The sequence below is a fragment of the Amycolatopsis sp. NPDC104775 genome, from assembly GCF_055583325.1.
Window position 1 is genome coordinate 1 of record NZ_JBVJOE010000003.1, and the last position, 57408, is coordinate 57408.

The 57408-nt window shown below is 68.0% G+C and carries 50 protein-coding genes and 1 tRNA gene (1 of these 51 only partly in view); 18 read left to right on the forward strand and 33 right to left on the reverse strand.

The window, feature by feature from the left end:
- Nucleotides 1–142: 142 nt before the first annotated feature.
- A complete protein-coding gene (locus tag ACZ63D_RS14305; RefSeq protein WP_465354762.1) occupies nt 143–1084 on the reverse strand; it encodes an Ldh family oxidoreductase in 942 nt (313 codons plus the stop codon).
- A 92-nt stretch (nt 1085–1176) separates the two neighbouring features.
- Here ACZ63D_RS14305 and ACZ63D_RS14310 point away from each other — a divergent pair, with 92 nt between their 5' ends.
- Complete coding sequence (locus ACZ63D_RS14310) at nt 1177–1458, forward strand: DUF2277 domain-containing protein (protein WP_465354763.1); 282 nt, start codon at nt 1177–1179, stop codon at nt 1456–1458.
- A gap of 8 nt (nt 1459–1466) precedes the next feature.
- Here ACZ63D_RS14310 and ACZ63D_RS14315 read toward each other — a convergent pair whose 3' ends face one another.
- From ACZ63D_RS14315 to ACZ63D_RS14325, 3 genes are all read right to left on the reverse strand, one after another.
- A complete protein-coding gene (locus tag ACZ63D_RS14315) occupies nt 1467–1664 on the reverse strand; it encodes a KTSC domain-containing protein (protein WP_465354764.1) in 198 nt (65 codons plus the stop codon).
- 122 nt (nt 1665–1786) lie between these two features.
- Nucleotides 1787–1871, reverse strand: a tRNA-Ser gene (locus ACZ63D_RS14320).
- Between the two features lie 2 nt (nt 1872–1873).
- Nucleotides 1874–2365 carry a MarR family winged helix-turn-helix transcriptional regulator gene (locus ACZ63D_RS14325; RefSeq protein ID WP_465354765.1) on the reverse strand — a complete coding sequence of 164 codons (492 nt, stop codon included), beginning with the start codon at nt 2363–2365 and terminating at the stop codon, nt 1874–1876.
- Between the two features lie 514 nt (nt 2366–2879).
- On the opposite strand from ACZ63D_RS14325, the gene ypfJ reads away from it, so the two are divergent.
- Complete coding sequence (gene ypfJ / locus ACZ63D_RS14330) at nt 2880–3815, forward strand: KPN_02809 family neutral zinc metallopeptidase (protein ID WP_465354766.1); 936 nt, start codon at nt 2880–2882, stop codon at nt 3813–3815.
- A gap of 20 nt (nt 3816–3835) precedes the next feature.
- Nucleotides 3836–4813, forward strand: a complete 978-nt coding sequence (locus ACZ63D_RS14335) for an NAD(P)H-quinone oxidoreductase (RefSeq protein WP_465354767.1) — start codon at nt 3836–3838, stop codon at nt 4811–4813.
- Between the two features lie 9 nt (nt 4814–4822).
- Here ACZ63D_RS14335 and ACZ63D_RS14340 read toward each other — a convergent pair whose 3' ends face one another.
- A complete protein-coding gene (locus ACZ63D_RS14340) occupies nt 4823–6022 on the reverse strand; it encodes a cysteine desulfurase-like protein (protein ID WP_409183842.1) in 1200 nt (399 codons plus the stop codon).
- 100 nt (nt 6023–6122) lie between these two features.
- Between ACZ63D_RS14340 and ACZ63D_RS14345 the strand changes: the two genes are divergently transcribed.
- Nucleotides 6123–6701 carry a bacterial proteasome activator family protein gene (locus ACZ63D_RS14345; protein ID WP_465354768.1) on the forward strand — a complete coding sequence of 193 codons (579 nt, stop codon included), beginning with the start codon at nt 6123–6125 and terminating at the stop codon, nt 6699–6701.
- An 8-nt stretch (nt 6702–6709) separates the two neighbouring features.
- On the opposite strand, the gene ACZ63D_RS14350 is transcribed toward ACZ63D_RS14345, so the two are convergent.
- The 6 genes from ACZ63D_RS14350 to ACZ63D_RS14375 all read right to left on the reverse strand — a co-directional run bounded on the left by ACZ63D_RS14350 (nt 6710) and on the right by ACZ63D_RS14375 (nt 23284).
- The gene (locus ACZ63D_RS14350) at nt 6710–7855 is read right to left on the reverse strand and encodes an epoxide hydrolase family protein (protein ID WP_465354769.1); all 1146 of its coding nucleotides are present in this window, start codon (nt 7853–7855) and stop codon (nt 6710–6712) included.
- A gap of 62 nt (nt 7856–7917) precedes the next feature.
- A complete protein-coding gene (locus tag ACZ63D_RS14355; RefSeq protein WP_465354770.1) occupies nt 7918–12348 on the reverse strand; it encodes a ricin-type beta-trefoil lectin domain protein in 4431 nt (1476 codons plus the stop codon).
- A gap of 27 nt (nt 12349–12375) precedes the next feature.
- Complete coding sequence (locus ACZ63D_RS14360) at nt 12376–12888, reverse strand: hypothetical protein (protein ID WP_465354771.1); 513 nt, start codon at nt 12886–12888, stop codon at nt 12376–12378.
- Nucleotides 12881–21748, reverse strand: a complete 8868-nt coding sequence (locus tag ACZ63D_RS14365; protein ID WP_465354772.1) for a DNA/RNA non-specific endonuclease — start codon at nt 21746–21748, stop codon at nt 12881–12883. Before ACZ63D_RS14365 ends, ACZ63D_RS14360 begins: the two co-directional genes overlap by 8 nt.
- A 370-nt stretch (nt 21749–22118) precedes the next feature.
- Complete coding sequence (locus ACZ63D_RS14370; RefSeq protein WP_465354773.1) at nt 22119–22592, reverse strand: hypothetical protein; 474 nt, start codon at nt 22590–22592, stop codon at nt 22119–22121.
- Complete coding sequence (locus ACZ63D_RS14375) at nt 22589–23284, reverse strand: hypothetical protein (RefSeq protein ID WP_465354774.1); 696 nt, start codon at nt 23282–23284, stop codon at nt 22589–22591. The genes ACZ63D_RS14370 and ACZ63D_RS14375 overlap by 4 nt, the downstream gene beginning before the upstream one ends.
- Nucleotides 23285–23430: 146 nt before the next feature.
- Here ACZ63D_RS14375 and ACZ63D_RS14380 point away from each other — a divergent pair, with 146 nt between their 5' ends.
- A complete protein-coding gene (locus ACZ63D_RS14380; protein WP_465354775.1) occupies nt 23431–24129 on the forward strand; it encodes an acylneuraminate cytidylyltransferase family protein in 699 nt (232 codons plus the stop codon).
- On the opposite strand, the gene neuC is transcribed toward ACZ63D_RS14380, so the two are convergent.
- Together neuC and ACZ63D_RS14390 are read right to left on the reverse strand one after the other, a co-directional pair.
- Complete coding sequence (neuC, locus tag ACZ63D_RS14385; RefSeq protein WP_465354776.1) at nt 24105–25235, reverse strand: UDP-N-acetylglucosamine 2-epimerase; 1131 nt, start codon at nt 25233–25235, stop codon at nt 24105–24107. The genes ACZ63D_RS14380 and neuC overlap by 25 nt on opposite strands.
- Nucleotides 25228–26253 carry an N-acetylneuraminate synthase family protein gene (locus ACZ63D_RS14390; protein WP_465354777.1) on the reverse strand — a complete coding sequence of 342 codons (1026 nt, stop codon included), beginning with the start codon at nt 26251–26253 and terminating at the stop codon, nt 25228–25230. The genes neuC and ACZ63D_RS14390 overlap by 8 nt, the downstream gene beginning before the upstream one ends.
- A gap of 131 nt (nt 26254–26384) precedes the next feature.
- Here ACZ63D_RS14390 and wzm point away from each other — a divergent pair, with 131 nt between their 5' ends.
- From wzm to glfT1, 3 genes are read left to right on the forward strand one after another with little or no spacing between them, the layout of a single operon-like run.
- The gene (gene wzm, locus ACZ63D_RS14395) at nt 26385–27338 is read left to right on the forward strand and encodes a galactan export ABC transporter permease subunit Wzm/RfbD (RefSeq protein WP_465354778.1); all 954 of its coding nucleotides are present in this window, start codon (nt 26385–26387) and stop codon (nt 27336–27338) included.
- 3 nt (nt 27339–27341) lie between these two features.
- Complete coding sequence (wzt, locus tag ACZ63D_RS14400; RefSeq protein WP_116200762.1) at nt 27342–28157, forward strand: galactan export ABC transporter ATP-binding subunit Wzt/RfbE; 816 nt, start codon at nt 27342–27344, stop codon at nt 28155–28157.
- Nucleotides 28157–29065 (forward strand): galactofuranosyltransferase GlfT1, encoded by a 909-nt coding sequence (glfT1, locus tag ACZ63D_RS14405; protein ID WP_465354779.1) that lies wholly within the window; start codon nt 28157–28159, stop codon nt 29063–29065. Before wzt ends, glfT1 begins: the two co-directional genes overlap by 1 nt.
- 54 nt (nt 29066–29119) lie before the next feature.
- Here the strand turns inward: glfT1 and ACZ63D_RS14410 are convergent, their stop codons facing one another.
- From ACZ63D_RS14410 to ACZ63D_RS14425, 4 genes are read right to left on the reverse strand one after another with little or no spacing between them, the layout of a single operon-like run.
- A complete protein-coding gene (locus tag ACZ63D_RS14410; protein WP_465354780.1) occupies nt 29120–30289 on the reverse strand; it encodes a hypothetical protein in 1170 nt (389 codons plus the stop codon).
- On the reverse strand, nt 30286–30705 hold the full coding sequence (locus tag ACZ63D_RS14415) for a hypothetical protein (protein WP_037369054.1): 420 nt from the start codon (nt 30703–30705) through the stop codon (nt 30286–30288). The genes ACZ63D_RS14410 and ACZ63D_RS14415 overlap by 4 nt, the downstream gene beginning before the upstream one ends.
- Before the next feature lie 32 nt (nt 30706–30737).
- Nucleotides 30738–31505: an ESX secretion-associated protein EspG gene (locus ACZ63D_RS14420; RefSeq protein WP_465354781.1), complete on the reverse strand. Its 768-nt coding sequence runs from the start codon at nt 31503–31505 to the stop codon at nt 30738–30740.
- Nucleotides 31506–31565: 60 nt separating this feature from the next.
- The gene (locus tag ACZ63D_RS14425; protein ID WP_465354782.1) at nt 31566–32156 is read right to left on the reverse strand and encodes a TetR/AcrR family transcriptional regulator; all 591 of its coding nucleotides are present in this window, start codon (nt 32154–32156) and stop codon (nt 31566–31568) included.
- 104 nt (nt 32157–32260) lie between these two features.
- On the opposite strand from ACZ63D_RS14425, the gene ACZ63D_RS14430 reads away from it, so the two are divergent.
- Both ACZ63D_RS14430 and ACZ63D_RS14435 read left to right on the forward strand, forming a co-directional pair.
- The gene (locus ACZ63D_RS14430; RefSeq protein WP_465354783.1) at nt 32261–33100 is read left to right on the forward strand and encodes an NAD(P)H-binding protein; all 840 of its coding nucleotides are present in this window, start codon (nt 32261–32263) and stop codon (nt 33098–33100) included.
- 78 nt (nt 33101–33178) lie between these two features.
- Nucleotides 33179–33421, forward strand: a complete 243-nt coding sequence (locus ACZ63D_RS14435; RefSeq protein ID WP_465354784.1) for a hypothetical protein — start codon at nt 33179–33181, stop codon at nt 33419–33421.
- Here ACZ63D_RS14435 and ACZ63D_RS14440 read toward each other — a convergent pair.
- The 3 genes from ACZ63D_RS14440 to ACZ63D_RS14450 all read right to left on the reverse strand — a co-directional run bounded on the left by ACZ63D_RS14440 (nt 33418) and on the right by ACZ63D_RS14450 (nt 36875).
- Nucleotides 33418–34416 (reverse strand): acyl-CoA dehydrogenase family protein, encoded by a 999-nt coding sequence (locus ACZ63D_RS14440; RefSeq protein ID WP_465354785.1) that lies wholly within the window; start codon nt 34414–34416, stop codon nt 33418–33420. The genes ACZ63D_RS14435 and ACZ63D_RS14440 overlap by 4 nt on opposite strands.
- Nucleotides 34417–34494: 78 nt before the next feature.
- The gene (locus ACZ63D_RS14445) at nt 34495–36402 is read right to left on the reverse strand and encodes a glycosyltransferase (RefSeq protein WP_465354786.1); all 1908 of its coding nucleotides are present in this window, start codon (nt 36400–36402) and stop codon (nt 34495–34497) included.
- Between the two features lie 5 nt (nt 36403–36407).
- Nucleotides 36408–36875, reverse strand: coding sequence for a GtrA family protein (locus tag ACZ63D_RS14450; RefSeq protein WP_465354787.1), 468 nt, complete (start codon nt 36873–36875; stop codon nt 36408–36410).
- A gap of 145 nt (nt 36876–37020) precedes the next feature.
- On the opposite strand from ACZ63D_RS14450, the gene ACZ63D_RS14455 reads away from it, so the two are divergent.
- The 3 genes from ACZ63D_RS14455 to ACZ63D_RS14465 all read left to right on the forward strand — a co-directional run bounded on the left by ACZ63D_RS14455 (nt 37021) and on the right by ACZ63D_RS14465 (nt 39871).
- Nucleotides 37021–38394, forward strand: coding sequence for an FAD-binding protein (locus ACZ63D_RS14455; RefSeq protein WP_465354788.1), 1374 nt, complete (start codon nt 37021–37023; stop codon nt 38392–38394).
- Entirely contained in the window at nt 38391–39146 is a 756-nt protein-coding gene (locus tag ACZ63D_RS14460) for a decaprenylphospho-beta-D-erythro-pentofuranosid-2-ulose 2-reductase (RefSeq protein ID WP_465354789.1), read from the forward strand. The genes ACZ63D_RS14455 and ACZ63D_RS14460 overlap by 4 nt, the downstream gene beginning before the upstream one ends.
- A 92-nt stretch (nt 39147–39238) precedes the next feature.
- Nucleotides 39239–39871 (forward strand): VC0807 family protein, encoded by a 633-nt coding sequence (locus ACZ63D_RS14465; RefSeq protein WP_465354790.1) that lies wholly within the window; start codon nt 39239–39241, stop codon nt 39869–39871.
- On the opposite strand, the gene ACZ63D_RS14470 is transcribed toward ACZ63D_RS14465, so the two are convergent.
- Nucleotides 39841–40116: a helix-turn-helix domain-containing protein gene (locus ACZ63D_RS14470; protein WP_465354791.1), complete on the reverse strand. Its 276-nt coding sequence runs from the start codon at nt 40114–40116 to the stop codon at nt 39841–39843. The two genes, ACZ63D_RS14465 and ACZ63D_RS14470, sit on opposite strands and share 31 nt — an antisense overlap.
- 211 nt (nt 40117–40327) lie before the next feature.
- Here ACZ63D_RS14470 and ACZ63D_RS14475 point away from each other — a divergent pair, with 211 nt between their 5' ends.
- Nucleotides 40328–41047 carry an ESX secretion-associated protein EspG gene (locus ACZ63D_RS14475; protein ID WP_465354792.1) on the forward strand — a complete coding sequence of 240 codons (720 nt, stop codon included), beginning with the start codon at nt 40328–40330 and terminating at the stop codon, nt 41045–41047.
- Here ACZ63D_RS14475 and ACZ63D_RS14480 read toward each other — a convergent pair.
- From ACZ63D_RS14480 to glf, 5 genes are all read right to left on the reverse strand, one after another.
- A complete protein-coding gene (locus ACZ63D_RS14480; RefSeq protein WP_465354793.1) occupies nt 41044–41169 on the reverse strand; it encodes a hypothetical protein in 126 nt (41 codons plus the stop codon). The genes ACZ63D_RS14475 and ACZ63D_RS14480 overlap by 4 nt on opposite strands.
- A gap of 169 nt (nt 41170–41338) precedes the next feature.
- A complete protein-coding gene (locus ACZ63D_RS14485) occupies nt 41339–41881 on the reverse strand; it encodes a hypothetical protein (RefSeq protein WP_465354794.1) in 543 nt (180 codons plus the stop codon).
- A gap of 115 nt (nt 41882–41996) precedes the next feature.
- On the reverse strand, nt 41997–43046 hold the full coding sequence (locus tag ACZ63D_RS14490; RefSeq protein ID WP_465354795.1) for a decaprenyl-phosphate phosphoribosyltransferase: 1050 nt from the start codon (nt 43044–43046) through the stop codon (nt 41997–41999).
- A complete protein-coding gene (locus ACZ63D_RS14495; RefSeq protein ID WP_465354796.1) occupies nt 43043–43561 on the reverse strand; it encodes a phosphatase PAP2 family protein in 519 nt (172 codons plus the stop codon). Before ACZ63D_RS14495 ends, ACZ63D_RS14490 begins: the two co-directional genes overlap by 4 nt.
- Nucleotides 43554–44777, reverse strand: coding sequence for a UDP-galactopyranose mutase (glf, locus tag ACZ63D_RS14500; RefSeq protein WP_465354797.1), 1224 nt, complete (start codon nt 44775–44777; stop codon nt 43554–43556). The genes ACZ63D_RS14495 and glf overlap by 8 nt, the downstream gene beginning before the upstream one ends.
- Before the next feature lie 89 nt (nt 44778–44866).
- Here glf and ACZ63D_RS14505 point away from each other — a divergent pair, with 89 nt between their 5' ends.
- Nucleotides 44867–46879, forward strand: a complete 2013-nt coding sequence (locus tag ACZ63D_RS14505) for a DUF6541 family protein (protein WP_465354798.1) — start codon at nt 44867–44869, stop codon at nt 46877–46879.
- 40 nt (nt 46880–46919) lie between these two features.
- Here ACZ63D_RS14505 and ACZ63D_RS14510 read toward each other — a convergent pair whose 3' ends face one another.
- Complete coding sequence (locus tag ACZ63D_RS14510) at nt 46920–47807, reverse strand: LLM class flavin-dependent oxidoreductase (protein WP_465354799.1); 888 nt, start codon at nt 47805–47807, stop codon at nt 46920–46922.
- A 57-nt stretch (nt 47808–47864) separates the two neighbouring features.
- Between ACZ63D_RS14510 and ACZ63D_RS14515 the strand changes: the two genes are divergently transcribed.
- On the forward strand, nt 47865–48689 hold the full coding sequence (locus ACZ63D_RS14515; protein WP_465354800.1) for an HAD family hydrolase: 825 nt from the start codon (nt 47865–47867) through the stop codon (nt 48687–48689).
- A gap of 4 nt (nt 48690–48693) precedes the next feature.
- On the opposite strand, the gene ACZ63D_RS14520 is transcribed toward ACZ63D_RS14515, so the two are convergent.
- Nucleotides 48694–49425 (reverse strand): lysophospholipid acyltransferase family protein, encoded by a 732-nt coding sequence (locus ACZ63D_RS14520; protein ID WP_465354801.1) that lies wholly within the window; start codon nt 49423–49425, stop codon nt 48694–48696.
- Nucleotides 49426–49490: 65 nt separating this feature from the next.
- The gene (locus tag ACZ63D_RS14525) at nt 49491–51008 is read right to left on the reverse strand and encodes a hypothetical protein (protein WP_465354802.1); all 1518 of its coding nucleotides are present in this window, start codon (nt 51006–51008) and stop codon (nt 49491–49493) included.
- Between the two features lie 204 nt (nt 51009–51212).
- Here ACZ63D_RS14525 and ACZ63D_RS14530 point away from each other — a divergent pair, with 204 nt between their 5' ends.
- Entirely contained in the window at nt 51213–53111 is a 1899-nt protein-coding gene (locus ACZ63D_RS14530) for a DUF6541 family protein (protein WP_465354803.1), read from the forward strand.
- Between the two features lie 81 nt (nt 53112–53192).
- Nucleotides 53193–53384 carry a hypothetical protein gene (locus ACZ63D_RS14535; RefSeq protein WP_465354804.1) on the forward strand — a complete coding sequence of 64 codons (192 nt, stop codon included), beginning with the start codon at nt 53193–53195 and terminating at the stop codon, nt 53382–53384.
- Nucleotides 53385–53450: 66 nt separating this feature from the next.
- Here ACZ63D_RS14535 and ACZ63D_RS14540 read toward each other — a convergent pair whose 3' ends face one another.
- The 4 genes in view from ACZ63D_RS14540 to ACZ63D_RS14555 are tightly spaced (at most 14 nt apart) and all read right to left on the reverse strand, a layout consistent with a single transcriptional unit that may run on beyond the window.
- A complete protein-coding gene (locus tag ACZ63D_RS14540; RefSeq protein WP_465354805.1) occupies nt 53451–54464 on the reverse strand; it encodes a lysylphosphatidylglycerol synthase transmembrane domain-containing protein in 1014 nt (337 codons plus the stop codon).
- A gap of 14 nt (nt 54465–54478) precedes the next feature.
- Nucleotides 54479–55723 (reverse strand): acyl-CoA reductase, encoded by a 1245-nt coding sequence (locus tag ACZ63D_RS14545; RefSeq protein WP_465354806.1) that lies wholly within the window; start codon nt 55721–55723, stop codon nt 54479–54481.
- Complete coding sequence (locus ACZ63D_RS14550) at nt 55720–56772, reverse strand: LuxE/PaaK family acyltransferase (protein ID WP_465354807.1); 1053 nt, start codon at nt 56770–56772, stop codon at nt 55720–55722. The genes ACZ63D_RS14545 and ACZ63D_RS14550 overlap by 4 nt, the downstream gene beginning before the upstream one ends.
- On the reverse strand, nt 56769–57408 hold the 3' end of the coding sequence (locus tag ACZ63D_RS14555; protein ID WP_465354808.1) for an AMP-binding protein. Its footprint extends 770 nt past the window's final position; the window shows 640 of its 1410 coding nt (coding positions 771–1410); the start codon falls outside the window, past its right edge; its stop codon occupies nt 56769–56771. The genes ACZ63D_RS14550 and ACZ63D_RS14555 overlap by 4 nt, the downstream gene beginning before the upstream one ends.

Below are 57408 nucleotides of genomic sequence, written 5' to 3' on the forward strand. Positions count from 1 at the left end.
GGGGGTTGTTTGTAAGGGCGTTTTCCCTACTGGGAAAAGCACCCGCCGAACGTCATCACAATCAGCTTCGGGGTGCCCCACCCACTCCCCACGCGCAATGTCGCCCCCCGGGCGACGAGCCGCCCGCGAGCCCCAGACCCACTCACCCCACAGTGGTCAACGGCGCCCTCCCCAACTTCAACGCCAACGAATCCAACTGCCTCCGCACCGCCCCCGGCAACGGCACCCCCAACGCCCGGCACTGCTCCAAATACTGCGCCTCCCGCCACCCGGGATACCGCACCGGCGCACCGCCCTCCCACCCGAGCATGCTCCCGAACACCGCACTGGCCGCCCGGTAAAACCCATCCGCACTCCGCAACGTCGTCGGAGCGATCGCCATCACCAGCAACCCGGTGTCGTGCTCATGATCAGCCACCCCGGACAACACCCCCGCCAGCACGTCCACCATCAACGCGAACCCAGCGAACTGCGGATTCCGAGCGGCATCAGCAAGATCGATGTCAAACACGAACTCCGGATAAGCCCCAGCCGGAGCGGCCATCCCCAACGGATGCACCGGCTGATCCGCATACCCCCCAGCCGCCATCACGATCCCGATCATCCCGTGCGGCAAAGCCCGGGCGGCATGATGCCCAACCCGGCCGAACGGCCCCACCCCGCGCACCGACAGTAGCCCGACGCCAAACCGCCCAGCCCGCTGCACCGCACGATCCATCGCATCGCCGACCGCCCACAATCCGGACGCACGACGGTAATCGATGAGCGCCGCAGCCCCGCGGTCCGCGATCAGCAACGGCTGCGCACCAGGACTGACCAATCCGTTTTCGATCGCGGGCAGATGCACGCGGGTCAATTCCCCGACGCCGGTTTCGGGCGCGCCGGTGAGATCGCCGTGGCACAACGCCTCCGCGGCCGGACGCGCCCGCTCTTCGGGAAAGCCTTGTGCCATCAGGACAACGGAAACGAGCGTGACCAGTTCGTCGGCGGGAACGCGGTGCCAGGCCTGCTCGGGAATCGGGGTGTCGGAGGGAACTTCCGGAACGGGGCGGCTGAGCCGGGGAGAACGTGGTCTGAGGGGCACTTCATCAAGGTTGCCGGGCGGTCTCGGACCCCGTCAACGAGGTTGGCCCTAGAGTGTGATGCGGTCAGCCGCAGAGACGTACCCTGAACCACATGTGCCGAAACATCACGACGCTCCGCGGCCTGCAGCCCGCCGCCACCACGGAAGAGATCGAAGCCGCGGCACGCCAGTACGTGCGCAAAGTGACCGGAGTCCAGTCCCTTTCGGACGCGACGCGCGAACCGTTCGAAGCGGCGGTCGCCGAAATCGCCCAGATCACCGCGCGGCTGCTGGAAGAACTCCCGCAGCGCCGCCAGCCGCCGGCGACCGTGCCGCCGCTGCGCCGTCCGGAAGTCCAGGCCCGGATCGCCCAGCGCGAAGCAGAGAAAGCCTGACGCCGCAATCACTCCACAGGCTGACCCGGGAACCTCGGCTTGATCTCCTGGTTGAGGTAGCGCCCCGGGCTGTCGGCGGCCATCAGCTCACGGTGCACCCGGGCGGGCACGAGGTGGTAGCGGTACACGCTGCCGTTGTGGAACCCGATTTCCAGCACCGACTTCGCGGCGTCGTAGCCGACGTCGCGAATGACGGAAGACTCCACGGGAACCCGGCGCACAGCACGCGCCAGGGTACCCGCGGCTGCCGCCCGTGGGCAGCTGACGAAAACGGCCCCGGTCCCCGCTGCAGGCGCGGAATCCGGGGCCGGACACTCGAGGCGTCAAGCGGAAGCGGAGGGATTTGAACCCCCGGTAGGTTTCCCTACGGACGCTTTCAAGGCGTCTGCATTCGGCCGCTCTGCCACGCTTCCTTCTACGTCAGGGTATCGCGCCGTCCTTCGACGTCGTCCAGGTGTTCGAGGACCCGGGTGAACGCCGTGGCCACCGCGGCCTGCTCGGCTGGCGTCAGCAGGTCGATGAGGTGCTCGCGGGCGCCGCGCACGTGCGTCGGGGCGGCTTCGGACAGTACGCGCTGGCCGGCGTCGGTCAGCTCGGTCAGCACGCCGCGTTTGTCCTCCGGGTCCGGGCGGCGGGTGACCAGCCCGGCCGCTTCCAGTTTGCCGATCTGGTGCGACAGCCTGCTCTTCGTCGAGCCCAGCTGCGCCGCCAGTTCGGTCATCCGCGTGCATCGGTCCGGCACGAGGTTCAGGCACACCAGGACCTCGTAATCGGCGAGCGAGATGCCGTGGCTTTCGGCCAGTTCGCGGTGCAGCCGCTGGCGCAGCCGCAGCGAGGCGACGATGTAGGCCCGCCAGGCGTGCTGTTCTGCCGGGTCGAGCCAGCGCACGTCCTGGTCATCGCTCATGTCCGGAAGCGTAGAAGGCCCGTTTCGCGACCGCCGTCCCGGCCCGCGGTGAAAATTTCCGGCGAACTTCCCCCAATGGAGGGTTACGAAAAGGTTGAGACTCGGCGCGAAGAAGCGCATCCTCGGGGGCAGCGGAGGGACGACGAGGATCCCGGAGCGCGCCGAAGGGCACGCCGGCCCGGTCTCCCCCCGGGAAAGGCCAGGTGGTGGCATGGCAGGTAATTCCCGCGGTTGACCGCTCGCTGTGTCCCCGCGATCGGCACGGCCCCGTTCCGGTTCGGTCGCGATTGCGAACAGCACGAGCACTCCGTGCGCTCCGGCATCGGCCATGCGCACCCGGCGTCGTTATGCCGCTGCTTCTCTTCGCGGCCTCGGCACCGCGAAGGCAGCGCCGGACGCCAGCCCGGCAGGTGGCCAACCGCTGTTCAACGAAACCTCGGTAGTACCTGGGTGCGGCCCCCAGCGCAGGGGCCGCACCCAGCCTCGTTCCCGGGTTTGCGGCTACCCTTTCCGCGTGCGATTCGACGACAACGCGGATCTGGACGCTTCCGAGATCCAGGACATGCGCGGCAGCGGCGGAGGCGGCGGCGGCATCGGCGGCCGCGTGGCCCTCGGCGGCGGCGGACTCGGCCTCGTGGGCCTGGTCATCTACTTCCTGATGTCCCAGTTCGGCGGCGTGCACAGCACGGGCACCTCGCCCGCGGCGGGCGGGCTCGGGCTCGGCGACGTCCAGTCCGGGCAGCAGCTGGACGCCGGCACGCTCGCGAAGAAGTGCAAGACCGGAGCCGACGCAAACCGCGACCACGACTGCGCGATCGTCGCGGTCGTCAACTCCATCCAGGACTACTGGACGCAGGAGTTCTCCCGTTCCGGCCAGACCTACCGCAAGGCGACCACCCGCTTTTTCAGCGGCGGCGTGCGCACCGGCTGCGGCGGCGCGACCTCGGACACCGGGCCGTTCTACTGCCCGGCCGACTCGTACGTGTACATCGACCTCACGTTCTTCAACGAGCTGAAGACCCGCTTCGGCGCGAAGGGCGGCCTGTTCACCGAGGCGTACGTGCTGGCTCACGAATACGGCCACCACGTGCAGAACCTCACCGGCACGTCCAAGCGCGGCACCGGCACCGGGCCGACGTCCGGTTCGGTCCGGCTGGAACTGCAGGCCGACTGCTACGCGGGCGTCTGGGCCAACCACGCCAGCACGACCCCGACCAGCTCCGGGAAGCCGCTGGTCCAGGACGTCACGCAGGACGACATCTCGCGCGCGCTCGACACCGCGTCCCGGATCGGCGACGACTACATCCAGAAAAACCTCGGCAACGGTCACGTCGACAAGTCGAGTTTCTCGCACGGCACCTCGGCGCAGCGCGAGAAGTGGTTCACCACCGGCTACCGCACCGGCCAGCCCGCCAGCTGCAACACCTTCAGCACCAACGACCTCGGCTGACCCGGGATACAGTCGGGCGCATGCACGCGATCACTATCCGCGAACCCGGTGCCCCTGACGTGCTCGAATGGACTGAGGTCCCCGATCCGGAACCCGGTCCCGGCGAGGTGCTGCTGGACGTCACGGCCAGCGCGGTGAACCGCGCCGACCTGCTGCAGCGGCAAGGCAACTATCCGCCCCCGCCCGGGGCGAGCGACATCCTCGGCCTCGAATGCTCCGGCACCGTCGCCGAACTCGGCGAGGGCGTCGAGGGCTGGCAGGTCGGCGACGAGGTGTGCGCGCTGCTCGCCGGCGGCGGGTACGCCGAGCGCGTCGCCGTCCCGGCCGGGCAACTGCTGCCGGTGCCCGCCGAAATCGAGACGGTCGCCGCGGCCGGGCTGCCCGAGGTGGCCTGCACGGTCTGGGCGAATGTCGTGATGCACGCCGGTCTCGGCGAAGGCCAGGTGTTGCTGGTGCACGGCGGCGCGGGCGGCATCGGCACGCACGCGATCCAGGTGGGCAAGGCGCTCGGCGCGACCGTCGCGGTCACCGCGGGTTCGTCTGAGCGGCTCGAACGCTGCCGCCAGCTCGGCGCGGACATCACGATCAACTACAGGGAACAGGACTTCGTCGAGGTGCTGCGCGCCGAGACGAAGGGCGCCGACGTCATCCTCGACAACATGGGCGCGAAGTACCTGGACCGCAATGTCGACGCGCTCGCCGCGGACGGCCGTCTGGTCATCATCGGCATGCAGGGCGGGATCAAGGGCGAGCTGAACATCGGCAAGCTGCTCGGCAAACGCGCGAGCGTGTTCGCGGCCGGGCTGCGCTCCCGTCCGCTGGACCAGAAAGCGGCGATCGTCGCGGATGTCCGGAATCGGTTGTGGCCCTTGGTGGAACAGGGTTCGGTGCGGCCGATCGTCGGCCACGTGGTGCCGATGGCCGAGGCCGCGTCCGCGCACCGGATGCTCGAGGAGGGCAGCATCTTCGGGAAGGTCCTGCTGGCCGCGAAGTCGTGACGCCGGGCCTCAGCGCAGTTCTTCGAGCACCCGCACCAGCTGATTGATCTCGAACACGTTGGAGTAGTGCGCGAGCCCGATCCGCACCGCTCCGCCGACCTCGCCGACGCCCAGCGACGCGAACACGCCGCTGGTGCCGTCGTCGGCGAACGCGCACAGGCCTTGCGACGCCAGGTACTCGGCGACCTGGGACGCTTTCGCGCCGGCCACGGCGAACGCGAGCGCGGGAATCCGGCGCATCGCGTCGCCGATCACCATCACGTGCCGCAGCGAGCGCAGTTCCGTGGACAGCTGCGCGAGCAGGCCGGCGTGGTACGACTTGGCCGAGCCGAGCGACGTCACCAGGCGTTCGCGGCGGGAGCCGGTCGCGGCGTCGTCGAGGCCGGCGAGGTAGTCGATGGACGCGACGAGACCGGCCAGCAGCGGATACGCGTGCGGGCCGAGTTCGAGACGCGCGGGTCCAGTGGCGGCCGGGTCGAGCGACGCCGACGCGATGCGTTCCAGCAGCTCCGGCTCGCGGAACACGAGCGCGCCGACCGAGGGCCCGCCCCACGAGGGAGCGGACACGACCATCACATCGGCACCGAGTTCTTGCAGGTCAAGGGGCACGAACGGGGCCGCGTAGGTCGCGTCGACCACCACGAGCGCGCCGACGCGTTTGGCGAACTCGATGACCGTGGGCACGTCCGGCCGGGTCCCGACGGACCCGGACGCCAGCGTCACCGACACCGCTTTCGTCCGCGCGGACACGAGGTTCTCGTACTGCCACGCGGGCAGCTCGCAGGTCTCGATGTCGATCTCGCTCCACCGCACGACCGCGCCGACCCGTTTCGCCGCCCGCCGCCACGGCGCGATGTTGGCCTCTTCGTCGAGCCGGGAGACGACGATCTCGTCGCCGATCGTCCAGCGTTCGGCGAGCGCGTCGACGAGCCTGCGCAACAGGACCGGCGCGCTCGGCCCGAGCACGACGGCGGCCGGGTCCGCCCCGACCAGATCGGCCACGGCCCGGCGGGCCGCGGTGACGATGCTTTCCGCCCGCTGGGAGGCCGGAAATGCTCCGCCCGGGCCGGACACCGGAGCCCGCATAGCGGTCGAAACGGCCGAAGCGACCTGTTCGGGCACGAGCATTCCGGCGGCGCCGTCGAAGTGAATCCAGCCGTCGCCAAGCGCGGGGAAGAGCCCACGGATACGAGCGACGTCGAACGCCATGGGGACACCGTACGGACGTGCGGTTTCGCGGTTGCCGCGGGGTTGGGCAGAACTGCCCGAACGGCCGCTAGGCTCGGGTCAGGACCGCTAACCGACGGGGATGGAGCATATGAGCGAGCCGAACTTCGGGGGAACGGGCGCAGCCGGGGACGCGGACGCGCCGCGCGTGGTCGTCGTCGGACCGGACGGGGTCCCGGTCGGCACCGCGCAGCCGGCACCCGAGGGCGAGGAGAACGAGTCCGTCGGCGACCTGGTCGAGGAACCGGCCAAGGTGATGCGCATCGGGACCATGATCAAGCAGCTGCTGGAGGAGGTCCGCGCCGCACCGCTGGACGACGCCAGCCGCAACCGGGTCCGCGAGATCCACCAGACGTCGGTGCGCGAACTGGAAGAGGCCCTCGCGCCCGAACTGCGCGAGGAACTGGAACGTCTCGTCCGCCCGTTCACCGAGGACCACACCCCCTCGGACGCCGAACTGCGGATCGCGCAGGCCCAGCTGGTCGGCTGGCTGGAGGGGCTGTTCCACGGCATCCAGACCGCGCTGTTCGCCCAGCAGATGGCCGCGCGGGTCCAGCTGGAGCAGATGCGCCGCGGCCTGCCCGCGGGCTCGTCCGGCTCCGCCGGCCACCCGGGCGAGGGCCACGGGCACGGCATCACCGGAACCGGGCAGTACCTCTAGCTTTACCTCTAGCTTTCCGCGGCGAAGAACGCTCGAAGATCCTCGATCAGCAGGTCGGGTTCTTCGAGCGCCGGAAAGTGCCCGCCGCGCGGGAATTCGGTCCACCGCACGATCCGGTCGCTGCGCTCGGCCAGATGCCGCAGCGGAAGGCCAATGTCGTCCGGCAACACCACGACCGCGGTCGGCACGGTCGACTTCGGCAAGGGTGCGCCCCACTGGACATCCTGGTCGGCGTAGATCCGCGCGGACGACGCGGCGGTGCGGGTGAACCAGTAGATCGACACGTTGGCGAGCAGATCGTCGCGGTCGATCAGGTCGTGGTCGGTGTTCGAAAAAGCCCGGAACTTCTCGGCGATCCAGGCCAGTTGTCCCGCCGGGGAGTCGGTGAGGCCGTAGGCAAGCGTGTGCGGCTTGGTGGACTGGATCATCGCGTAGCCGATCCCGGTCCGCTGGAAGGCCCGCGACTTCGCCAGCGACCGTTGCCCCTTCGCCAGCTCCGCCCCGCTGAGCCCGTCAAGATCGGCTTCTTCCCGGGCTACCGCGGACGGCAGCATCGTCACGTGCGCTCCGATGATCCGGTCAGGGAATTGGACAGCGAGTTCGCGGGAGATCAACGCGCCCCAGTCTCCGCCGTGGGTGCCGAAGTTCTGGTACCCGAGCCGGGACATCAACTCCGCCCAGGCACGAGCCGTCCGAGCCGGACCCCAGCCGCGGTCGGGGGCCGGGCCGGAGAAGGCGAACCCGGGCACGGACGGAACGACCACGTGAAACGCGACGGCTGGGTCGCCGCCGTACGAGCGGGGGTCGGCGAGCGGGCCGATGAGGTCGAGGAATTCGACGATCGAGCCCGGCCAGCCGTGGGTGAGGATGAGCGGGATGGCGTCCGGTTCGGGGGATTCGAGGTGCAGGAAGTGGATATTGGCACCGTCGATGGTGGTGGTGAACTGGGGGAAACCGTTGAGGCGTTCTTCCTGGGCGCGCCAGTCGAAGCCTAGGCGCCAGTAGCCGGCGAGGTCTTGGACTTCGGACACCGGAATGCCGAGCTCCCAGGCCGGGTCTTCGAAGGGGTCCGGCCAGCGGGTGTCGGTGAGGCGGCGGTTGAGGTCGTCGAGGTCGGACTGCGGGATGTGGATCCGGAACGGGGTCTCGGTCATGGGGGAAAGCTATGGGGGATTGAGGACAGATTCGGTCCTCAATCCCCCAGAGACTTGCTCACCTAGTCGAAATCGACGCTCCACCGCTGATTCGGCGCGTACTGGCAATCGAACAGCACCAGCCGCGTCTCATCGGCGTCACCGGCGTTCTGAGTGCTCAGGCACCGCCCGGACGCCGGGTTCTCGATCTGCCCGTCCGGCCGCTGGAACCAACGCTGCGCGTTGCCTCCGGTGCAGGTGTACAGCTGGACAGGCGTGGAGTTCCCGGTAGCTCCGTTCGTCACGTCGAGACACCGGCTCTTCATCCGAATGGTCCCGTCGTTCTGCGCGGTCGCCTGCTGAGCCACGCTGCCGTTGCAGGTGTACAGCTGGACAGGAGTTCCATCGGCATCGACGTTGTTCTTGACGTCAATGCACTTTCCGAGCACGCCGAGCATCCGGCCCTTGTGCGGATAAAGGCGCTGCGGCGCCCATGCTTGGGACGCCGAACCAGCGCAGGCCCGGATTGTCGCCGAAGCCGCGCCCTGTGCGGCGTCAAGGCACTTGCCCGCCTTCGAGTTGACGATGGTGCCGTCGGGGCGAAGCTCCCATTTCTGGGTTGCCGCGTCACCGTTGCAGGTGTTGTCGATCACCTGGGTTCCGTCGGCCAGCGCCCCTCCCTTGAGGTCAAGACAGCGCCCGAGCGCCCTGATCGAGTCTCCCGGGCCGAACGTCCAAGTGTCCGAAAGGGACAGAACACAACCCGCCGCGGCGACCGCCGCGCCATCGGCGACCACGCGGTTCGTCACGTTCAGGCAGCTTCCAGCACTGTTGACGACCTGGCCGGCGAGAGCATCGCGGTGCGCGAAGCCCCAGATCTGCTGTGCTTGACCAGTACAGTCCTGGATCGTCACCGCCGATCCGTTCGTCGATCCGGACGCGGCAAGGCACCGGCCCGCGGCCAAGTTGAAGATCCGGCCGTCGGAGAAGACCTGCCATTCCTGGGTCGGTCCTCCTGAGCAATTCACCGCGACGACCCGGGTGCCCGCGCCAGTTCCGGCGTTCTGGGTGTCAAGGCATTGACCCGCTGCGTGCAGAGACAGATCGCTCGCAGTCCACTGTTGGGCGACACCGCCGTTGCAGCCGTACATCTGGATGGTGGAACTGGACGGAACGCCGCCCGCCAGGTCCAGGCAAGAACCGCCGAGACCAGTGATCAGGTCGCTGCCGGAAACCCGGTTGGAGCGAACCCGAAGGTTCCGGAATTTGACCTGGTCTCCGGCTCCCCCGCCCAGCAACTGCATCATGGTGCGCCGCGCGAAGCCCCCCGGCTGGGTGTACTCGTTGACCTTCGTGCCGTTGAGCAGCACCGTGACCTTGGGCCCGGCGAGCGTGACCTCGAAGGTGTTCCACTCCCCGACGGGCTTGGCCGCCGAAACCAGCGGAGCCTGCGCACCCTTGATCGCGCCGGTCGCGTCCGTCGGAGCCGAGGACGAACCACCGATTGCGACCTGGACGCCCGGCAGCGCGCCAGGACTCCGGGAAAACCCGATCTTCAGTCCGGAGTCCGAGTTGTTCCCGGTGGCCTTCCAGTCCACGCGGAGCGTGTAGTCGTTGTCGTACATGTCGGACGGGTTCCAAGGACCTCCCGAACCCGCGAGCGTGCCGAACTCGCAGCCGTCCCGCTGCGCGCTGTCCGGACCCCATTTGGCGAGAGACGTCTCCGCCCGTCCGTCCAGAATCGACAGGAATCCGGGTTCGGAGGACGGCGCGACGCAATTGCCAGGCGCGGCAGCCGTCGCGCCCCCGACGAAGTAGCCGGTCACGTCAACCGAAGCTTCGACCGCGCCGTCACCGTTCGCCACCGTCAGCTTTCCTCCCGCGCCAAGCGGGACCACCGCGGTAGCCGGGGCGAACTGTCCCTGGTCGGCCAGCAACGCCGGCGCGTTGGCCCACCCGGTCTCCGGAGCGTAGAAGGACACTCCGCTGGTGACGATCTTGTCGGAAACCGAACCGGTCAGGAGCGCGCCGCTCGCGCCGAGCGGAACTCCTCCCACCCCCGCGACCTGAGCAGTAGCCGTACCGCCGCGGTTCAGGGACCCGCGAGGGACACCGGTTCCGGTACCGGTGTCGAGCACTCGCGCGGCACCCAGCGTCGGCACGTATTTGGCACCGGTCCCGGGGGCGAACCAGCCGAGCAGATCCACTGCCGCGTGAGTGAGTCCCGCGGAGTTGCGCAGCCGGATCTTGCCGTCGTCGCCGATCCGCACGATGGCCAGGTTCGATCGCCGTTGCCCGACGTTGAGGTAAAGGCTGCTCTGACCGGCCGGGTAGGTCTGCGGATAGGCGGCAATCGTGGCCGGTGCGGTCGCTTCCTCCGCGGAAAGGTTGACCACCACCGCGGTCGCGGCGTCTGGAACTCCGGAATTCCCGCGGATCTGCAGTGGTACTTCTTCCCCGGATCCGAGCGCGGTGGTTCGCGCTCCGGCGGACCCGTGGGTGTCGAAGAGGCGGGTCCCGCCGGGGACCGCGGTGTACGTGCCAGGACCGTCGGGACTGAAATAGCCCGCGTAGTCGATGACTACGCCCGGCGTGCCCGCGGTGTTGCGGATCCGTACCGCGTGGTCGCCGCCGAGCGGTACGACCATGGTCAAGGCCGTTTGCCGGTTGGTCTGGAGCGGGAACCTGATCGGCTGCACCGTTCCCGGGGCCTCCCCGGTGAACTGCAACTCGGTCGGCCCGTCGGAAAGCCCGGCGGTGACGGTGAGAACCACCGAGGTGGCGTTGTTGGGGACACCGGGAATCCCGAGGGTGAAGGTTTCCCCAGCGGTGAATCTGCGCTGATGGCCGCCGACAGCGGTGTTGGTGTCCAGGATCCGGGTCGGGTCGGTGGCCGGGGTGTAGCCGCCGGGGATCGCGGCGGGGGCGGAGCCGGGCGAACCGAGCGCGAGAACGCCGGCGCCCCAGTCGTTGGCGGATCCGCCGGAGACCGGCTTTGCCTTGGCCCTCAGCAGAGATTCGAGCTGAGCAGCGTCGAGTTGCGGGTTAGCGCCCTTGAACAGCGCCGCGGCACCGGCGACGTGCGCGGCCGCGGCCGAAGTTCCGGAGAAGCCGCCCGGACCGTAGGTCGCCGTGCTGACCGCGTCGAAGCCGGTAATGTCCGGCTTGTTCCGGCCGTCCACGGTGGGGCCGCGGCTGCTGTAGAGCTCAAGCTGTCCGGAAGCGGGTTTGGTGGCGCCGGCCGCGAAAGCGTAGGGAGAACTGGCCGGCTCGGCGATGCTTCCGGCCGGGGTTGGCCACTGCAACGATCCGCCGCCCCGCTTGGTCACATAGAGGTCGAACGGCATGGTGAAGGGGGCGTTGTTGTTCTTCACCCACAGGTAGAAGCTGCCAGCGGACCCGGTGTTGTTGGTGAAGGTGGTCTCTTCGACCGGAGCAGCGCCCCCGGTGGTGTCGCGCTGGGACAAGGTCGACCTGGCGACGACATGCGGATCATTGGCACCGGCCGGGGCGACTGCCTGGTCTGTGACGTACAGGTCGAGGTCGGTAGTGGTGACCGGCCACGCGTCCCAGCGCAGGGTCGCTGTCGCGGTCAGTCCCGAGCCCAGCGCGAAACTGTTGACCTCGGAGTTCCCGTTGAATTCGACCCAGCCGTTGTTGCCGCTGCGATCCGCGGCCTGCCCGGCGTAGTGCAATTGACCGTAGTTGCCCGCGGCCGTCGACCACAGGATCCCGGCCTGCCGCGATCGCTGCACAACCTGCGCGGGGCTGTTCGCGTCAGGCCCGGTGCCGTCGCCCCGGCCCGAACCGGGCACCGAAATCGCCGCGCTGATGACCTGGACGCCCTGCTGCTGGAGCCAATCGCTGGCCGGACCGAATCCCATGGTGTCCTGGACACAGGACAAGTAGAGCGTGGCGTCCGGCGCCATGTCGTGGACCACCTCGGCGACGTTGACACCGTGGTCGTCGTCCACTGTCGCGTCGAGACAGTTCGACCCGTTGGTCACCAGTTGAGTGCCGGAAGGCAACTCACCGGCCGCCTGTGCCTGGGCCAGCCCGCCGAAACCGACGTCCAGGATCCCGATTTTGACGCCGGCGCCCTTGTTCCCGGCCTGGATCCAAGCGTCCGCACCCGACGCGGCAACGCCTTCGGAGGTGACGGCCGCGGGCAGCACCTTGGTCGGTCGCTGGATCCCGTGCACCCCTGGCTGTTTGGCGAGCTCGCCGACCCGGTCCGCCGCGACCGCGGCCCGGACCTGACCGGACTGCGCAGCCGAAACAGTGCCGTCGACAGCCCGCACCGCGCGGTGGAGAGCTGCTTCGTCGGTGCCTCGCACATAAAGGAGCACGCGGCCGTCTTTGTCTTGGGCCACGCGCTCCTTCGGTCTCTGCAGCGCCACCGAGTCCGCGACCGGCGCGTCGCCCGAGGGCGTCGCGCTGGCCACCGACGCGAAGCCGCTCACCGCCAAGGACATGGTGGCGGCTAGCACGGCCGCACGTCGCAATGTTCTCATGTCACCTTTTCCGCTGGTCGAGGAAAATCAGGAAAATACTTGAACTGAATAGCCTTCTTCGCAGAGCGCCTCTTTATACACCGGAGAGATGATCTCGCCGGAGGCGTACCCGCAAAGGAAATCACCGAAGCCGCCGGGGTATTCCCACCATTCGAGGCTCTCCACCGCTACCACCGTCCAGGACGACGGATCCCCGCCGGTCTTCCAGAAGTAGAACCCATTCTCGTCGTTGTATCCCCACGGAAAAAGGCCGCCGGGAGCCGGAAAGATGGGATGCGGAAAATCACCGTCGGATCGCTCGTACAGCGCGGACCACATATTTCTGATGACCGGACTCTGCTCAACCAGGTTGAGTTCGGGATTACCACAGGAAGGATGCAATACATTAAGGAAGCGATCGATGTTCACGGCCGGGTAACTGTTCGCGTACTCCTGATAGTCGACCGGAACCGATATCCCGAGCCGACCCTCGACAGCAGCCCAGTCGATCGGCCGGAACACCGGATCGACACCCTTGAAGACCTTTTCGTAGTCAGGCACAGCGCTGCCCCCCTTGTTGATCGGGAGTTGTTCCGTTCTTGATCGTCACGTCGATGCACAAACCCTTGTTCCCCACCGCGAACATAGATATCGCGCTCGGAACCACGTTTGCGCCGTCATAGAGCGGCACAACACGGTAGTAGACTTCCTCGCCGCGGTTCTTCACCGCCTTGGCGATCTCCATCTCGTAGGTCAACATACCAGCCCAGCTGTTTCCGTTTTTATGGTTGAAGGTGACGATGTTATCCGGCTGATTCGAACCGCCGAACTGCCGTCCGATCAGATGACTGCGCGCGTTTCCGGCACCCGTTTCCCAGCCAGGTGGGTCGTGCCTGATCCTCTTGGCATCGCCCTCGATGTCGCCCGGGCAGAGGTGTGCCGTCCCGCCGGTCGCTCTGCCGAGCGAATCCAGCGGATCATTGCCGACCTTCGTCGTGCAGTCGTCGTCTTCGTCGTCGCGGCCGACGAGCTTCGGCACTCCCTCGCTCAGCGCGGACGCACCGACCAGGCTGGTGAGCCTGCCCCAGAATTCCGCGCCCGCCGAATCCGTGACCTTATTGGCTTCGTTGAAATACTCCTGCGTCTTGTCGGTCACCACGGTCGATCCGAGGACCGCCGAGATCTTGTCGACGATCTTCGTCACCGTGCTGCCCGCGGCGAGCTCCGCCGCTGCCTTCAACGCCTTCGCGATCCACGGCGGCGGAGGAGGCGGCGCCGGCGGATGCGGCGGTACCCGCGGGGGTGCCTTGATGCAGTGGATTCCCTTGCAGGGAACTTTTGGCGGTCGGGGCGGTTTGTGCCCTGGTCCGGGTCCGGGTCCGGGTCCGGGTCCGGGACCTGGGCCAGGCCCCGGACCGGGACCAGGGCCGGGGCCGGGACCCGGTCGCGGCGGGCTGTCGGTCCTCGGTGCCGGAGCGTCCGTAGTCGTGTAAACCCATACGACTACCGCCACGACGACGAGAATGAGAATCACCGCGGCGACGGCCGCGCAGAGCCAGGCCAGCGGCCCGCACCAGGGAACAATCGTGGCTTCCACCTCGACCGTCGTGTACAGCGTGACCGGCACGAGGCCCGCGCCCGCGAGGTGGCCGTTCAAGTCGGTGTTGCCCAGCGCGTCGCCGTTGCCGTACGTGTACCGGTTCGTCGCGGTGGACGGAGACGGGTCGAGATCCCAGTCGTCGCGGGAAAGGAAACCGCCGCGGGCCGGCGAGTACCACCGGGCCGCCATGTTCACCGTGCCGGTGTCCGGCGAAGTCCACGAACCCTGATAGCCGAGGTTCGAGGTCTCGCCTGAGGACGCGGTGACCGAACCGAACGGGTCGAACGTTCGCTGGCCGTCGACCGAGGTGCCGAGGTAGCGGCCGACGACGTCACCGTGCCGATCGCTGTACAGCAATCTTCCGGTGGTACCAACGGCTTTGTCCCCGAGCGCCGAGCCGTCCGGCAGTCGCGAGACTGTTCGGGAACCATCCGTCACGCTGTTGTTCGTCAGGCCGTCATAGGTCATCCCGATGCCGTTGCGGCTCTGTACTCGATCGTTGCTGTCGTAGGAATACGTTGCGCCACCCTGGCTCACGAGCCGGTCGAACGCATCGAACCCGTTGGTCGTGGTGACACCGTCCTGCGTGACCGAAGAGGTCGTTCCGCGTTTGGTGTAGGTGTAGCTCGCGCCGCCGCCCGACAACAACTGGTTCCGCGCGTTGTAGGAATACGACGAGTTGTTCACCGAAGTGCGGTTCCCGGCGTTGTCCCAGCCGTACGTCGTCTGCTTGGTGCCTTCCGTCCACGAGGCCAGCCGGCCGACGCCGTCATAACCGTAAGTGTTCGACGTCGTTCCGGTTTGCCTTGTCGACGTCTTCGACGTGACGTGGTCGTCCTTGTCGTAGCCGTAGGTATCGCCGAACACGACCCGGCTGCCGGTATCGGTCTGCTGGACGAGGTTGTCCGAGGCAAGCCGGTTGAGATTGTCGTAACCGATGTTCCGGGTGACCCGCCCGGCGACCGCGCTGTCCTGAGTGGTCGACAGCCGGCCGTCGGTGTCGTACAAGTACTGGACGGTGCGGCCGCTGATCGGGTCCGTCGCCGAGGTCATCCGGCCGGCCTGGTCGTACCCGAAGGTCGCCTTGCCCGCCGCGTCGGAACGCGTCGCGAGCGTTCCGTCGCCGTTGTACTCGTAAACCGAGGTTCCCATGACGCCTTGCGAAGTCCGCAGATTGCCTCGGTCGTCGTAGCCGTAAAAGGTGTCGCCGCCGGCGCTGCCGACCTTCGTCATGCGACCGTCGAGGTCATAGCCGAAAGTGCGATCTTCGGTAGCCGCCTCGGCGCCCTTGCCGTGCTCCGCGATCACCCGGTTCTGCTCGTCGTACTCCCGGGTCCGGCTGACGCCGCCGGGTGCCGTCATGCCGATCTCCCGGCCGCCCGCGTCGTAGGCCGTGGTCCAGGTGCGGTCGGCGAGATCCGTCGCCCCGTCCACGGCGGGCTCGACCACCGATTCCGGCAGCGACCACGAGTTGTAGGTGTAGTCCGTCGCGTTCCCGTTGCCGTCGACGAACCGGCTCCGGTTGCCCAGCTTGTCGTATCCGGTCGACGTGGTGACGGACTTCGTCCCGTCGACTTTTTCGACCTGCTTGACCATCCGGTTCAGGAAGTCGTAGCCGTAATCGGTGACCCGGCCCTCCGGAGACACGACGTGCAGCGGATTGCCATTGCCGTCGAAACTGCTGCTCGAAGCGCGTTGCTGCACGCCATTGACGAACTGCGCGACTCCGATCGTCCGTCCCGCGAGGTCGTAGGTCTGCTTGGTGACCAGGCCAGTGGGCTCGGTGAGGCTGGCCTGCCGGCCCATGTCGTCGTAGCCGTAGCTGATCGTGCGGTTGGTCGGATCGGTGACACTGGTCTTCTCGCCGGCCGCGTTGTAAGTCATCGTGCTGACGAAGCCCTGCGGCGTCGTCGTCGCCGTGACATTCCCGGCATCGTCGTGCGCGATCTTCCCGGTGAAGAAGGTGGTCTGGCCGCCGTACCGTTCGACCTGAGTAGCCGTGATCTGCCTGCCGAGGTCGTCATAGGTGAACTCGGTCCGAGCTCCCGACGCGTCGACTTTGCTCAACTGCTCGCCATTGGCGTCGTAGGTGTTCCTCAGCACCGAAGGCGTATCGCCGACCTGGGGCAAGGTCGTCGTGAGCAGGTTGCCGTACGGGTCGTACGTGTTGGTCGTGACGTGATTCAGCGGGTCGGTCGTCGTCAGCGGGTTGCCGGCGTGGTCGAACGTCGTCTTCGAGACGGGAATGATCGGTTGGCCGCCCGGCGGCGTGTAGGCAGGCGTGGTCCCGCTGACCGGCCTTCCCATGGTGTCCCGGCCGGTGAGCGTTACATTGCCCGCAGTGTCCTGGGAATGCGTGACCTCGCCGAAAGTGTTGTGCCCGACCGTTTCGGTCTGGGACACGTTCGCGGTCAGCACTCCGCCGGTCCAGACGTCCACCGGCGGCTTCTTCACCGAGACCGGCTTTCCGGCCGCGTCGTAGGTGTACTGGGTCTCTGCCTGCCTGCCGTCCGAAGTCGCGACCGGAAGACCGCGTTCGTCATAGGTCGTGGTCGTCGAGATGATCTGCCCGGGAGCCGCGGTCTGGTCCTGACGGCTCACCTGGCCGTCCGGAGAATAGGTGTAGTCGCTCGTCTCGACTCGGGACGGGTCGACCGCCCCGGTCGTGGAGATCCGCGTCGGATTTCCCGCGGCGTCGCGGACATACGTCGACTTCCGCTTCAGCCCGTCCGGATCGGTGGTGGACTCGGTCACGAAATTCGCCGGGTCGTAGGAGATCACCCCCTTGCGGCCGCCTGCCAGCACGACCGCGGTGATGTTCCCCGCCGGATCGTAGGTGCGCTGCTCGAGCACGATGTCGCGCGTCGAGCCGTTCGGTTCGTGGTAGCCCTCGAGCGTCTTGGACGCCAGCAGCCCGTCGCCGTAGTAATCGAAGCGGGTCGCCCGGTTCATCGCGTCCTGGGAACGGATCAACCGTCCCGACGCGTCGTAGCTCCGGTTCTCCACCCGCAGAGTGCCCGGCTGTCCTGGAGCCGACGGGTCGGCTCCGATGCCGCTGGCCACTCGCGAAAGCAGATGGCGCGCGTCGTCGTACTGGGCGGTCCACTGCGTTCCGAGGACGTCCGTCGTGACGACCTTGAGCAGGTCTGTCGAGTAGTCGTACCGGATCGTCCCGCCATCCGGATAGCCGACGGAAACGCGGTGGTCGAAAGCGTCGTAGCCAAAGGTCGTCTTCCGGGCCGGATCGCCGCCGGTCGCGTCGGAGACCTCGGTCGAGAGAAGGTTCCCGTTCCCGTCGTACTCGTTCTTGGTCACCGAGGTGTGCGTGACTCCGCTGACCGTGTTGAGCACACCCGGGCCGGTGATCTTCGCGATCTGCGAGAGCGGCGTGTACTCGGTCGTCGTGGTACTGAAGACCCCGCCGCCGGCGTTGCCGTCGGTTTCCGAGACACGTCTGCCGATCCCGTCATAGGCATAGGTGGCGATCAGGCCCATGACATTGCGGCTGGACGCCACATCGCCATTGGCGAAATAGGTGTTCGTCGTGGCTTGGCCCCTGCGGTCAGTGGTCCGCAGCAGGACGCCCGCGGGCACCTTGCCACCGCCGGCCGCCGATTCCGCCCCGGTCGCGTATGTCCGGGTTTCGGTCGGTGCGACGGACAACCCGTCCGGAACCGGATACGTGGTGGTCGTCAGCCGGCCAGCCGGGTCGTAGCTGTAAGCCGTCCGGTAGCGGGTGTCGGAGGCCGAGGACGATCTCGGGTCGGAACTGCTGATCTTCTTGTCCCGGCGCGGATCCAGCGGATCAGTCGATGTGAAATAGGTGGCGTAGGCGGTATTGCAGGAGTTCGCCGCACGGCAGGTGGTGCTGCTGAGCACGTTGCCGCGATCGTCGGTGGTCTGTTCGACCCGATTGCCGAGCTCGTCGACAACGGCCTTGAGGAAGCCCTTTTCGTTGTACTCCCAGGATTTCGAGAAGCCGTTGTGACTGCTCGAGGTAATCCGGCCGCCCTGGTCGGCGTCGAATTTGTAAGTCCAGTCCGGATAAGGCCCGTGCAAGGTGACGGAGCGTTCGGCCTGGTTGCGCACCGGGGCATCGAGTGTCCACTTGCGACCGTCGTGGTCGGTCAAGGTACGGGCGCGGTCAGCACGGTCGTCGTAGCCGATCACCGCGAACTTCCGGTTGTCCTGCGGCAGCGTGATTCCGGTCAGCTCGTCGACCGCGGCCGCCGCGTCGAAGTGCTGCTTCACCGCGAACGGACTGAGCGTGTGCTGGTAGAGCGCGACCTCATCGATCGAGCCGGCGAAATAGAAGTCCCCGCCGTTGGTGGACGGGAAGTTCTTGCCGACGCCCGCGCCGACAGTCATCTTCCCGAGCGTGCCGTGATCGATGATCCCGGAGATCGTGCCGAGCGGGACACCGTCGAGGTAGAGCGTCTGGCTGTTCACCCCCGCGGTCAAAACGGCGTGGTGCCAAGCGTTGTCATTGACCGGATTCGGACTGACGACCTGGCTCGGACCCGACACGTTGCGGGCAGCGAACCCGCCGTAGAGCGAACCGTCGATGCCGACGTAGAGCGCTGGGCGCCACTTCGCCGGTGCGGTCGAAGGGAAAGGTTGGTCCGCGTAGCTGAGAAGCGTCCCGTTCGCAGAGGTCTTGAACCACAACTCCGCCGACGCGGACATAGTCTGTTTGACCAGGTCGTCGGGCAGAGTCAGATAGCTTGACATCCCGTCGAAAGAGGCAGCGGTGTCCGACGTGCCCGCGATCGATCCACCAGTCCCGAAACCGAGCCCATGCTGCTGAGCGAGATCCGCGCCGGCGGTGCGGGCAACGGCGCTGGCTGCCGTCGCTCCCCCGTCCTCGCCGAGCCGCCAGTAACCGCGAGGCCCGTCGTCAACCACTGAGCTGCGGTAATGCGAACCGCTCTGGCGCGCGTAGTTCGTGCAGTTGGGGGCAGGCCCTGGTGCGCAAACACTGATCAACGTGTCCCCGGCATAGCTGTAGCGCCAGAGCAACGGAGCATCGCCCGGATTCGGCGGCGGAGTCTGTACCTCGGTCACATGCGCGCCGGTCCACATGATCGTGAGCGACCGGCCGGAAATGTCATTCGTGATGGCGGTGACCCGCCCGTCGGTGTATTCAAGGTGTTCGGTCAGCCCGGCGGAATCGGTGATGCGGATCAACTTGCCCGCGTTGTCGAAGAGCCACGTGCTGCCGCTGACGCCGCGAAGGGTGTAGTAGCCGGTCCCGCTGTCGTAGACCAGGTCGACGTTCTGTCCCATCGGCGGGGCGAAGGTCCCGTCCGGGTTGCGGCCGAACCTGGCCTGCCTTCCGTCGGGATAGGTAGCCAGGACATCGCTCACGTCATTCTGCGCAGTGTGATTCGGGACGAGCCGAGTGTCCAGGCGCGACGCCCAGCCGACTCCGAAGGCGGTGTCACGACGCGGATCCAAGCTGTTGTAAGTCCGGGTGACTGTGAGATCTGGACCGACCGTGGCCACTTTCGCATCGGTCGCGACCGTCGCGTAGTTGCCGATCTGCGGGTCCAGACCAGGCCCGTTCACCGTGTCGGGGCTCCCCGCGAGGTGCGAGGTGATCTCCGGTTGCGGAACACGGGTAGTCAAGGACAGCGGGCCGATCCAGCGAGGTGAAGAGTCGACCGTGTCGTTGGTCTTGACACCCCAGTAGTAGGTCTCGCTCCAAGCGAGCTTGCCCGAAGGCGGGGTCCAGCTCTCCGGGCCCCACGGTGAATCCGTGCAGTTCTGCGTCAGCGCGGAGTCGGTGCACATCCGGAACTGGAAGGTGAAGCCCTTGGCAGGCCAGTTGTCCGCGTCCGCCGCACGAGCGAACAGCGTCGGAGTCAACGTCTCGGTCGTCGCCCCGGTGCCGGGCTGCTGGTAGTCGGATCCGGGCGGGACGTTGGAAATCTTGAGCGGCGACGAACCGTAGGGCACCTCGTAGACGGAGTGGAAGTCCTGATTGGACGGATTCCACATGGTCAGCAACAGCTCGTAGTCGCCTGGCGCGAGAGCGCCGAGCGGCACGGTGACCGTGGCCTGGCCGCCCGGAGGCACATCGACTCCCGGCGAGACTCCTTGGGAGGTTTTGACGACCGGCCCGCCGTTGGGCTGGGTCACGACATAGCCCAGCCGGAAACCTCCGTTGGCAGGCCAGGTCGAGGAGCCTTGGTTGGTGACCTTCGCGGTAAAAGTGCCTTCCCGGTTGTTCGTCGGGAGCAGCACTTCGTTCAACTCGTACGCGGCGCCTTCCGGCGCGTAGCGGACGTCGAGGTACGGCTTGTTGACTGTGTTCGTCGAGGCGAAACGCATGAACGCCGCGCTGTCGCTCTCATTCGCGGCGCGAAGCGTGAACCCGTTGGCCAATGCCGTGCCGTGCGACCACTGAACAGCGAGGTCCTGAGGCAAGGGAAAGGATGTCCAGCTCTGGCCGGCACACCCGGAGCCGAGAGCGGGCACATTCGCCGTGGCGAGTGCGCGGCCCGCGGGCGCGCCAGGCCAAACAGCTGAGCGGCTCCACGGCTGGGTGGCTTCGAACAAGGTGGCCTGCCTGGGCTGGCAGGAGTAGACGGCGAGAACATCCACCGTCGCGCCGATGATGTACTGGTTGCGCAGCCCGGCGATGGCGTCCCCAAAGTGCAGGTACGACCGGGAAATCGTCCGTCCGCCGTTGGCCGAACCGGTCTCCAGGCTGATTTCGCCCGAGTGATCAGCAGTGGTACCGGACCGGACGTAGGTGCCGTCGGTCGCCGGCGGCTTGCCGACACTGGGGTCAACGACCACCGGGAAGACACGCGCGGGATCGTGCAACCAAGCCTCGTCAAGAGCGATCCGCAGAGTCCAGGTCCGGGCGTCGACTGGTTCGAGGGCGTACCGGACGCCGTCGCTGCGCACTCCGGTTCCCGTCGCGGGATCGGTCTTCGAGTCGGTCATGAACCCGGCCGGGACCGTGCCGCGCACAGACCCCGTGGCATCGAGCAGTTGGATTTGGTTGCCTGAGAGCTGCGGACGCAGCCCGCCGGTGCGCAAGGTGAACGAGTACGACGATTGCGCATGCGACGAACGCAGGACGAGTTCTTCCTTGACCCCGTTGGTCGTAGCCGTGAGCCGCAAATCGGTTTCCGGGCGCGCGTTCGGGTAGGTGACCGTATCGCCGCCGACGACCCCGTGAACATCGGATGCGTCGTGGAGGGCATAACCGACGGCGTTGCCGTCGAGACCGACGGTGGCAACCGGGTCGACGTTCGCCGACTGCCCGAAACTGATTTCCACAGGTCCGGTCTTCGGCCGCAAACGACCGTCCGAACCCAGCTGAAGCCCCAAGTCCGCCCTCGACCAGCTGCCGTTCGGTTGCCGGACGTTCGACTGTCCGCTGTGGATGCGGAGGGTTCTGCTGCCGTCCGGGTTGTCGAACGTTTCGGTGTCCGCAGTACGGTCCTGCGGCCGTTCGACGGCGTGCGGGTCGATGGCGGGCAAGTCGTGGCGCTGGGCAGAGGTGGCCTTGATCCGCTGCTGAGCGGCCGCCGGGCCGTTGAGCGGAGGCGGGGCCGCGGGATCGTCAGGTACGGCACCCGGCGGCCGCGGAGTGCGCCGGGCGTCCAACGCCGGCGTCCGGCCCCCGCCGTTGCCGGGGCCGCTGCCCAATTGCTGGCCCGGCGCACTGAGCGCGGCACCAAGAGCGAGAGGTTCCGGCGGCTTGGCATAGTCGGCGGCCGAACCGGCCACCGGAGCCAGCACCACGAGTACAGCGGCGAGTACGGACCATTTTCGCGCAGGCTTGAACCCCAGCGATCTCACCACGAAGACGCCCTTCGCCAGACCGAAACCGGCAGTCCCCCGACGCCAAGCGGGAACGCTATGCCGAGCTAATCAAACGGTCAACGACCTATCCGGAGCAATACCTGAATGTCGCAACTGGGGGAAATCGGGCCACTACGCCAAACGGCATACTTTGCCGGAAGGCTGCTATCGGCTGTTCAGACCAAGCTGTCGCGAAGGATGCGCCGTCGGTTTTCGCAATACCAGGAGAACCAGCACAATCATCGGATTCAGCGAAAAGACAAGCACCACTACGCTATTTTTAACCAACCGGCAAGATTATTACGCCGCACAGCTCAACAAGATCGGCTAAATAGCCGATCAAGCGAGCCGGGCAGCATACTGCCGGCTGTCAGTTATCCCGCCCGAGCTTTTCCTCCACCCGGGCAAGCCTTTCCTCGTACTTCGAGACCGCGGACAACCGCGCCCGGATGCGGGCGTGTTCCGCTCGCACCTCGTCGGCCTCGTCAGCCGCGTACTCCAGCCGCTCGGCCAGGCGCCCCGGGGAGCCTGGGCGCTCGAACGCCGCGACCCGGGCGTCCAGGGCCGCGATGTGCGGGGCGAGGCGGCGTTGTTCGTCGTAGAGCCACTTGACGTGTCCGTCGAGTTCGTCGCAGCGGGCGTTGATCCGGCCGAGTTCCTCGCGGAATTCTGCGCGCAGTTCGTCCCGGACCTCGTCGATGCGCGAACGGGTCGCGTCGATTTCCGGTCGCAGCCGGCCGTCGACGATGCGTTCGACTCGCAGATGAAACCGCACCAGCGCCGGGTGTCCGGCCCGAAACACCAAACGCTTCACGCGGGAAGCAGCACGACGCAGCTCGCTCACGGCAAAATCTCAATTCTTCCGGTTTCACTCCACGACTTGAGGAGAGCCGATTCCGCGTGCAATCGGTGCTCGGCGGTAATGCCGACCCGGTCTCCCCAGGCGTGCTCGAACATGGTCTGGTCAGGATTGTCGAGAATGGACACGCCGGTCAATTTCACGGTCGCCTCGGGAAACAGTTCCCGGCACAAGTACACCACCAGGGTTCCGGTGGTCGCCCACACCGGCTGCGCGGGATCCAAGCCCAGCAGCCGGACCAGCGGAACGACGAAGCGCCGATTCGAAATCGGCACGAAACCCAAGTCCGACGGCCACCAGTCCGGCAAGGTCTCCGGCTCCCAGAACAACCGGCCCGGCTCGGCGAGCAGGTACATCCGCGAGGGGTAATCCGCGAAAGTGTACGGAGACGCGGTCAGTCCGCGGTGCACGACAACGACATCCGCGCGCGTTCCGTACGCGGGAGATGCGTCCGGCTCGTCCAACGCGAACGTGGTCATCCGGAACACTAGGTCGCTCGAATCGATCAGTTCCGCACGCCGGGCATCGGGGGCCATGGGGGCATTGCCCACGACCGTGATGCTCTCGACCCGTCCCGGATTTCGGGCATAGGCCGACAAGAGGTCGCGAAGAGGCGCGTCCAGGTGGCCCAGGCGGGCTCTGCCGGACACCTCGTCCGCGAACTGCGTCGGATTCATCGCATCCCTACCACGTCGTGAGGATCCCCAGCCGGCCTCAGCTCGATCCCCTCGATCGACGTAAACCGAGCAGAAGGACAATAGCCGACGAACAAGATTCCCCGTCCTGGCAGGGCGGCACAATCCGACCTTCGGAGGCTCGTGCGGTGGGCACTGTGGCGATCATCCCGGCCCGAGGCGGTTCGGTCGGGCTTCCCGGCAAGAACCTCGTCCCTTTCCTCGGCCGCCCGCTTGTCGCACACACTGTGCACACCGCGCTCACTGCCGGTATCCAAGATGTGGTCGTCACCACCGACGATCGCGACATCGCCGCGGCCGCGACGGCCGAGGGGGCCGCCGTGGTCGACCGGCCGGCCCCGCTCGCCCAGGCCAGCAGCCGCACGCTGCCCGCGGTCGTGCACGCGCTGGACGCGAGGGAGGTTCCCGACTCGACGCTGGTGCTCCTGCTGCAGCCGACGTCGCCGCTGCGAACCGCTGACGACATCGCCGAATGCGTCGAGATCCACGATGGCCGGCCGAGCGGTTCCGTGGTGCAGATGTGCCGTTCCCACGATCACCACCCGCTCAAGGTGTGCCTCGAAGAGCCGGACGGCAGCGTCACTCCGGTTCGCACATGGGAGGACCTGGAAGCGCCTCGCCAGTCCCTGCCGCCGGTCCTCCGCCCGACCGGCGGCATCTACCTGGTGCGCGCCGGAGACCTGCGCACCCATCAGCGGTTCTTCGTGCCTGAAGTGCGGTGCCAGGTCATTCCCGCCGAACGAGCGGTCGACATCGACACCGCCGCGGACCTGCGCCTGGCCGAAGCGCGGGCGATCGAGCTTCAGCGGTCGACGAACACTTTGTAGAGCGACGGCTGCCACACCTCCTCGCCTTCCAGCAGCTCCGCGATCCGGCGCTGCGCGCCCGGCCCGCCGAACGCCGAATACGGCTCGCATCGACCCCGCGCACGCGCGTTCTCGATCGCCGCCGCGATCTTCGCCGAATCCGGGTCCACCCACGCCACGCTCGGCGCGGTGACCCGATTGCGCTGCCGGGTACCCACCGTGACAGACGGCGTACCGAGCACCGGGGCCTCCCGGACCCCGGCGCTCGAGTTGCCCAGCACCACGGTCGCGTTCTTCATCAGCGTCACGAAGTACTCGAACCGCATAGACGGCAGCCGCACGACGTTCGGCCCGTCGAGGCGATCCAGCTCGCGCCGGATTTCCCGGCAGCCCTCGTCGTTGTTCGGCTCGATCACGACCCAGTTGCCGCCCTGCAGCACCGCGTCGACGACCGCGGCCGCGTTGCGCCGGTTCTGGTCGAGTTCCGTGGTGACCGGGTGCAAGGCCAGCACCCCGTAGTCGGTGAACGGGATGTCGTAGCGGCCGCACACCTCGTCGAGCGAGGGCAGTTGCGGCGACGTCAGCACGTCGACCTCGGGACTGCCCACGACGAAGATCCGCTCCTCTTCCTCACCCAGTTGAAGCAGGCGGCGACGGGCCTCCTCGTTCGCGACGAGGTGCACATGCGCGTGTTTGGACAGTGAATGCCGGATGACGTCGTCGATCGTCCCGCTGACCTCACCGCCCTCGATGTGCAGGACGCGGACGTTCGCGAGCGAACCCACGATCGCGCCCGCGAGCGCCTCGACCCGGTCTCCGTGGACCACGATCGCGTCCGGCCGCTCCTCGTGCACCAGCCGCGCGAGCGCCTGCACGGTGTTGGCCAGCACGAGCGCCATCGGCTCGTCCTCGATCTGGTTCGGGATCAGGTGCAGCCGCCGCAGCCCGGCCCGCTCGATCTCGCGCACCGTGTAGCCGTAACTGCGCAACATGTGCATGCCGGTCACCACGATCCGCGCCGAGAGCCGGGGGCTCTCCTGCACCGCGAGCATGATGTCGCGCAATTTGCCGAAATCGGCCCTGGTCCCGGTGAGGAAAAGAACCTCCCGGACGGCTTTCTCAGCCAAGGTCCGCCCAGCTGACCTGGGTGTTGACCGCCAGCGCCTTCTTGGCCGGACGGCCGAGCACCGCCTCGTAGTCCTTCGCCTTGATCTCGCCGGTGCCCGGCCGCTTGACCCAGATGTTGTCCGTGGTCAGCTGCTCGCCTTCGGCGATGTCCTTGGTGGTGACCACGCAGGCGTAAGCGAAGTCGATCGTCGGCTGTTCCTCGGCGAGGATCTGCTTGCTGCCGCCGCGCGAGGCGTGAATCAGCCGGGAACCCTCGACCAGCCGCGCGAACTCCTCCGGCGGGGACGAAACCGGAATGTCCGGCCCCGGCCAGCTCATGTCGGACGTGAAGTGCCGCTCCAGCACCGACGCGCCGAGGGCGACCGCGCCGAGGCACGGGTAGATCGTCGTCGTGTGGTCGGACAGGCCCAGCTCAGCGTCGGGGAACGCGGTGCCGAGTTCGCTCATCGCACCCAGCCGGACCTGCTCGGGCGGCGTCGGGTACAGCGAGGTGCAGTGCAGCAGGGCGAATCCGACCCCTGCCTCGCGCAGAATCTCCACCGCGGGCGTGATCGAGGCGATGTCGTTCATTCCGGTCGAGAGGATGACCGGCTTTCCGAACGAAGCGACGTGCCTGATCAGCGGGTAGTTGTTGCATTCGCCCGAACCGATCTTGAACCCCGCGACGTCCAGCTCCGCGAGCCGGTCCGCCGCCGCGCGGGAGAACGGCGTGGAGAGGAACACCATGCCGCGTTCCTCAGCGTGGGCCTTGATCTCGCGCTCGTCTTCGGCGGTGAGCGCGACCCGGTTCATCATGTCCCAGATCGGTTCGTCCGCATTGCCCGGTACGACGTCGTTCGGGATCATTTCGTCGTTCACGACGTGTGTCTGGATCTTCACCACCTGAACACCGGCGTCGGCGGCGTCGTCGACCATCCGGTGCGCCTTCTTCGGGTCGCCCTCGTGATTGATCCCGATCTCCGCGATGACGACAGGCGGATGGTCGGAGCCGACCGGGTGCTGGCCGAGCATGAACATGAGGAGACCTCCGGATCGGTGCGGGAGTGCGGTCTGCTGGCGACCTTAACCGGTTCCGCGGCGTGGCCTGCCCCACCCGGGGCTCCCGCCCTGCCACCGATGCGGCACGTCTCATCGGTACCCTCGTCCACGTGCATGCCACCAGCACGGTTCACGCAGCCGAACCCGATGTCTCGACTCCGGTTCCACCGTCGTCGGACAGCAAGACGTTCGCGCGTGCCATCGACGACATCAAGACCGGTTTCGCCGCCCGCGAGCTTTGGACTCATCTCGGCTGGCAGGACATCAAGCAGCGCTACCGCAGGTCCATCATCGGGCCGTTCTGGATCACCATCAGCCAGGGTGTCATCGCGCTCGGTCTCGGCCTGCTGTATTCGCAGCTGTTCCGGACGCCGATCGAGGTGTTCCTGCCCTATCTCTCCACCGGCTTCATCATCTGGGGCTTCATCCAGGGCTGCCTCACCGAAGGCATGGAGACGTTCATCGCGAACGAGGGGCTGATCAAACAGGTCCCCGCGCCGATCAGCGTCTACGTGCTGCGCACCATCTGGCGGCAGACGCTGCTGCTGGCGCACAACATGATCGTCTACGTCGTGCTGCTGATCATTTTCTTCTCGGCGCTCGATTCCCCGTATTCGCTGGGGTCGCCGGACGGCGCGTGCCTGCCGGAGAAGTACTGCCACCCCGGGTTGAGCTGGAACATTTTCCTCGCCATTCCCGGTTTCGTGCTGCTCGCGCTCACCGCGGGCTGGGCGGCGCTGCTGCTCGGCATCATCTCGACCCGGTTCCGCGACATTCCGCAGCTGATCAACTCGCTGATCCAGCTGATGTTCTACGGCACCCCGATCGTCTGGCCGGTCGACCAGCTGCTGTCCGGCGGTGCGCGCGACGGTGCGTCGTGGGCGCTGCCGATCATCAAGCTGAACCCGCTTTACCACTACATGCAGGTGGTGCGGTCGCCGCTCATCGGACAGGCGGTGAGCTGGACCAGCTGGGTCGTGGTCGGCGGCATCACCGTCGTCGGGTGGGGGCTCGCCCTCGTCGCCATGCGCAATTACCGGTCTCGCGTCTCGTATTGGGTGTGACAGATGGTCAGCATTGATGTCCACAACGCGTACGTGGACTTCCCGATTTTCGACGCGAAAACGCGTTCGATGAAAAAGCGCGTGCTCGGCAAGGTCGGCGGCAAGATCAGCTCCGACCAGAAGGTGCCGATCATCGAGGCGCTGCACGACGTGTCGATCAGCCTCCGCGAGGGCGACCGGGTCGGTCTCGTCGGGCACAACGGCGCGGGCAAGTCCACGCTGCTGCGGCTGCTCGCCGGGATCTACGAGCCGACCCGCGGCTCGTCGCGGATCGTCGGCCGGATCGCGCCGGTGTTCGACCTCGGCATCGGCATGGACCCGGAGATCTCCGGCGTCGAGAACATCCTGATCCGCGGCCTGTTCCTCGGCATGAGCGCCAAGGAAATGGAGAAGCGGGTCGACGACATCGCGGAGTTCACCGAACTCGGCGACTACCTGCAGATGCCGCTGCGGACCTACTCCACCGGCATGCGGGTGCGGCTCGCGCTCGGCGTGGTGACCTCGATCGACCCGGAGATCCTGATCCTCGACGAGGGCATCGGCGCGGTCGACGCGGCGTTCCTCAACAAGGCCCGCGACCGGCTCAAGGACCTGGTCAAACGCTCCGGCATCCTGGTGTTCGCCAACCACTCCGACGAGTTCCTCATGGAGCTGTGCGACACCGCGATCTGGATGGACGAGGGGCACGTCAAGCAACAGGGTTCGCTGCGCGAGGTGCTCACCCAGTACAAGGGTCGCGACCCGTTCGAGAACATGAGCCAGGAAGGTCTCGAGCGCCTCGGCATCGAGCCCGCGACCACGACGAACGGCGGGGAATGATGACCGGCGAGACGCGAGAGCTGCCCGAGGGCGCCGTTGTCGGCGTGGTGGTCACGCGGCATCGCCGCGAGCTGCTCGCGGACTCGCTGAAAATCATCGCCGCCCAGACCCGGCCGGTCGACCACCTCGTGGTGGTCGACAACGGCCCGGACAAGTCCGCGCGGGACGTCGTGGAGGCCTACCCGCTGCCGTACACGTACCTCCCGTCGCACCGGAACCTCGGCGGCGCGGGCGGTTTCGCGCTCGGCATGCTGCACGCGCTGTCGCTCGGCGCGGACTGGGTCTGGCTGGCCGACGACGACGGCCGTCCCGCGGACGAGCACGTGCTCGAGATCCTGCTGGAGGAAGCCGAAAAACGCGGCCTCGCCGAGATTTCCCCGGTGGTGGCGAACATCGACGCCCCGGCGAAGCTCGCGTTCCCGCTGCGCCGCGGCCTCACCTGGAAGCGTTCGCCGGCGGAACTGGGCACGGATTTCCTGCCCGGGATCGCTTCCCTGATGAACGGCGCGCTGTTCCGTGCGTCCACTTTGGACGTCACCGGCGTGCCCGACCTGCGCCTGTTCTTCCGCGGCGACGAGGTGGAACTGCACCGCCGCCTCGTGCGATCCGGCCTGCCGTTCGGCACGTCGCTGCGCACGACCTACCTGCACCCGGACGGCTCGGACGAGTTCAAACCGATGCTGGGCGGGAAATTCCACGCGCAGGACCCGGAGAACGAGGTCAAGCGGTACTACACGTATCGCAACCGCGGGTATTTGCTGTCGCAGCCGGGAATGCGGAAGATCGGGGCGCTGGAGGTCCTGCGCTTCGGCCTGTATTTCGTGGGTGTGAAACGGGACCCGAAGGCGTTCCTGCAATGGCTGAAACTCCTCCGGCAGGGCCGGGCGGAGAAGTTTTACCGGTACTGACATCGGAAAGTCCGTTGTGGACGGTGCACTGACCGTCCACAACGGGCACCCGAGTTATTCCCCGATGACCGGCGGCGCGGAACGGTGGCCGCCGTATTCCTCGTTGTCGTCGATCTCCATCACGAACGCGGGCTGGTCGTTGCCGTCGTCGTACGGGCGGGCGCCGAAGCCCATGCCCGGGCGGGCCGGGGCGCCGCCCATTCCGCCTGCCGCGACGTCCGCCGCACCGGGGGACATGGCTCCGTCGCCGGGGCCGAACGAGCCGCCGCCACCGCGGCCGACCTTGTTTTCGTGTTCCTCGTCGCTGCCGAAGCCTCCGCCGCCACCGCCCATCATGCCGCCCATCGGCATCGCGCCCATGCCCGCACCTGCTCCGGCGCTGCCGCCGCTCGGGGCCGCTGGGGCGGCGGACGGTGCGTAACCGGCCGCAGTGGTCGCGCTGTCCGGCATCGGCTGGTGCACAGCACCGGTGAACTGGCTCGGGCCGCTGACGGTCGGAGCGCTCACGTGCCCGGCCACCGCACCGCCGCCACCAGCGACAGCGCCTACCGAAGCCGAAGCCGAGCCAGCGTCAGCCACCGCGGGAGGAGCAGGAGCGGGAGCAGCGTCGTGGTGCTCCGGACCGGTCGGCATCGCCACCGCGGCACTGCCGCCAGCCGCGACGCCGAACTTCGGCGGATGCGCGAACGTCGGCTGCTTCGAGCCCGACTGGTACAGCGAAGCGTCGTACTTCGACATCGTCTCCGCGGCCTGCTCATGCGCGGATCGGCTGTCCTGCTGCTTCTTCAACGTCGCGTCGATCTCATTGCTCATTTCGAGCGGGCTCGCGTGCGACCATTTGTCGAATTCCTCGGACCAGTCGAACGGGACCGCCTCGGGCATCGAATGCTTCGCCACCTGCGCGGCGGACGCCTGCTCCTCAACGATCTGCGCGGCCAGTTTCGCGTTCTGGCCATTCGCCTCGGCCCATTCGGCGAGGCTCACGAAATACGCCTGCGCACCGGCCGCGGCCTCGCCGCTCCAGGCGTGCGCGGCTTTCTTCACGGCTTCGCCCAGTTGCGTCGCGAATTCCTCGAACGCTTTCTGCACCTCGGTGTAGGCGTGCGAGACCGAGGAAACCTGCTCCACGTCGAGATTCGACTCGACGAACGACTTCAACTGCTGGTGCGGGTGCCCGAGGTAGTCGGCGTCCGACGGCGCGAGCCCCGGCTGCGGCGTGCTCATTCGGTGCCCTTCACGGTGCGGTGGGAGTCGACGGCCTGGTTCTCGTTCTCGGTGTAGACCCCGCCGGCGCGGGCGAGGGCCTCGTCGGCCTCCCGCAGGATCCGGCCGAATTGGTCCAGCACGTCGAGGGCCGATCCGGGCGCGTCGGCTCCGCTCTTGCGGTCGTGCTCGGCCACGGTCTGCCCGTACGGGTGGCTGCCGAGCTTCGGCGCGGTCGTCAGCGCCTGCGTCTGCGGCTTGAGCCGTTCGAGGCGCGTGACCATGTCGGTGAGCGCTTTGCGCAGGTCACCGAGCGCGTCGCCGTCGATGCTGAACCCGCCGGCCTTCGCGGTGCCGGCCAGCTTGTGCGTTTCGGCCGCGGCTTCGGCGATGCCCTTGGCGTTCAGCCCGCCTGCCGCCAGCGGATCAGTGCTCATGCGCCGGAGTTTACCGACGCGAGCCGCTCCGGTCAGGCGTTTGCCGAATAGCCTTCAAGCTGGGTGAACAGTTGTTGGGCCAGACGGGCATTGTCGGCCGGGGCGTAGGTGAGCCAGCGGTTGCCGTCGCTGGAATCGCGCGTGCTGAGCAGGTAACGGCCGAGTTCGGTGTCGAACCACGCGAGCGAAGGCAGCGCCCGCTCGTGGCCGTTGCCGTCGCCCACGTATGGCGTGAACTGACCGACCGCCAGCCGCGGCTTCTCGAAGATCCGCTGCACGGCCCTGAGCTGCGGATTGTGCGTGCGCGGACCGCTGACCCCGGCGAACGGGTCGTACGCGTCGCCCCGGACCGGCTGCTTCGACGGCCGTGCGACAGTCACCGACTGACCCGGTGCGGCGGGCGTGAGCGGCAGCAGGTCGACGATCGCCGGGACGATGCCGGTCGGGCGGACCTCCTCGAAGGCGAACATCCCGTCCCGCTGGCAGACGAGCACCGCGAACTGGCCGTTGGACGCCACCCGCGCGAACAGCTGCTCGTCGCCCAGCTTCGCCGCCGCGGACACCGCAAGGCCGGGCCGCGCGAACGTGGCGAGCGCGATCTGGACGTCATCGTCGATGCTCCCGCGCCGCAGCAGGCCGCGGCGGTCAAGATCGCGGAAGACGGCGTCGCGCACCGCGGCGCGTTCCTCGCCGGTGATGCCGATGTGCGGCACCACGAACGGCACTGGCGCGCGGCCGAGTCCGAGTTCGGCCAGCAGGAGATCCACCGCTGCCGGTGACAGCGTCAACGTGTACGGCACGACCCACCCCTAAATCCGGTCTCTCCCGGCGAAACCGTAGTCCACTGCGCACTGTCGCGGCTATCGGCGCCGAGCCGCCACGGGCAGGCATCGGATTCCGTCCAGGAAGTAAGCGGTGCGGCGGTCATAGGCGTCCCGGGCAGGCCGTTCGCCGTGTTTGAGGGCGAGGGCGGTGTCGACGACGAACGCGTGCAGGTCGTCCGCCGTGAACTCCGGCCGCAGCGCCCCGGAGGCTCGCGCCGCCGCGACGAATTCCTCGTTGGCCTCGCCGCCGACCCGGCAGATCTCCATGAGCTGCGGCGAGTCCGGATAGGTCCGCAGCAGGACGTCGTTGACGGCGGGCTGGCGGTACTGGAGGTCGCGCAGCGCGGTGAGGTAGCAGGCGATCCGCTCGCCGGCGTCGGCGATGGTCCGCGTGTGGTCGATGACCGCGAACAGCTCCGTCGCGACGACCTCTTCGATGACCGCCTCGATCAGCCCGATCCGGCCGCCGAACCGGTTGAAGATCGTCGCCTTGCTGACTCCTGCCGCCTTGGCGACCTCCTCCAGCGGGACCGTCAGGCCCCGCCCCTGGAAGGCGTCGATCGCAGCGGTCCGGATCTGGTCGGAATTGCGCTTGGCGTCGGCACGCAGCCGGGGTTCCGCGGGCACCGCGTTCCTCCGTTCCCACCGTAAGTTGACTCCCTTGGTCAGCTTACCTACAGTCGGCACGAGAGAAGTTGACCCGGGTAGTCAACTTATGTCCGGGAGGAAAAATGATCGTTGTCACCGGCGCGACCGGCGGGCTGGGCAGTGCCACCGTCGAGCACCTCCTCAAGCGCGTACCCGCCGACCAGATCGGCGTCAGCGTCCGCGACACCGCCAAGGCGCAGCACTTCGCCGACGGCGGCGTCCGCGTGCGGCAAGGCTCCTCCGAGAACCCCGGAGACTCTTTCGCCGGTGCCGAGCAGGTCCTGCTGATTTCCGGGAATGACCCCGCCGCCGACCTGGTCAGCCTGCACCGACGCGCTATCGAAGCAGCCGTCGCGGCCGGTGCCCGGCGGATCGTCTACACGAGCCAGCACGGTGCTGCCCCGGACAATCCGTACCGCCCGTCGGACCTCCACCTTGCCACCGAGGCGATCCTCGGCAACTCCGGAGTCGCCTGGACCGCACTGCGCAACGGTGCCTACGGCCCGCTTGACCAGGTGCTCGGCCCATGGCAGCGGACCGGCCAGATCGCTCAGCCGGAGGACGGCCCTGTCCCGTACACCGACCGTGCGGACATCGCCGAGGCCACCGCGGCTCTCCTCGCCAGCGACCGCTCCCTCGACGGTCCGGTCACGCTCGCCGCTCCGGCCGCCGTCACGTTCGACGATTTCGCCAAAATCGCCTCCGACCTCACCGGCCGCACCATCAACCGCGTCGTCCTGGCCGACGAACAATGGGTGGCCGAACAGATCGCGAGCGGCGTCCCCGAGCAAGCGGCCCGGTTCATGCTCACCTGGTACCAGGCCACCCGGGCCGGCTTTTTCGCCGAATCAGGCCCGCTACTGGCCGAACTTCTCGGCCGCGAACCCCGCACCGTCGCCGACCGGCTCGCGGAAACCGTTTAGCCCGCTTCCGCTGTGAGCGGATCCGCTGTCGGCGAACCGCTCTTGCCGCCGATGATCACCCACTGCTGCCATGGCTTCATGGCAGATCCCAAACCAGCACTCGTCCTGCACCTGGCGACGGGCGGCGAACCGCTGATCTTCCCGCTGACCGCCGACAGTTCCTCCACTGTTGAGGAAAAACTCCCGGACCTCCTGAAACACGGTGGCGTCCACTCGCTGGAAACCCGTGACGGCAACACTGTTTCCGTGAATTTCGTCCACGTGGCAGCCGCTTATGTGGACGATCTGAGCCGAAAGGGCAAATTCGGCCTGTCCGTTTAACGACGGGCGAGGGCGAGCAGTCCGGCGCGGATCTCCGGTCTGCTCGCGGCCACAAGCAAAAACGTCGCCTCGCGCACTAGCCGTCCGGCGTGCGCTCCGGCCAGCACCGCGCGGCTGCCGGTCGCCACGGCGAGCGCGCCCGCGGACCGGTACGCCAGGTCGGCACCGGCAGCGCGGGCGGCCGGGAGGGTGGCCGGGTCGGCGAGACCAGCGTCGAGGCGGCGACGGATTTCGTCCTGCTCGAACCGCAACGCCGTCGCGGTTTCCTTCTCGCCGGCCGCCTCGAGCAAAATGGCGCACCGCTCGGCCAATCCGAGTGGCGCACACCCGTTGAGCCGCGCCGCGAACGTATTGCCCGCCACGAATTCGTCGTAGCTGATCTTGGCGAAAACCGATTCGTCGGGAATGAAGTGGTTGTCGAGCTTAAGCCGCACAGTCGCGGTGCCTTGCGCGGCCATGAGCGTCAACGGCTCAGCGACCAGACTGTGCCCAACGATCGGCGAAACCAGGGCATTGACGATCGTGTCACCGTCCCGTCCGGACAGTTGCAGCAGGTCGATCGCGTCCCAGCCGCTCACGAACGGCGCTTCGCCGTCGAACCGGTAGCCGCCGTCGACGCGCTGGACCCGCACTCGCGGCGGCGTCGGGATCACGCTCGCGTACGCGACGCCCGCGCGCAGCCGTCCGCTGATCAGGTCCGCCAGATACCGCTCGCGCAGGTCCACCCGGTCCGTCGCGGCCAGCCCGGCGACGAGACCGTGGTGCTGCAGCCAGGTGAACGCGGTGCTCAGGCACCCGCCAGCCAGCGCTTCGAGCACGCCGACCAGCTGCTCCAGCTCCACCCCGGAATCCGGCGCGGCGAGACCGTAGAAACCTTCCTCGGCGAGCGCGTCGAAATGCGCTCGCGGCACCACGCCCAGCCGGTCCACCTCGGCCGCCGCCGGAAACAACAGATCGTCGGCAAGAGCACGCGCGCGGGAAACGAGGTCGGCCATGAATTCCAAGCTACCGAAAAAGACAGAAAGGGCGCCCGCGCCGAAACGCGAGACGCCCTTCCCGGACAGCTCAGCCGATCAGAGCTCGTACAGCCGCTTCCAGTTCTCCCGCGAGGTAAGCTCCGGCATCGCGCGCTTGTACTGCTCCTGCACGCTCGCGCCTTCCTTGCGCAGCCGGTTGATCACCTTCGCGCCGCGCTTGGCCAGATCGAACATCTTGACCTTGTCGTAGGTGCGCACGCGCACGCCTTCCTGCGACGCGTCGGTGACCACGGCGGTGTCGAACAGCGCGATGTGCCACCAGTGCGCCTCGTCGACCGGCACCGCGCCCAGCCCGAAGCGGCTGCGGCCGAGCACCTTGTCGAGGATGCGCTTGATCAGCACGAGCCGCTGCATGCTCGGCCGCGGCGCGCTGTTGATGATGCCGATGTCGTTGGACGCGATGCCCGGCACGTCAGTGGCCTTGTGCCGCTTGGTCTCCGGGTACGCGTCGCGGATCCGGCGGATCTCCTTCATCGCCTCGACGCCGCCGTCGCGCAGGATTTCCGGGCCCTCCAGGAAGTCCTCGACCGCCTTGATCAGCGTCGCGGAAAGGCCGTACTGCATGCCGAGCAGGTAGCGCACCAGCTGCGCCATCAGCACGCGGGAAAGCAGGTTCAGGTTGAACGGCGAGTGCAGCGCTGCGGTGATGATCGAGTTGCGCAGGTTGAAGTACCGGTGCCACTCGTCCCAGTCCTTCCAGTGGAAGTCCGCGTGCCACACGCCCGCACCCGGCAGGGTCACCGTGGGGAAGCCGTATTCGCGGGCCCGGTAGGAGTACTCCGCGTCGTCCCACTGGAAGAAGAACGGCAGCGGGTAGCCGATGGCCTTGACGACCTCGTACGGGATCAGGCACGACCACCAGCCGTTGTACCCGGCGTCGAGGCGGCGTTCCTGGCGGTTCGGGTTGCCGTCCTCGTCGACGCCGAGCAGGTCGGCGGTGGACAGCGAGTGCTGCACCGGCTGTCCCGGCTCCAGCGTGTTCAGCCGGGCGTACTCGGCCCCGACGTGCAGCTGGTTGGGGTGCAGCAGGTTGAGCATCTGGCCGCCGACGATGATCGGGTTGGCCGAGCGGTTGGAGAACGCCGTCACGCGCACGACGAGGTCCGGCTCGAGCAGCACGTCGTCGTCCATGAACAGCACGTTCGCGTGCTCGGTGGCGGTGTGCCCGGCCACCTCGTACAGGCCGCGGGTGAAGCCGCCCGCGCCGCCGAGGTTCGGCTGCTTGATGTAGTGCAGCTTCTCGCCGAGGTCCTTCGCGACCTGCTCGAAGCCCTCGCGCGATTCGACCAGGTCGGTGCCCTGGTCGGCGACGTAGATGGCGTCGAGGGTGTCGAGCGAGGACACGTCGGCGGCGAGCGCCTGGAGGTTTTTCAGGCAGTCGTCGGCGCGGTTCATCGTGCAGATAGTGACCGCGGTGGGGCGGATCGACTCCGGCGCGTCGACAGTCCAGCGGACCTGCTCGACCCGCAGCGTCTGACCGCCCTCGGTCTCGAGGTCGAGCCACAGCGCGCCGCCGTCGTAGAACTTGTCCAGCTTGCCCGTCAGCTCGATCTTGGCGTTCTTCGCGCCGGACACCTGCTGGGCGTCGACTACGCGCGGGTCGCCGAGCATGTCGGAAGCACCGAGCGACAGCAGCCCGTCGCCGGTGACGACGGCTTCAAGCTTCACCTCGGTGGCCGTGGTCCAGCGCTGCCAGTAGCTCGCCGGGAAGCGGCCGAAGTAGGTGTTGCCGGTCACCTTCGCGGACGGCTCCAGCACGACGCTGCCGCGCTCGCGCTGGGCGTTGCCCTGCACGACCTCGGCGTACATGTCCTTGCTGACGATCGGAGCCGGCCCGGCGTACAGCCCGCGCTGGGCCGTGAGCCTGCCTTCGGGGGCGTGTTCGGCGAACCGCGTCTGGCCTGCGGGGGCCGCCTCCGCGACCGGGGCTGCTTTACCGGGCATCGAACTCAGTTCTCCTTTACCGGCCGTACACGGAACACGACCCACTTGAGCATCACGAAATTGATCACAGTTGCCGTTGCCTGGGACACCACCCAGGCCAGCGTGGCCTTCCACCCCGACTCCGGCAGCACGTGCAGCATGAGCTGGTTCACGCCGACGGCGACGAAGAAGGTGACTGCGTACAGCAGAACGAAGCTGCCGACCTGGGCGTTCCCGTCGCGCCGCCCGTCGGCGAACGTGAAGCGCCGGTTCAGGAAGAACGCGGTCGTCGTGCCGACGACGAAACTGATCGCGCGCGCGACGTCCACCCACGGGGTGGCGTCCATGCCGACCGCTCGCAGCAGCGAGTACGTGCCCAGGTCGAGCAGGGCGCAGAAGCCGCCGATCACCCCGAACCGGATCAGCTGGCCGAGCAGCCCGGGGCCCGCGGGCACCGGCTGCGCTTGGTCACTCTGCGGTTCTGTAGCCACCACTTGGAATACCTTCTCGGCCTATTGCGTCAGTGTCCGTATTACCCACTTCGACGCTCGGACGCTTGTGCCTTGATGCGCAAAGTGTAGAAGCGGGCACTTCAGGGTCACGTTCCGGGCGGTGTTCGGCGTGGCTACCCTGGTCCGCGTGACCCAAGCACCGCAGACACAGCGCCGCACGCTCACCGGCTGGGGCCGCACCGCCGGGACCGTCGCCGACGTGCTGAGCACGCGCGACGTCGACGCGATCGCCCGCGCCGTCGCCTCCGCAGGCCCGCGCGGGGTCATCGCTCGCGGGCTCGGCCGGTCCTACGGCGACCCGGCGCAGAACGCGGGCGGCCTGGTCGTCGACATGACCGTGCTCGACCGCATCCACTCGATCGACCCGGACTCCGGCCTCGTCGACCTCGACGCCGGCGTCAGCCTCGACAAGCTGATGCGCGAGGCGCTGCCGTACGGCCTGTGGGTCCCGGTCCTGCCGGGCACCCGGCAGGTGACGATCGGCGGCGCGATCGCCAACGACATCCACGGCAAGAACCACCACTCGGCGGGCAGCTTCGGCAACCACGTCGTGTCGATGGACCTGCTGACCGCCGACGGATCCGTGCGCACGCTCACCCCGGAGGGCCCGGATTCGGAGCTGTTCTGGGCGACCGTGGCGGGAATCGGGCTCACCGGGATCATCGTCCGCGCGACCGTGCGGATGAAGAAGACGGAAACGGCGTACTTCTACGTGGACGCCGACCGCACCTCGAACCTCGACGAGACCCTCGGGCTCTTCACCGATGGTTCGGACCTCAACTACGACTACTCGATGTCGGTGCCGGACTTGATCTCGTCCGACAGCCGCCTCGGCCGCGCCACGTTCTCCCGCGGTTCGCTCGCGAAGCTCGACCAGCTGCCGCCGAAGCTGCGCAGCAACCCGTTGAAGTTCGACGCGCCGCAGCTGCTGACGCTGCCCGACGTGTTCCCCAACGGGCTCGGCAACAAGCTCACCTTCGGCTTGATCAACGAGCTGTGGCAGAAGACGGTGCCCAAGAAGGGCGCGCGCGGCAAGATCCAGAACCTCACGCAGTTCTACCACCCCCTCGACATGCTGAGCGAGTGGAACCGCGCGTACGGCAGCAAGGGCTTCCTGCAGTACCAGTTCTCCGTGCCGTTCGGCGCGGAGGACCAGCTCAAGGGCATCTGCCGGGCCATCTCGCGGTCTGGGCACTACTCGTTCCTGAACGTGTTCAAGCGGATGGGCGACTCGAACCCGGCTCCGATGTCCTGGCCGTCGCCGGGCTGGATGCTGAGCGTCGACTTCCCGATCAAGAACGGGCTCAGCCGGTTCTGCGAGGAAATGGACGAGATGGTCCTGGACGCGAACGGCCGCCTCTACACCGCGAAGGACTCGCGCACCTCGCCCGAGACGTTCGCGAAGATGTACCCGCGGCTGGAGGAGTGGCGCAAGGTGCGCGCTTCCGTTGACCCCGAAGGCGTTTTCGCCTCTGACATGAGCCGGAGGCTCGCACTGTGATCGACGCGGTCGGTAACCCCCAGTCCCTGCTGCTGCTCGGCGGCACGTCCGACATCGCGCTGGCGATCGCGGAGAAGTACCTCGCGGAGAAGCCGCTGCGGGTCGTGCTGGCCGCTCGTCCTTCGCCGCGGCTGGAGGAAGCCGCGCAGCGCTTGAAGGATCGCGGCGCCGAAGTGTCCACTGTGGCCTTTGACGCCAGCGACCTGGCGTCGCACCCGAAGGTGCTGGACGAGGCGTTCGCCGGTGGCGACATCGACGTCACGGTGGTCGCGTTCGGCCTGCTCGGCGAGGCTGAGGAGCTGTGGCAGGACCACGGCAAGGCGGTCGAGCTGGCGACGGTCAACTACACGGCCGCGGTGTCGGTCGGCGTCGCGCTGTCGGAGAAGCTCAAGACGCAGGGCCACGGCAAGATCATCGCGCTGTCGTCGGTGGCGGGCGAGCGGGTCCGCCGGTCGAACTTCGTGTACGGCTCGAGCAAGGCCGGTTTCGACGGCTTCTACCTCGGTCTCGGCGAGGCGCTCGCGCCGCACGGCGTGCAGGTGACCGTCGTCCGGTCGGGCCAGGTCAAGACCAAGATGACCGCCGGGATGAAGGACGCTCCGCTGACCCGGACCGCCGAGCAGGTCGCCGACGTCGCGGTCGAGGCCGCGCGCAAGGGCAAGGACCTCGTGTGGTCGCCGTCGGAGTTCCGGCTGGTGATGTCGATCCTGCGGCACGTGCCGCGGCCGATCTTCCGCAAGCTCCCGGTCTGACGTTTTCCCGGCCCGGCCTCCACCGAACGGTGGATGCCGGGCTGACCGGCTCGACGATGCCCTGAGGTCCCCGGTGCGCCGAAACTCGGGGCATGGGGAACGAACTCCGCTCGTCGCTGGCCGCGCTGCTGCTCGACCTCGGCGCGCCAGTCGGCGGCTACTACCTGCTTCGCGCCTTCGACGTCCCGCCGGTGTGGGCGCTGCTGCTGAGCGGTCTGCCGCCCGCGCTGCGCGTGCTGTACACGCTGGTCACCCGGCGTCGGGCGGACGGGATCGGCCTGCTCGTCCTGATGTTCCTGGCCATTGGCCTGGCCACCACGCTGATGACCGGCGACGCCCGGCTGATGCTCGTACGCGGAGCCTGGTTCAGCACGCTGGCGGGCGTCTGGCTGCTCACCAGCCTGGTCATCGGCCAGTACCCGACGACCTATCAGGCCGCCCGCGCTCTGCTGCCTGGCCGTGGCTCCCGTCTGGACGCGGCGTGGGAGACTCGGCCGTCGTTCCGCCGGGTGTGGCGAACGCTGACCGTGGCGTGGGGCGTCGGCAGCCTTGTCCACAGTGGACTGAGCATTGGGATGGCGTACACGCTGCCGGTCGACGATGTTCCGGGTCTCGACGCCGGACTGTCGATCGCGTTTTTCGTCGGACTGCAGGTGATCACGCAGATTTTGCTGCTGCGCGAAGGGACTCTGCGTCAGGTGCTTCGAACATCCACAGTGGACTGACTGGCGTCCGACGGCGGCCGCAGCCCGTCCACCAGCCGGGCCGGGTTCACCCCGAGCCCGTCGGCGAACTTGAGCAGGTTGTGCAGATTGATGTTGCGCAGCCCGCGTTCGACCTGGCTCACGAACGTCCAGTGCACTCCGGCCAGTTCGGCGAGTTGTTCCTGGCTCAGCCCCGCTTCGGTACGGAATTCGCGCACGCGTTCGCCCATGGCGCGCGTCGCGTCGGAGATCGGAGGCTTGGCCATCGTCGGTTAATCACACACGTCTACCGCCGCCAAGGCCAGAGCAGGAATGATCAGAACATTTATGCCTATAGCGTCTGCGTCTTGCCGGAGTGGGTTTTTCCGATAACCGCTACCTGTTCTCAATTGCAGACACCAACACCACGCGGGTGATCAATCGGCTACCGTGCTCATCGGCAGCCGATTGCGAAAACCAGGGCCGGGGAGGGCGCAGGTGCAGGAGGACGTCGAGCAGACGGTGACCCTGCCCGTCGAAGCACTTTCGGCCGTCTGGGACATGCTTGACCTCGGCGAACAGCATCCGATGCTGCGCGCGAACCGAGTCTGGGTCAAAACCGGGGCACACCGCGAACTGCACGCCGCCACCATCAAGCTCCTCGCACAACTCGGCCTCGCGAACAATACGGCCCCGTCCGCGCATTTACGCGCCACCCTGCACGTCCTCGCCGATGCCGAACGCGAGTATTTCGCCTGGTCGGCATTGCGCGGCGGAATCCAGCGGACCGTCATCGCCGCACAGCGAGAACAAACCGCGATTCTGGTATCCGCGCAGGACGGCCTGGTCGAAATCCAGCCAATCGCACCCACTCGTCTAGCCACGACGCTTTTCGGCACGCTCCCGCAAATCCCCGGCGCACCCGTGCGCTCAGTCTCGGTAGCGTCCGCGTCCGACTCGGCCCCAGACCCCTTCGACGAGACCAACAGCCACGAATACCTCGCCGCGACCCTGAACCAGCCCGCGGCGGCCACCCACCACCTCTACGCCGCGCGACGCACCGACGGCCGCCACCGCACCGGCGGCCCGATCCTCGCCGCCGACCTGGAATCGGGCCGGATCCTCACCTACCCGACAACCGACGGCCGCACCGAACTCATTTCCGGAACCCCGCGAGCGATCGTGAAGATCCTGAACGACACCTTCGCCGCCCTTTAACCCAGCACGACCGGGCAATGCGGATTCGGCGTCTCGGCCAATCCGATCATCGCTTCCAGCCGCTCGCGGGTGCGTTCGAGACCGGAGAGGTATTCGTCCAGCCGGGCTTTCTCCGCACGCAACCTGGCGACCGGCGACCTGACCGCGATTTGGCGGGAAATGGAGATCCTCGCGGATGCGGACAGCGCGACGGCGAAAGCCGCGCTGTCCGCATCCGACGGTGCTGTACCCGGCGCTGCGGGGCCAGTAAGGCAATGATTCTGCGCGAAAGGCTCGATCGAAGCCCTTCGCTCAGTTGCCGTTGCCGAACCCGGGCCCGTTGTTCCCGTTCCCGCCGTTCCCACCGTTCTGGCCGTTCGGGCCACGGTGGTGCGGGCCAGGACCGCCGTCCTGGAAGCGCTGGTGCTGACTCATCCCAGGACGGCCGGGATGGTGCGTCGAGGCCATGACACCACCGACGATGCCACCGCCGACGACCAAGCCCAGGACACCGACCGCGACCAGCTGGGTGGCCCGGTGGGCGACGAACCGGCGGAAGCCGCTCTGCTTCGGCGGCGGCAGGGGCATGCCCCACGGGCCGGGTTGCGCGAAATGGCCGGGCTGAGCCGGCTGCTGGGCGGCCGGACCGGCCTGCTGACCCGCTTGTTCCGAGGAAGGAGCGGGCTGGCCCAGCTGGTTGGTCTGCTCAGCGGGCGGCACTGGCTCGGTCTCCCCCGGCTGATCAGCCGAAGCAGCGGCCGAACCCTCGCCGGAGAGGTCCCCGACCTGGCCGAACTGCTCGGTCGGCTGCTGCCCGGCGGGCTCGCCGGGCGAGGGGTTCTTGTCGTCGTTCATCGTCGGTCCTCCGGGCTGAGCGGGTGGGAGACGGGGTGTCCCGGCTCCCACCCCTGAGGATGACCGTCGATGCTGTGCGGAAGCTGGATGCCAGCTGTTTAAATCCGCGCGCCGTTCACAGGTAGAACGACAGGAACAGGGTCACGACCCAGGTCGCGCCGAGCACCTGCAGCACGCGGTCCTTCAAGGCGATCTCGTCGGGCGCGCCGGCGTTGCCGCCGTCCACGTCGACCGCGTAGCGGAGCACCGCGATGACGAACGGGACCATCGAGACGACCGCCCACACCGAGTTGTGCTCGGCCTGGCGGATCTCGAACGCCCACAGGCAGTAGGACATGATCAGGATCGCCGCGGACGTCGCCCACACGAACCGCAGGTAGCTCGCCGAGTACTTCTTGAGCGAGGACCGGATCTTCGCGCCGGTGCGCTCGAACAGCATGATCTCCGCGTACCGCTTGCCCGCCACCATGAACAGCGAGCCGAACGCGGTGACCAGCAGGAACCACTGCGACATCGCGATGCCGCCCGCGACACCGCCCGCCACCGAGCGCATCAGGAAGCCCGAGCCGACGATCGCCAGGTCCACCACCGGCTGGTGCTTGAGGCCGAAGCAGTAGCCGAGCTGCACGGCCTCGTAGACCGCCAGCACGATCGCCAGCCGCCAGTCCGCCGCGAACGATACGGCGAGACCGGCCAGGAAGAACACCACGGCCGAGGCGTAGGCCACCGGGACCGGGACGATGCCCGCCGCGATCGGGCGGTTGCGCTTCGTCGGGTGGGCCCGGTCGGCCTCGACGTCGACGGCGTCGTTGATCAGGTAGACCGACGAGGCGGTGAGCGAGAACGCCACGAACGCGATCAACGCGTCGATGACCAGCTCGGTCCGGTTCGTGGCCTTCGAGAAGGCGAAGAACGGCGCCGCGAAGACGAGGACGTTCTTCACCCACTGCTTCGGCCGCGCGGTCTTGATCACCCCGAGCACGAGACCCACCGGGCTCGGGCTGGAGGTCGGGGCCGGGGTCGGGGTCGCGGAAACCGGAGCCGGAGCTTCGGTTTCCTCGGCCACGTCGGCCGTTTCGGTCTTCTCGGCAGCCGATTCCTTCGCTTGCGCGGATTCGGCCGTACCGGACGCGTTTTCGGTTCGCTCGTCGGTCGTTTCGCTCATCGCTTTTTGGTCAGCTTCCGTCGGATCAGACCGCCGACGACGCCTCCCAGGGCGGCTCCGGCCAGAACGTCTGTCGGATAGTGAACGCCGAGCAGCAGCCTCGAGGCGAGCATCGGCGGTACCAGGGCGGGGACCAGGTTACGCCCGGTCAATCCGGAGTAGAGCACCGCCGCCGCTGTCGTCGACGTCGCGTGCGACGACGGGAAGCTCAGCTTGCTCGGCGTGCCGACCAGAACCTCCACGCTGGGATGGTCCGGACGACGCCGCCGGACGACGCGTTTCACGGCGATCGACGCGGCGTGCGCGCCCACCACTCCGGCCGACGCGACCAGCCAGTCCTTGCGCCGGTCGCGGTCCACCGCCGCTCCGAGCAAGCCCAGCGCGAACCATCCCGCGCTGTGCTCCCCGAACAGCGACATTCCCCGCGCGACCTGCACCGTGCCGGGCTTCTTCAGCACCTTCTGGGTGCTGGAGAGCACGGCCACCTCACCGCGCGGGGTGTCCCTCTCAAGCATCGATCGTCCCGTCCAGGGGCGCGCCCTCGGTGAAATGCGGAGCGATCTTGTTGTCGAACATCGAGAGCGCCGACCCGATCGCCATGTGCATGTCGAGGTACTTGTACGTGCCGAGCCGCCCGCCGAAGAGCACGTTCTTCTCGCGCGCCTCTGCCTTCGCCAGCTCGCGGTAGCTCTCGAGCTTCTCGCGGTTCTCCGCGGTGTTGATCGGGTAGTACGGCTCGTCGTCTTCCTTCGCGAACCGCGAGTACTCGCGGAAGATGACGGTCTTGTCCTTCGGGTAGTCCCGCTCCGGGTGGAAGTGGCGGAACTCGATGATCCGGGTGTAGTCCACGTCGGCGTCGTTGTAGTTGACGACCGAGGTGCCCTGGTAGTCGCCGGTCTGCGCGACCTCGGACTCGAAGTCGACGGTGCGCCAGGTGAACCGGCCCGCCGAGTAGTCGAAGTAGCGGTCGAGCGGACCGGTGTAGACGGTCGGGGTGCCCGCCGGGATCAGCTCGCGCACGTCGAAGTAGTCGATGTTCAGCCGAATCTCGATGTTCTCGTGCTCGGCCATCTTCTCGAGCCACGCGGTGTAGCCGTTGACCGGCAGACCCTCGTAGGTGTCGTTGAAGTACCGGTTGTCGAAGGTGTAGCGGACCGGCAGGCGGGTGATGATGTTCGCGCCGAGGTTCTTCGGGTCGTTCTCCCACTGCTTCGCGGTGTAGTCGCGAATGAACGCCTCGTAGAGGGGACGGCCAATCAGTGAGATCGCCTTCTCCTCGAGGTTCTGCGCGTCCTCGGTCCGGAACTCCGCGGCCTGCTTCGCGATCAGCTCGCGCGCCTCGTCCGGCGTGTGCGATTTGCCGAAGAACTGGTTGATGAGGCCGAGGTTCATCGGCAGCGGGTAGACCTGCCCGTCGTGCTTGCCGAAGACCCGGTGCTGGTACCCGGTGAACTCGGTGAAGCGGTTGACGTAGTCCCACACCCGCTTGTTGGACGTGTGGAACAGGTGCGCGCCGTAGCGGTGCACCTCGATGCCCGTTTCGGGCTCGACCTCGGAGTAGGCGTTGCCCCCGAGGTGGTGGCGGCGCTCGAGGACCAGGACCTTCTTGCCCAGCTCGGCCGCGGCCCGTTCGGCGATGGTCAGGCCGAAGAAACCGGACCCGACGACGACGAGGTCGTAACCGCGAAAGTCGTCTTCAGTAATCTTGGCGGAGTTCGTGTGCTCGCTCACGGGCGCTCAGGGTACGCAGTCGCGCGACCGCTGCCCGAACCGACCTCGGCATCCCGCCAGGTTTTACCGGCACTACACACGTGAGAAGCATGCCTGCACCAGACACCTTCTGGACCTATCTCGGCGCGGTCGCCACGTACCTGGCCGTGCTGGCAGCCCCGGGCGGCCTCATCGGCCGGGCCGCGGGAGTGCGCGGGTGGGCCCTCGCCGGGCTCGCGCCGCTGCTCAGCTATGCCGTCACCGGCCTGGCTGGGCCCTGGTTGTCGGCTGTCGGTCTTCCCTACAACGTCTTCACCGCCGCGGCCTGCACCCTGCTGCTAGCGGGGGTCGCGTGGGGGATCCGACGGCTTTGCCTCGTCCGCGGCTGGATCAAACCGGGCGCGGAGGAGCCTCCGGTCGCCTGGAGCACGCGCGCGCAGTGGTCGGTCGCCGCGTGTGTCGTCGTGGCGACGGCGCTGTCGATCGCCGTTGTGCTGTCCGCGCGCGGCGGGACGACGGCGGTCTTCCAGCGCTGGGACACCGTCTTCCACGCGAACGGCATCCGCTACATCGCCGACACCGGCGACGGCTCGCTGGTCGGCATGGGCAAGATCAACTGGTATCCGGACGGCTCGTTCTATCCGAATGGCTACCACCTGGTCGGCGCGCTGGTGTACCAGATCTCCGGCACGAGCATCCCGGTCACGCTGAACGCCATCACCATGCCGGTCGCGGGCATCTTCGCCCTGTCGATGGTCGCCCTGGTCCGCCAGATGGGCGGCCGTGCCGTCTTCGCGGGCTGCACGGCTCTCATCGCCGCTGCGGCGACTACCGGCGCGTACGAGTCGGTTTCAAGCGGCTTGCTGCCGTACGCGCTGGGCATCGTTCTCACGCCGCTGACGGTGGTGGCGCTGCAACGCTTCCTCGTACGCCCAGGCGTCGACACCGGCCTGGTGTTCGCACTGACGGCGGACGGTCTGCTTGTCGCGCACTCGAGCGCGCTATTCGGCGGCGTCCTCTTCGCGGCGCCGCTGGTGCTGCAGCGCTGGTATCGGTCGCTTCGCCGGCTACAGGTGGACGGTGTGCCCGAGGGGCGCAGCGGGTGGCGCGTGATCGGCGGCGACATCGTGCGCACAGTGCCGGTCATGGTGTTCGCGGTCGTGTTCGCCGCGCCGCAGATCCTTGGCGCCATCAGCTTCACCTCCGGCGCGTACCCGTACCAGCCGTGGAATTCGGACCTGCCGGTCCTGTCCGCGCTGAACATGCTCGGCACGTTCCAGCAGGTGCTGCACAAGCCACAACTGTGGCTCACCGTGCTGCTCGTGGTCGGCGTGCTGAGCTTCCGCTCGCTCGGCAGGCTGCGCTGGCTGATCATCTCCGCGATCGGATTGTCCGGGCTGTTCGTGCTGGTCACCTGCTACGGAGCCTCGCCGCTGGTGATCTCGCTGTCGCGGCCGTGGTGGAACGACCGGTTCCGCCTGATGGCGCTGGCCGCGATCCCGCTGTGCCTGCTCGCCGGGCACGGCATGGCGGAGCTGCAGCGCTGGATCGCGCGGGTGATCCGCTCGATCAGCTGGGCACAGGAGCGGCCACAGGTGATCTCCCGGCTCGGGATCGCGGCCGCGGCGGTCGTCGTGGCCGTGACCGCGGTGCTGACCGGCGGTTTCTACCGCACCGCGAACGCCACCGCGGTGTCGTTCCTGTACTACAACGGGCCGGAGGGCGAGGTCACGCCGCCGGTCAGCCCGGACGAAATCGCGGCCATGGACTTCCTGGGCCGGATGCACATCCCGTCCGACGAGAAGGTGCTGAACGACCGGCTGGACGGCACCGCGTGGATGTACGCGCTGACCGGCGTCCACCCGGTCGCGGGCCATTACGACGGCGGCGGCCCCGTTTCGCCGGACGCGACTTACCTGTCGCTGCACTTCCGCGACTACGACCTCGACGCCCGCGTGCGCGAGGCGGTACAGCGGCTGAAGGTGCGCCACGTGCTGGTGGGCAGCGGGTCGATCGCCAAGGACGCACCAATCGCCCCCGGCCTGCGCGACCTCCGGGGCAGCGATTTCCTGCGCCTCGTGTACGACAACCCCGGCGCGCAGATCTACACGATCATCAAGTGACGTCCGGGACCGCGGCCGCCCAGCCGCGGTCCCGGAACCGTCACTCGGCCTTGAGACCCGGCAGCACTTCTTCCACGACCTTCTCCAGCACCGATTCGTGCCCCTCGTACGGCCCGCTCGAACGCGGCCAGTGCGCGATGACGTCGGTGAAGCCCAGCTCCCGGGCACGTTCGGTGGCCTCGCGGAACGCCGCGACGCTGCTGAGCGAGAACACCGGCGCCGCATCCAGGCTCAGGTGCCGCTGGATGCCCGCCGGTTCGCGGCCGGCCGCTTCGAGCCGCTGGTCGAACGTGCGGACCAGCTCTTCGATGCCGGTCCACCATTCGTCGAGGGTGTCCCCGCCGCGGCCAGTGGTGACCCAGCCCGCGCCGAACCGCGCGGCCAGCGTCATGGTGCGCGGGCCGTTGGCCGCGACCAAAAACGGCAGCCGAGGGCGCTGCACCGTGCCGGGCAGGTTCCGCGCGCCGCGCGCGGAGTAGTACTCGCCGGAGAAGTCGAAGTTGTCGGTCATCAGCAGCCCGTCGAGAGCCTCGACGAACTCGGTGAAGCGGTCGACCCGCTGCCGCGCGGTCAGCTCCGGCGCGGCGAGCACCTGCGCGTCGTACCGCGAACTGTCCACGCCCGCGCCGACGCCCAGCACGAACCGCCCGTCGGACACGTCGTCCAGGGTGATCAGCTCGCGCGCGAACGGCACCGGGTGCCGCGCGACCGGCGAGGCGACGAAGGTGCCCAGCCGGATCGTGGAGGTGACCATGGCGGCCGCGGTGAGGGTGGGCACGGCGGAAAACCACGGCCCGTCGACCAGCGATCGCCAGCCGAGATGGTCGTAGGTCCACGCGTGGTCGAAGCCGTACTCCTCGGCCGCGCGCCATTTGGGTTCGGCCGCCCACCAGCGGTCTTCAGGAAGAATTACGATGCCTGCTCGCACGAGGCCGACCGTAACGTCCGGCACTGACATTCGCTCGAACGGGCGGCGACCGGGAGAATGGGACGCGTGGAGAAACCCCGGTTGATCGCGTCCGATGTCGACGGCACCCTGCTCGGCCCCAGCGAACAAGTGACGCCGCGCACAGTGTCGGTCGTACAGCGCGTACTGGCCGACGACGTGCCGTTCGTGCTGTGCACCGGCCGTCCGCCGCGCTGGATCGCGCCGATCGCCGGGCCGCTCGGCCTGACCGGCTACGCGGTGTGCGCCAACGGAGCCGTGCTGCTCGACATCGGCACCGATTCGGTGGTCGCCGTGCACGGTGAACTCGAGCCGAAACTGCTGCACGACCTGGCCTCCGCGCTCGACAAGGCGCTGCCCGGCTGCCGGCTGGCCGCGGAACGGATCGGCACCGGATCGGTGGACCGCGAACTGCGCAATTTCGTGATCGAGCCGGAGTACCACAACCCGTGGGGCGACGAGAAGACCTGGATCGCGCCGCGCGCCGAGGTGCTCGGCAAAACCGCGATCAAGCTGCTGGTCAGCCGCCGCGGAATGACGTCGGAGGAAATGGCCGAAGCGGTGAGCGCGGTGCTCGACGGCGCGGTGGACGTCACGTACTCGTCCTCGGGCGGGCTGATCGAACTGTCCGCGCACGGCGTGACGAAGGCGACCGGCCTCGCGGACATCGCCGAACGCTTCGACGTGCCCCAGTCGTCGGTGATCGCTTTCGGCGACATGCCCAACGACGTCGAGATGCTGCAGTGGGCCGGGCACGGTGTCGCGATGGCCAACGGGCACCCGGCCGTGCTGGCGGTGGCGGACGAGGTGACTGGACCGGCCGCGGAGGACGGCGTCGCGCAAGTGCTGGAGCGCTGGTTCTAACCGCTCACGAGCGGCGGTCGAGCTCGGCGGCTTCCTCCGGCGTCGGCGCGCTGCCGCCCAGGTGCGCGGGCAGCCACCAGCGCTCTGCGTCGCTTTCCGGGGCCTCCGGGTACTCCGCCTGCGCCTTCTCCAGCAGCTCCGACATCCGGGCGCGCAGGTCCGCCGTCAGCGCTTCGCACGAGTCCTCCGGGCCGGGGCGCATCGGCTCGCCGATCACCACGGAAATCGGCACGTGCCTGCGGGTGAGGTCCTTCGGACGGCCCTTCGTCCACAGCCGCTGCGTGCCCCACAGCGCCATCGGGACCACCGGCACGCCCGCCTCGGCGGCCATCCGGACCGCGCCGGTCTTGATGTCCTTCACGGTGAACGACTGGCTGATCGTGGCCTCCGGGAAAACGCCGACGACCTCGCCCGCGCGCAGCCGCGCCACGGCCTCGTCGTACGACGCCTGCCCGGCGGCGCGGTCCACCGGGATGTGGTGCATGCCGCGCATCAGCGGACCGGCGACGCGATTGCTGAAGATCTCCTGTTTGGCCATGAACCGCACCAGCCGCTTCGCCGGGCGGGCGCCGAGGCCGCAGTAGATGAAGTCCAGGTAGCTGACGTGCGTGCAGGCGAGCACCGCACCACCGCGGGCGGGCACGTGCTCGGCTCCGGTCACCCGGAGGCGGTTGTCGAGCAGCCGGAACATCAGCCGCGCGGCAACCAGGACGGGCGGGTACACGAAGTCAGCCATGCGACCAAGGCTACGGGACCGTAGGTTTCCCGCCGGTAGGTCGCGCGGGTCGGCTCCGCCACACTTCAGGGACAGGACACGTAGTGGAAGTCCGGGGCGCGGTCGAGTTCGCCGACGAGGCGACTGGCGTCGTCGGCGCGCGGGTAGACCGAGATCCAGAGCTGAGTCCCGGTGCGCCGGAAGGTCGCTACGCGGTACCAGGCAGGCAGGTCGTCGGCACAATCCTGGCGGCTGGCGTACCCCGACCGGCCGGGCACGGCGAGCGTCGACCGTTCCGCGTCCAGCCCGACCACCAGCACCTTCGAGCCCGCGCGGCTCGCCAGCAGGCCCGGCGCCCCGGCGCTCACGACGGACCCGGGCGGCAGGTAGCGGGCGAGCCAGTCGCCGACCTCGGCCAGTTGCGCGCCCTGCGTGTTCCAGGCCCGCACGCGCTCCAGCACCTCGGGGCTGAACACCGAGACCGCCACCGCGACCCCGGTGAGCGCCGCGGTAGCCGCTGGAACCGCCCGGGAAACCGCTCGCGGCCGCGGTGCTGGAGTTAGGACACCGCATCCCGCCACCGCGACGACCGCCAGCAATGGCGGCACCGGCACGAGCAGCCGCCACGAAAGTCCCGGATCCTCTTCGAAGACCAACACGAGCACGGTGTGGCCGACGGCGAGCGCCAGCAACAACCACAACGCCGACCGGGCCTCCGCCGCGCGCCCCCGCGCCGCCACCAGTCCCGCCACGACCGCGGCGGGCACGAGAAAACCTAAGTGCGCCAAGGCGAAGCCGCCAAGATACGGCCAATCCGGCCCGGACAGCAGAGTCGCGTCCGGCGCGAACCGGTCGTAATAGGTGACGCGCCAAGCCGTCCACGGCACCAGGAACACCAGCGCGCCCAGCACAAAACCGACCGGCGCCCACCAGGTATGCCGCCCGCGCACGGCTGCGAAGACGAGCCAGACCGCGCCGACGACCGCGAGCACCAGTCCTTCCGGCCGCGTCATCACCGCACTGGCCCCGAGCACGCCAGCGACCAATGGCCGACCCGCGACCAAGGCATATGCGACGCAGAGCACCAGCAACGCGAACATCGGCAGCTCAGTACCCGAAAGCCCGTACACCGCGAGCCCGTTCGCGCCAGCGGTCAGCAAGGCCGCCGCGACCCCAATCGCCCGCCGGGGCTCGACCTCGTCCGGCAACGCGAGCGCGGCAATGCGATTGGCGAGGAAATACGCCATCAACACGCACCCCAGCGCTGCCACGCTGCTCAAAACGACAGCCGCGTCCGGCACTTCCGCTCCGAATGCCCCGCGTGGCAATGCGATCACTACAAGCCAGAGGAAATTCGCGTACGTCTCGCTGCGGTCACCGGTGTTGAATACCGGACCAATTCCGTCGGCGATGTTCTGCGCGTACCGGAAACTGACGTACGCGTCCTCGGTCGCGGTGGCGAACAACAGCTGATGCAGCAGCGAAAACCCGAGAACGAGAAGAAGAACCGCGACCCGCCACCGCCGGTCCCGCCCCATCCGCCGCCAAGCGGCGACGACCAGCGCGGCCAGCGCCAGCCATCCCCCCACGACCGCGTAAACCACGCGCCCCCAGCCTCCCGCGCCCCTCACCCGTCCGGCCGACCCCTGGCGGACCGTTCCTCACCAGTTCCAGTCAAGCGCGCGGCCGCGTTCCGCCGACATCAGCCGATCGGGTGTATGTCAGGGTCAGCTCGGCACTGCGTGTGGCACGGTCGTCCCGCTATCCCGGCTGCACGCCCCCTGATCGGCCCAGGCATAGTTTGATACGTGCTTGCCGTGTGCGTTGCTGTCGTCGTGATCGCTCTTCCCGGGCTGCTGACCGGTCTCGCCCTGGGACTGCGCGGGTGGACCCTCGCCGGCCTCGCACCGCTGCTGAGCTACGCGATCGGCGGCCTGACCGGCCCCTGGGCCGCAGCCATGGGCCTGCCGTTCAACACCCTCACGTACGCGATCGCGACCGTGCTTTTCGCGGGCGTCGCGTTCGGTGTCCGCCGGCTCACCGTCCGGCGCTGGCCGCACGAACCGGCCCCGAAGCTGTGGGATCTGCGCGGGCACCTCGCGATCGGCGCCTGCCTGGTGATCGCCGCCGTCGCCGGCATCTACGCGATGGTCCGCGGGCTCGGCACGATCGACGCCCTGCCGCAGGGATTCGACGCCGTCTACCACGGCAACGCGGTCCGCTACCTCGCGGACACCGGCGACGGCAGCCTGTTCGGCACCGGCACGGTCAACTGGTACGGCGATGCCGCGCCGGTGTTCTACCCGAACGCGTACCACCTGCTCACGGCCTTGACCTACAACATCAGCGGAGCCAGCATCCCGGCCGCGCTCGACGCGAACACGCTGCTGCTGCCGCTCCTGCTGCCGCTGACGCTGATCGCGCTGGTGCGGGAATTCCGAGGGCGAGCCGTCCTGGCCGGCGCGGTGGCGCTGACCGCGGTCGCCCCGGTTTTCGGACTGTACGAGTCGATGACCGGCGGGCAACTGCTGCCGTTCGCTCTCGGCAACGCGCTGACTCCGCTCGCCGCCGTCGCGCTGAACCGCTATCTGAACCGGGTCGCGCCGGACACCGGGCTCCTCCTGGTCCTGACCGCCGTCGGGCTGCTGTGCGTCCATTCGTCCACCTTGTTCGGCGGAATTCTGTTCGCGGGGCCGCTGCTGATCCAGCGGTGGCTGCGGAACTGGCGGCAGATCGGCCGCGACCTGCTCGCCCTGCTGCCGATCGCCGTGGTGTCGGTGCTCGCCGCGTGGCTGCAGCTGTTCGGCGCGCTCGGACTCGCGGCCAGCAACGTGCCGTACGGGGGCTGGCCGAGCGAATACCGTTCTTACGAATCGATCGGGGCCCTGCTCAGTTTCCAGCACAAGCTGGAGGCGTATCCGCAGCTGTGGCTCACCGTCGCGCTCTTCCTCGGCATCCTTTTCCTCGGGCGAGCCGGGCAGTTGCGCTGGATCGGCGTGTCGGCAGCGCTGACCGGCGCGTTCTACGTCGTGGTGTCCTCGGACGATTCGCGCCTGGTGATGGCGGTTTCGCGGCCGTGGTGGGACGACCCGTGGCGGCTGATGTCCTTGGCCTCGCTGGCGTTGTCCGTGCTCGCCGCGATCGGCCTCGCCGAAACGCAGGGCTGGATCCGCGATCACGTGGAGTGGATCCGCACCCGCTTCGCCGCCCGAGCCGCGCTCGCGGCAGTGGTGCTGCTCGGCTTCGTGGTGATGAGCAAGGGCCTGTACGCCAAGCCCAACGGCGACATCGTGCACACCGGCTACCACCAGCCGGACCCGGAAACCCAGCGAGTCACGCCGTATGAGCAGACGGCGATCGAAGAACTGGGCAAACTCGTCAAGCCCGGCGAGTGGGTCATGAACGACCGCAGCGACGGGAGCGCCTGGACCTACGCCCTCACCGGAATCCGGACCGTAGCCGCGCACTTCGACCCGATGCTCCCGCCGACCAACGCCCAGTACCTCGCCCTGCACTTCCGCGAGTACGAGACGGACCCGAAGGTCCGCGAGATCGTGCGGAAGATGAACATTCACTGGCTGATTCTCGGCAAACCGGAGGTCGGCGCGAAGTACTCGATCGGCCTGCGCGGGCTCGATGCCGGTGCACCGTTCCTGAAAGAGGTCTTCCGCAATCAGGATTCGGTGATTTACCAGCTGAATCGATAAGAGAATCGTTGGCGAGCCCGTCTAGCGGCCAGAAGGTAGACGTCCTTCCGATTGTTCGATGCAACGACCACGTGGTTCCGCTTGACGATCACCCCGGAAGCGGACGGCACGCGGCTCCCCGGCGGCCAGCAGGTCGACGCGGGCTGGTACCGGTACTCCGCGAACACCGACACCTGGCTGCCGGTAGGCACCAACGGCACCAGCGTCGGCTCCGGTTGGAACCTCGATATCCACGCCACCGCCGCGCCGGACTCGTGCAAGCTCGTTCCGTGAGCGGAACCCGGCTGAAAACCGAGGAGGCCGCCCGAACCCGGGCGGCCTCCTCGGACAATCAGAAACTCAGGCGGCGTCGGCCGGAACCGGGCGACGGGCCGCCATTTTCGCGGCCAGTGCGGCGAAGCCTGCCGTGAGCAGGTCCGCCACGGTGAACATCACTCGCGACGCCACCGCGAACGCCGTTGCCTGGCCGACTGTCAGGCCGCTCGCGGTGAGGACCGCGACCTGCGCGACCTCTCGGACGCCGACCCCGCTGGGCAGGATGAAAGCGAAGGTGCCGACCGTCATCGCGACGGCCATCGCGCCCACGCACAGGACGAAACCGTTGAAGCCCGGCGCGCCGACCGAGTTCGCCAGCAGCCACAGGTGCACGCCCTGCAGCGCCCACGCACCGGTGGAGGCGCCGAACGCCTTGACCACCACGCCCCAGCCCAGCGGCTCGGCGAGCGGCGGGCGGCGCAGGATCTTCAAGACCAGGGACGTGCCCCAGGACAGGATGCGCGGGTGCAGCAGCGCGAGACCGACCGGGATCAGCACGAACAGCCACATCGCCCGCGGGCTGTTGCTGAACACCGCCGGAGCCGCGAGCAGCGACACGACCAGCGCGGACACCACGCTCACACCCAGCTGGATCAGCGAGCCGGTGAAGATCCGGGCCCTCGCCAGGCCCGCCTTGCGGCCCAGTTCCATCTGCAGCAGGTACGCCCACACCGAACCCGGCACGTACTTGCCGAGCGAGCCGACCAGGCAGATCTGCGCACCGCGGGCGTAACCGATCGGCTTGCCGAGGTGGTCAACCAGGACCTGCCAGCCCCAGGTGGACACCAGGATCGACAGGACCAGCGCCACCAGGCTCAGCGCCGACGACTGCCAGGCGACGTCCGCCAGCGTGTGCCAGAACTCGTTCCAGTTGGACGCCAGGCTCTTCGCCGCGAAACCGATCACCAAGAGGATGGCGACCCAGCGCACGACGTCGAGCACCCGCGCCTTGGTGGACTTGCGGGTTTTTCCGGTGGTCGCGGCGTCCTCAGTGGACGCGGCGTCGTCCCCCGGCGTCTCCGTACGAACGGTCGTCACTGCCTCTCAGCTCCTCAGGCCTGCACTGTGACCAGTCGGCTGAACTCGGACAGCAGATCGTAGCCGTCCCAGACCCCGGCGAACGTGAGGGCCGACCCGAAGGGCACGACCCGGTCCACCCCGCGTCCGGCGAGAGCCGTCACGAATCCGGTCAGTTCTTCGCGGGTGAACCCGAATTGGCTCACCGTCTGATCCTTGCGCTGCACGATCGGCACCAGTTCGTCCAGCGACGCCACCGAGGCGTTCGCGAACGTACCCGCGCCCAGCCATTCGCGCGGCATCACCGTGGCGTCGGCCAGCTCGAGCGTCACCAGCGCGTTGCCGTCGAAGCGGATCGACGACACCAGCCCGTCGACCGCCGCGCCGTACGCCGACACCCGCTTCTGTACCGCCATCGCGGGCTCGGTGACGTGCTGTTTCGCTGCCAGCACCTCGGCGAGCAGCCCGCGGAACTCCTGTCCGGCGGACCGCGCGCCCGCCTCGTCGCCGACCCAGAACACCGCACGCGGCGACGAGCAGGCGGCTTGGTCGAACCAGTACGAGTCGTTATAGAAGCCCTCGGCTGCGGCCTTGCGCTGCTCCGGCGCGGCCTCCTGCCAGCCGCGCACCGAGGCGATCGCGAACGACGATCGGTCCGGGAACGTGAGGTCGCGGGCGTGCGGGGCCAGCGGGTATTTCCGCAGCGCGGCCACCGAAGCGTCGCCGCCCCAGATCACCCGCAGGTCCGCGGCCAGCGACAACGCGCCGCTGACGTCGTCGCTGCGGTCGTAGGTGACCATGCGCTGGGTGGCCCGGATGGTGGCCGCGGTTTCCGGCGATACGTCTTCGAGCGCCGCGTTCAACGCTTCCAGCACGGCCTCGGCGGCACCGGCCGAGCGCGAGGAAACGCGCACGACGTTGCTGTTGCCCGCCAGCGCCGACAGCGCCCAGGAGTACACGAAGATGGTGTCCACGTTGGCCGGGGGCACGTGGAAAACGAGCCCGCGCGGGAACCGCAGTGCATCGCCGCTGGTTTCCAACGTGGACAGTGACTTCGCGAGTTCTCCCTTGCGCAGGAAGAAACCCAGCGACGCCAGCTCCGGGAAACGCCGCGCCAGCGCGGGCGCGAGCAGCTTGCGCGCGAACTTCGTGACGAACTCGACCACCCGCGGATCGCCGACGGTCAACCGGCCGCCGGGCGGCTCCTCGCGCAGCTCGTCCAGCACCGCGTCGACCGAAATCGAATCGCCGAGCGGAAACCGCTGTTCCAAGGCACTCACGCGGCGGCTCCAGTGAACGTGTCCGAGCATCCGCGGGCCTCGGCTTTCGGCAGCCTGCCCAGCACGGAGAAGTGCTTGCCGGGCCAGTCCCCGTCGTCGATTCCGTTGTAGACACCGAGATCCTCGGTGAGCAGCACGTGTCCCGGATACGACCGCGGCAGCGTGCTCACCACCTCGATGACGCCCGGCTTGCCGACCGGCTGCTCTTCCCAGGTCTCCGGGTCGCGGATCACGACGTCGGCGAAATCGGGGCAGTACAAGGAGTTCCCGGACGGACCCTCGAGGAACACGGTGCCGATCTGCTCGATCATCCCGTAGTAGTTGTGGATCCGGGTGAGACCGGTGTCCTCGGCGAAGCGGCGGCGGAATTCGCTGTTGTCGACCGCGCGGTCGATCAGCTTCTTCCAGCCGCCGGAGTGGATGAGGATGCCGTTCGACAGGTCGAGCTTGTGCTCGCGCGCGACCTCGTAGAGGTACTGCCACACCATGAAGGTGAAGCCGAAGATCAGGAACGGCCGGTCCCCGTATTCGGCGAGGAACTTCCGCACGGCCTCGACGTCCGGCTTGTCGTTCTCGTCCAGCACGTAGGTGTGCTTGCGGCCGAAGTTCGCCATGCCGAGCACGCCCGCGCCGCGCGCGGAGAACGACCGGCGGTTCTTGATGATGCCGATGGTGTCGACCATGAGCATCGGCAGCCGCTCTCCGCCCAGTACTTCCTGCAGGGTGGCGCCGAGCTGCTTCGTCTGCGCGCCCGCCGCTTCCTTGTCCAGGTAGATCCGCGACGCACCGGCCCCGGTGGTGCCCGAGGACGTGAGGGTTTTGAACACCTCGGCGTCCGGAATGGACTTCAAATCATGCGTTTTGAACATCCGCACCGGCAGCCACGGCAGGTCAGCGATCGTGGCGAACGACGCGTCCGGCGCGAAACCGAGCGAGGCGAGGATCCGCTCGTACCCGGCGGAGTTCGCCCGGTGGTGCGCGGTCAGCTCCGCAAGCTCCGGAAGCAGCGCCGCCTCCCGCTCCGCCTGCGAGCGCGTGAACACACTCATACCCGTCCTTCCAGCGACCGGTAGTCGATCTTCCCGCTGGCCAGCAGCGGCACAGTGTCGATCGGACGCACGTCGAACCCGCTGGCGTGCAGGTGCAGCCGCTCCGCCAGCGCCCGTGCGGCGTCCTTGCAGATCGCCTTCGCGCCGTCGTCCTCGGGCAGTTCGGCGAACAGCACGACCTTGTCGCCCGCGGGCACCGCGGCCACCACATCGATGCCCACCGCGGCCGTGCGCACGGCTTGCTCCAGGTCGTCCAGGCTGACCCGGTTTCCGAACACCTTGCCGATCCGCTTGAGCCTGCCGGTGATGTACAGATACCCCTCTTCGTCGAGGTATCCGAGATCACCGGTGGCCAGCGTGCCGCCGTATTCGTCGCCCGCGCTCAGCCCTGCTTCGTCCTCGGCATAACCCATCATCACGTTGGGTCCACGGTAAAGGACCTCACCGACAATTTTGGGATGCGTGGTTTCCTCGCCGTCGTCGCGGCGGATCGCGAACGAGCCGCCGGGCAGCGCCGGGCCCGCTGAGCCGATCTTGTCCGCGAGCCGCTCCGCCGGAACGGTGGTCATGCGCGGGGACGCCTCGGTCTGGCCGTACATGACGTACATCCGGCCGCCGACCGCGAGCATCTTGTCG

Excerpts from the sequence above, each read along its gene's own strand:
- ACZ63D_RS14340 (WP_409183842.1), bottom strand. The coding sequence starts at position 6,022 with ATGGCGTTCGACGTCGCTCGTATCCGTGGGCTCTTCCCCGCGCTTGGC.
- ACZ63D_RS14310 (WP_465354763.1), top strand. The coding sequence starts at position 1,177 with ATGTGCCGAAACATCACGACGCTCCGCGGCCTGCAGCCCGCCGCCACC.
- ACZ63D_RS14520 (WP_465354801.1), bottom strand. The coding sequence starts at position 49,425 with ATGGCTGACTTCGTGTACCCGCCCGTCCTGGTTGCCGCGCGGCTGATG.
- ACZ63D_RS14435 (WP_465354784.1), top strand. The coding sequence starts at position 33,179 with ATGGCAGATCCCAAACCAGCACTCGTCCTGCACCTGGCGACGGGCGGC.
- ACZ63D_RS14355 (WP_465354770.1), bottom strand. The coding sequence starts at position 12,348 with ATGAGAACATTGCGACGTGCGGCCGTGCTAGCCGCCACCATGTCCTTG.
- ACZ63D_RS14445 (WP_465354786.1), bottom strand. The coding sequence starts at position 36,402 with ATGCCCGGTAAAGCAGCCCCGGTCGCGGAGGCGGCCCCCGCAGGCCAG.
- ACZ63D_RS14515 (WP_465354800.1), top strand. The coding sequence starts at position 47,865 with ATGGGACGCGTGGAGAAACCCCGGTTGATCGCGTCCGATGTCGACGGC.
- ACZ63D_RS14430 (WP_465354783.1), top strand. The coding sequence starts at position 32,261 with ATGATCGTTGTCACCGGCGCGACCGGCGGGCTGGGCAGTGCCACCGTC.
- ACZ63D_RS14390 (WP_465354777.1), bottom strand. The coding sequence starts at position 26,253 with ATGTTCATGCTCGGCCAGCACCCGGTCGGCTCCGACCATCCGCCTGTC.
- ACZ63D_RS14440 (WP_465354785.1), bottom strand. The coding sequence starts at position 34,416 with ATGGCCGACCTCGTTTCCCGCGCGCGTGCTCTTGCCGACGATCTGTTG.
- ACZ63D_RS14550 (WP_465354807.1), bottom strand. The coding sequence starts at position 56,772 with ATGAGTGTGTTCACGCGCTCGCAGGCGGAGCGGGAGGCGGCGCTGCTT.
- ACZ63D_RS14485 (WP_465354794.1), bottom strand. The coding sequence starts at position 41,881 with ATGAACGACGACAAGAACCCCTCGCCCGGCGAGCCCGCCGGGCAGCAG.
- ACZ63D_RS14345 (WP_465354768.1), top strand. The coding sequence starts at position 6,123 with ATGGAGCATATGAGCGAGCCGAACTTCGGGGGAACGGGCGCAGCCGGG.
- ACZ63D_RS14465 (WP_465354790.1), top strand. The coding sequence starts at position 39,239 with ATGGGGAACGAACTCCGCTCGTCGCTGGCCGCGCTGCTGCTCGACCTC.
- ACZ63D_RS14505 (WP_465354798.1), top strand. The coding sequence starts at position 44,867 with ATGCCTGCACCAGACACCTTCTGGACCTATCTCGGCGCGGTCGCCACG.
- ACZ63D_RS14350 (WP_465354769.1), bottom strand. The coding sequence starts at position 7,855 with ATGACCGAGACCCCGTTCCGGATCCACATCCCGCAGTCCGACCTCGAC.
- ACZ63D_RS14410 (WP_465354780.1), bottom strand. The coding sequence starts at position 30,289 with ATGAGCACGCCGCAGCCGGGGCTCGCGCCGTCGGACGCCGACTACCTC.
- ACZ63D_RS14335 (WP_465354767.1), top strand. The coding sequence starts at position 3,836 with ATGCACGCGATCACTATCCGCGAACCCGGTGCCCCTGACGTGCTCGAA.
- ACZ63D_RS14375 (WP_465354774.1), bottom strand. The coding sequence starts at position 23,284 with ATGAATCCGACGCAGTTCGCGGACGAGGTGTCCGGCAGAGCCCGCCTG.
- ACZ63D_RS14495 (WP_465354796.1), bottom strand. The coding sequence starts at position 43,561 with ATGCTTGAGAGGGACACCCCGCGCGGTGAGGTGGCCGTGCTCTCCAGC.
- ACZ63D_RS14490 (WP_465354795.1), bottom strand. The coding sequence starts at position 43,046 with ATGAGCGAAACGACCGACGAGCGAACCGAAAACGCGTCCGGTACGGCC.
- ACZ63D_RS14470 (WP_465354791.1), bottom strand. The coding sequence starts at position 40,116 with ATGGCCAAGCCTCCGATCTCCGACGCGACGCGCGCCATGGGCGAACGC.
- glfT1 (WP_465354779.1), top strand. The coding sequence starts at position 28,157 with ATGACCGGCGAGACGCGAGAGCTGCCCGAGGGCGCCGTTGTCGGCGTG.
- ACZ63D_RS14415 (WP_037369054.1), bottom strand. The coding sequence starts at position 30,705 with ATGAGCACTGATCCGCTGGCGGCAGGCGGGCTGAACGCCAAGGGCATC.
- ACZ63D_RS14325 (WP_465354765.1), bottom strand. The coding sequence starts at position 2,365 with ATGAGCGATGACCAGGACGTGCGCTGGCTCGACCCGGCAGAACAGCAC.
- wzt (WP_116200762.1), top strand. The coding sequence starts at position 27,342 with ATGGTCAGCATTGATGTCCACAACGCGTACGTGGACTTCCCGATTTTC.